The sequence below is a fragment of the Arenibacter algicola genome (assembly GCF_000733925.1).
Classification (GTDB): domain Bacteria; phylum Bacteroidota; class Bacteroidia; order Flavobacteriales; family Flavobacteriaceae; genus Arenibacter; species Arenibacter algicola.
The window spans coordinates 115,344-173,014 of the sequence record NZ_JPOO01000001.1; the positions used below are offsets into that span (position 1 = coordinate 115,344).

Here is a 57,671-nt window from a genome sequence, read left to right on the forward strand (position 1 = left end):
AGATTTGATTCGGGCAATATGTTTGTTGGATTTATCATACTGCCCCAAGCTGTTATATCTTTCAATTAAAATAATGGACGACATTACAATGGTAATGGGAGTGCGCAATTCGTGGGAGGCAATGGTAATGAAATTACTTTTTAAATCATTGATCCTTTTTTCCGCTTCCAAGGCTTTGATCAACTCTTTGGAACGTTCTTTTATCTTTAACTCTAGATTGTCGGTATAAATTTGCTTTTCTTCGTCCAGTTTAGTTCGCACGGTAATGTCCTCACCTGCACTTAGTACCCCTATCTGGTCGCCATTCTTGCCCAATAAGGTGGTATTGTGCCAAGACATCATACGTTCTTCCCTGTTTTTATACCTCACTTTGCACTCTAATTCAGGGGCCAATAATTTTATTTTGCGTTCAAAATCTATTAGGCTTGGATCATATTCCTTTCCGTTTTCTTTACATATTAGAAAATCGAACCAGTTTTGGCCCAATAGTTCCACTCTATCATAACCTAATAGGTCGCATCCCTTTTGATTGATCATTTGAATTTTGTGATCCTTGTCCAATAGTATAAAAACCACTGGGGCCAGATCTAAATACTGTTGAATTTTTTCCTTTTCACTTTGAAGGGCTTTGTGCTGTCGCTGAATTATTCTGGCTTGTCTAACCTCCGTTATATCCTGCATGGACAGGCGGCATTGCAACAGCCCCTTTATGTTTTTTGTAATGGAGCCCTGTACAAGAGCATGAAAAGAGCCACTGTTGTTTCGGTTAATTTCTAGTTCAAAGGGTTTTAATATCCCGTTCTGGAAAGCTTCCTTCAATTTAATAAATAGTACGTGAGCCTCGTTTGCCCCCATAAAGGCAGATAGGGCTCTTTTTAAAATTTTCGTCCTATCAATACCTATCAGGGAACAGGCGGTTAGGTTTATGTTTTCTATTTCTCCCTTTTCATTTAATATTATATAACCTATTGGTGCAAAATCGAAAAGGTCCGTATATTGATCGCGAATGTCCTCCAAGCGATGCTGGGCTTCACGCAATTCCTGGTTCTGCATTTCCAGTTCTACTTGATGCACTTCAAGTTCGTGCATTAGTTCTTTGGCCTCCTCTATGGTTAGTTCCGGTCCACCTGATGGTGTTGTACTTATCTTGGCCTCTGCTTTGGAACGCAAGTTGCTGGAATGGGAACCTTTATCGACCATTTTTATAATCTTTTAGGGTTTTTAATTCTTTTTCAGCAGCGACAAGATCTGTAATATCTATGGAAGAACAAGCTACTCCGGTTATTTTTTGATCCTCGCCAATGGGGCGGACCATTAGGTCATAATACCGGGCTTCCCCACCAATTTTTAACTCCAGTGTGGCCCTTTGGGGTTTGCCCGTATCTAGTACTTTTCGTTTAATATTATCCAATTTTTTGGCATCCTCCTTGGAAAATAAATCGCCATCTTTTTTCCCTATTATATTTCTAAACTGGAAATCTGAATGTATGTTGGCCATACTGGTATAGATCAACTGATCGTTTTGGGTATACACCACAGTTTTTGTCATTTCCAGGATATGCTCGTACTCTTTTTTAAAGTCGAGCAATTGTTCTCCCAACTTCTTTTCTTGGGTGATGTCTACAAAAGTTATAACAACGCCCGCAATAACATTTTCGGAGGTGCGATAGGGCATGATTTGCATCTGGTACCAAAGTCCATCACTACTTTTTACAGTTGTTTTATAGGGGGTTAATTTGTTAAGCACAGTTTGGGCATCCTCGGTAATACCGTTGTAGATGAGATTGGAGGACAGGTGGTCTATAGGCCTGCCTACGTCCGAATTAATAAGATTTATTATTTTGGACATAGCAGGTGTAAACCGTTTTATCTTTAGATCGGAATCCAGAAAAATAGTTCCAATTTCGGTACTGGCAAGTAAATTGTTCATGTCGTCATAGGCCCTGGCCAACTCGTCTATTTTACCTTGGAGTTCCGTATTTACGGTTACTATTTCTTCGTTTACACTTTGTAATTCTTCTTTGGAGGTTTCCATTTCCTCATTGGTACTCTGTAACTCCTCATTGCTGGATTGGAGTTCTTCGTTGGAGGATTTCAGTTCCTCATTGGATACTTCCAATTGTTCTATGGTAGACCGCAAATACTCTTTCGTAGCGGCCAATTCTTGCTCCAATGCCTGAATTTCTGTAATATCTTCAGGTTTTTTTTCAACTTTAACTTTTGGTTTCTCCGTTGGGGTCTCTACATCTTCAAAGGTTACCATCCAATATTCCATGTTGGAATCCAATTGGGTCAGGGGTCGGATTGTTATGTCAATGGTCTGCAGAGTGCCATTGGTCTTTACAAGGACATTTTTTCTGATTTCCATTTTTTTGATCTTGCGACTGTTGGAAATTAGGGCGCTAAGATCGCTTTTAAGACCTTCGCGTGCCATGTCTATAATGTTCAGCCTAGCCTCTCCAGGAGAGGGCTGTAAGTATTTACCCGTATTCCCTGAAAAATATAGCGCATCTCCCTTATAATTTATAATAGCGCAGGCGGGGGCATAGTTGGCCAGCAATACTTTTGAGGTTATATTGGCCAAACTGGACTGCCATTCCCGTTTTTGGGCAGGGATGTTTACGGTTTTTATGGGAATGGGTTCTTGGAAAAGATGTCCAATATCTGGCATATCCGCTCGTTGGGCATCCTTGAATTTGAAAATTTTATGTTTTCTGTCCAACACCTCAAAGAATCTGGCATAATCGCCTAGGGATTCCGAATTTCCCAAAAGTAAGATGCCTTCGGGATTCAAGGCATAATGGAATATGGCAAAAACCTTTTTTTGTGCTTCCACATTTAGATAAATAAGCAAATTTCTGCAGCTTATCATATCCAGTTTTGAAAAGGGGGGGTCTTTTATAATATTGTGTTCCGCAAATACGATTTGGTCCCGGATCCCTTTCTTTATTCTATAGGTATGTTTGTCCCCTTGAAAATAGTGGGACAATCTTTCAGGTTCAATATCGACTGCGATGGTTTCAGGATAAACTCCCTGCCTGGCGGTATAAATAGCATTTTCGTCCAAGTCCGATGCAAAAATTTGAACCTTTAAAGCCTTGGACTGATTTTTTATAACTTCATCAAATAGTATGGCCAGGGAATAAGCTTCTTCCCCGGTAGAGCATCCTGGGACCCACAAACGAATGGTGTCACCATCATTTTTGTTGGCTATAATTTTTTTAACTACTTTTTCTTTTAGGCTGTCAAATATTTCCTTGTCCCTAAAAAAGCTGGTAACGCCTATAAGCAGTTCCTTGAACAGTTTTTGTATTTCCTCTTGGTTTTTTTGGAGATACTTAATGTAGTCTTCCAGTTTTTCGATCTGATTGAGCGCCATACGTTTTTCAATACGGCGTACAACAGTACTACTTTTATAATCGGCGAAGTTACAACCGGTTTCATTGCGCAAAAGGATAAATACCTTTTCCAAAAGTTGGTTGGGCGTTTGCACCTGAATTGGAATTCCCTCTGGTTCAAATTTCCGATTCTTGGCATATTTTAAGAGCACCTCCGGCATTTTCTTAACCGGTAATATAAAATCTTCTACCCCTGCTTCTATGGCACTTCTTGGCATACCGTCATATTTGGCGGTTTCGGGGTCCTGCACTATAGATAATCCGCCTTTGCCCTTTATATCCTTTAAGCTAAGTGTTCCCTCTCTTCCGGTACCAGATAAGATAATTCCTATAGCCCTATCGGTCTGGTCTTCGGCCAAAGATCTCAGGAAAAAATCTATCGGTTTACGAAAGCCCCTTGGAGCCATTGGCTCCATAAGATGCAATACCCCCTGAAAAATGGCCATGTCCTTGTTGGGAGGTATTATATAAACGTGGTTAGGGAGCACCCTTGTGTTGTCCCTAACCTGGGTTACTTCCATTTTGGTATGGTTTTTCAAAAGCTGAACCATAAGACTTTTATGTGTGGGGTCTAAATGCTGTACCAATACGAAAGCCATTCCCGATGTTGAAGGCATGGCTTCAAAGAATTCTTTGAAAGCTTCCAATCCTCCTGCAGAGGCACCCATACCCACTATTAGGAAATCATTTTCCTTGTCCTGTACTGGCCCTCTCTTTTTTATGGATGCTTTTTTTTTATGGGCCGGGATAGTATTGGTCGCTTTTTGTTTTGTCATGGTTTACTAATAATGGCTTGTACGGAGCACTATCAAAGTTAGCCAAATATACTAAAGCGGGTGGATTACTTCAATGATTAAAGTCAGTATACACATTATTCCGCCCAAGATGTGACGTACTAGTTAAAAATACAATGAAATCTATTTTCTGGAAAAGACGTATAATGCGTTACCAAGAAAATTTATGATCCATGGAATGGTCTTGGGTAATCACTTAAGAAGGGCTTCCTAGAATATATATAAATAAAAAGGACCGGCATATCTGGGATATGTCGGTCCTTCAGGTATTTTAATTTATGTCCTTCTGGTCAACAAAAACCGTTTTGGAACGTACTAGCTACGTTTTTTTTGGATGTTATTATAACCAACGGAAAAAATCGCGATACCTTTATATGACCTCTAAGGCATTACTGCTTAGAGGTTTGTAGGTCTTGTGGTTTAAGAAAAAAACAGGAGGCCGAAACCTCCTGTTTCCCATAAAGCAATGGACTACGTTTTTACCTATAACTGGACGTTAAGGTCATTCTATTGCTAAAATACCCTAGTTGTTCAATTACGGAGTATACCTTGGCCACTCCTTTACTAGGATCGTTAACACCTTGCGATGATAGCGATCAATGACTTAATACTTTAAAGAAACCGGAACACCTAGATGTTCCGGTTTCCAAGAAACTGTCAATTCTGCCCAATGACCTCCTACACTGATCCCTAATAGGAACTATCACTAGATCCGTTCGCAATTCAAATGGTTTAAAGGGTGCCCTTGACCGTTTCTATTTCTTCGGAATCTTGAACTTTATAATTCAAAACTCCTTTTTATTTTTTCAAAGAACTATTTAACTTTTAAAACACTGCTAAAATATAATACGCTACCCGAATGCAAAATGACCTAGATCAGTTCAAGCAACTTTTTTTCATTTTTTTGCATTAGGGCATTGAACCCTAGTAATATCCGAGGTGTGGATGAATTTTGACTGCTAATTTATTGTAGGATATTTTCAATATCTATTATTGGGATTGAACTTTGGGGAATTTTTGGCCATTGTTCTGATTTTTAAGCATTAAATTCTTCCAATATTTTAATGGCCTCTTCATCGGATACCTGATCAAAATCCAAATAAAACTGTCCCACGGCCTGAAAATTAAAGGGTGTCTCCAAGCATACTACTTCGTCTACATAAGATGTAGCATTTAATTTTTGTACTGTAGATTTGGGGGCCACTGGTATGGCGATGACTATTTTTTCCGGCTTTTGGTCATAGACCAGCTGTGCGGTGACCCGTATAGTGTTTCCTGTGGCGATACCGTCGTCTATTATGATAACTATTTTATCCTTTAAGGCTATGGCGGATCTATTCCTAAAATATTGGTTTTGTCTTTTTTTTAGCTTTTCGCGAAGACGTTTCTTTTCTTTCTCTATATAACCGATCGAAATTTCAACGTTATCGTCCAGAATAATATTATTGAGATTAACAGCCCCGATGGCAAATTCCTTGTTGAAGGGATGACCGATTTTTTTTGAAAGGGCCACATCTAATTTGGCATTCAATGATTTGGCTACAATGGCTCCCAAGGGTAATCCGCCCCTAGGTATTGCCAAGATCACTACATTCTCTTTATCCTTGTATGAGTTTAGCTTTTTCGCCAGCCGTAGCCCGGCATCGATTCTGTCCTTAAACATTTTTATGGGTTTTTAGTTGTTAACCATTTCTCAAACCATGCTGCGGAAAGTTCGGCCACCTTCTCCAGTTTTCCTTGTTCCTCAAAAAGATGGTTTGCCCCCGGAATGGTTTCAATTTTTTTTTCGCATTCCATTATGGCATAGGCTTGAATATTCAGTTCCAGTACTACTGAATCCTTTCCGCCAACTATTAATAAGGTTGGAGCAATAATCTCGGGTATTTCATCAAGGGCAAGGTCCGGTCGCCCGCCCCTGGAAACGATGGCTTTTATAGCATCCTTAAAAAAGGCGGCCGCTCTTAGGGCCGATGCTGCACCCGTACTGGCCCCAAAATAGCCCAAGGGAAATCCCTCGGTTTCATTTTGTTGTTGTACCCATTTTGTTACTGCCATAAGACGACTGGTTAAAAGGTCGATGTTGAACCGTGTTTCGTAGCTTTTGTCTTCGGTTTCGGTCAATAAGTCGAGCAATAAGGTAGCCAATCCCTTTTGATTAAGTATGTTGGCAACGTAATTATTTCTGGGGCTAAGCCTACTGCTACCACTACCGTGTGAAAAGATTACCAAACCCTTGGCATTTTCAGGCATGTACAAATTAGCCTTTAATGTTAGGTGTTTTAAGGGGATGGAAATAACGTTATTTTGGTCTTTTACTAACATTATAATGATATTTTGTATTGAGTAGTTTTACGGTATTTGCAGGAATAATTCCTAAATACACCAACTTTCGTTCACAACAATTTTAGGCCCAGATATTGGCCTATTGGGATTGGAAAAATAGTTTTCGGCTATACCGTCATTTATTAAAGTAGAGTAATTCTCCAGGCAAAACAATGATATAGGTCATATACCAATGCTAAAGGGGATTCACGTTTAAGATGTGTAGTGGAAATGTATTTTCGTCCCCCTTCAAGTTTAGAACTAAATTTGGGTAAGGAAAGATGGTATGGAATTACCATGTATTTTATTAGTGAAACTCAATTTTGAGAAGTCAGTAAGACGCACTGAAAATTGTAAGTTGAACCTAGATCCCGCCTTTTTCGGCGGGATCTAGGTTCAATACCTCGACCCTTGGGTCGATTCCTATTATTGGATTCAGGGCCTGCCTTTGTCGGCCTTTAGATTTGTATTATAAATATAATCTATAATAATGTTGAAAAGAGGGGGTCCGGGGGAGACTCATAACTTTTAAAATGTTCATAAATTTAATGTAAAACAACAAAGAACGGGGTGAACTTTCCTGTCGGCTAGGCTTGTGGCCTATTGTCTGTATCAGTCCCCGTTCTTCTAACCGGTCGCCAAGAACCATATAGGATTTTAGCCTAACCTTATAAAGGTCTTAGTTTAAACGACCATTTTTAAAACATTATAAAATTATGGAAATAAAAGAAGTTATCGGTATCGATGCCAGTAAATTGACACTGGATTGTTGCCTTCACAAAAGTGGGGCGCAAGAAGTTTTTGATAATACGGCTGAAGCTATCGCCCATATGGCGGACTGGTCGATGAAAAGTAGTGGTCTGGACAAGGATGAGCTTTTGTTCGTTTTTGAGCACACGGGCCTTTATACCCATCAGCTTGCCCGTTACTTGAGCGAACAGGGCTATTGCTTCCATTTGGTCCCTGGACTGGAGATCAAGCGTTCGTTGGGGATTGCCAGGGGGAAAGATGATAAAGCGGATGCAAAACGTATCGCCCTGTACGGATATCGCCTCCGGGAAGAGATAAAACCGTATCAAATGCCAAAGGAATCTTTGGAAACCCTAAAACGGTTGATGTCCATGCGCAGAAAACTGGTCGCACAACGCGCGGGGCATATTGTCACTTTAAGGGAACAAAAAAGGGTCTTGGACAAAGAGCTAGGGCCTATGTTGTTCCAAGTTCAGCAAGAAATTATCGGGGTGCTGGATGTGCAGATAGCCAAAATAGAAAAAGAAGTCGATAGGATCATCGAGCAAGATCCCGAACTGCAGGACCTATATCGGCTATTGATGACTATCAAGGGCATAGGGGCTGTCACAGCCCGGTTTTTGATGGTTTACACTGTTGGCTTCACAGCTTTTACCACGTGGAGAAAATTCGCCTCCTATTGCGGCATTGCCCCTTTTCCCAACAGATCGGGGACCAGTATAAGGGGAAGGGCCAAGGTAAGCCAACTGGCCAATAAGGAAGGCAAGACATTGCTGAATCTTTGCGCCGGTTCCGCCATTCAGTGCAATCCCGAGATGAAGGCCTATTATGAGCGCAGAATTGCAAATGGAAAAAATAAAATGAGTACTTTGAATATAATAAGGAACAAATTGTTGGCCAGGGCTTTTGCAGTAGTGGTAAGAGGGACACCGTATGTCAACACCATGGGGTATGTATCCTGAACTATAGAAAAAATTTATGAGAAAAAATTTGTTTTAACCATAGGATACAGACAGGCTTGCCCTGAGGTTTAATACCTTTTATTTTAAAATTGGCAATAAAAAAAGCCCTTGGATCTAAGGGCTTTTGATTTACTTAAGTATGCTTATGGCTTTGCTGCACTATTTATATTGGCAGCACAAGCATTATGAGTGCCGACTAAAGTCTGACCAGCTCTTCTGCGTCTATAGCTTCTTTAAGTCTCGCTTTTATATAGCTATGGCTATTAAAAAAGCGTTTTCCGTTTTGTCTCTTTAAGTGCACAACCTTGCTGCCATCTGGCATCACTTGCATTTTGGAAACGACCACTTTGCTTTCGAAAAGTGTTTTGTAGTTTGGAATTCCCCCTTTCTTAATGATAAAATTCATCCTCGGTACTTCTATATGTTCATATAGATTTGACGAGGGACTTCCAATCATTAATACCGAACCAACTTCCAAGTCATCAATTTCGTTTGTTGTTGTCGATGCTTGCAGTAATGTAATTCCGCAAATAAAATAAAGTGCTGTTAATACTGTTTTCATAGTTTTACAGGTGTTTTTTAATTGTTTAATCATTTTTACCGCCTAAAAATAATAATTATGGAATATTTTTTTTCTTAAGATTTTCATAAATCGGCCAGTGGATAGGTCCAATTTAGGAGGAGGTGAATGTGGGATGACTATTAGAGTAAATACGTTTATGTTGAAAGTAGGGTTGTAGATTAGAAAAAATATAAATTCCCTTAGAAAAAAACTTCTAAGGGAATTTATATTCAACTAGACTTAGACTTATTAATACAAATCCATAGCGCCCTTGCGGATGCAATTCGCCTACTTTTATCGTTGAATTAGTTTAAGGGCAGTTCTTCGAAAATCAATGATCAATAAGTTATTTTATAAACCGTTCCTTTAAGGTCTTCACTAACATATAGTTCACCGTTGGGACCCTGTGCCAATCCACATGGCCTACGCTGAATTGGGCCACTGGGATTTGCAAGGTCGATGCCGGAAAAGTTATCGGCAAATATTTCCCAATTTCCATTAGGTTTACCATCCTTGAAAGGTACGAAGGCCACCAAATATCCCTTTTTTAATTCTGGGGACTGTCCATGGAAAGCAATAAAGGCGCCATTCCTATATTTTTCTGGAAACATTGTTCCTGTGTAAAAAAGCAGGTCGTTGGGAGCCAAATGTGCCGGGAATGCCATTAAAGGGTCTATGGCGTTTTCGCTTCCTGTTTTTTCACCGTCGCCCCCATATTCCGGGGCAAGGATATTCTTCTTCTTAAACTGATCGTAATAGATATAGGGCCAACCGGCATCATCACCTTCATGAAGTTCAAATAAAGTTTCTGCGGGCAGTTCTGCACTGTGCTTGGCGGTATAGTGTTCAGGATAAAAATCATGGAATGCCCCGCGCCCATGAACTACAGCGAATAAGGAGTTGGTCTTGTAATTCCAAGCTGTGCCCACGGCATTTTTAACTCCAGTGGCATAACGCTTACCATCAGCAAAGGATTGGTTTAATTTATCCGCCTTGAATTGCCAGATTCCACCTGCAGAATCCAGTATTGTACAGGGCATAATGCCGTTTCCGGTACCCTCTTCACGACAGGAATCGTTCCAAGAGCCTATGGTAACATAAATGTTGGCATTATCATCCATTACAAATGATTTTGCGTTGTCCCGGCCTTTATCCGCCAATCCATCCACTATATTTTCTGGATTTTCAATATCGATAATTTCTTCATTTTCATTTAATTTATAGCGATAGACCCCAGAATTGGAGGAGGTGTATAAATAGCCATTTTTTATCAATATGCCTGTCCCAGGGAGATTGCCAAATTGTTGTTCGGCATCAATTTTCCCATCATTGTCAGTGTCCTTTAAGAGAATAATACCTTTTTCATCCTTTAATTTGGATCTATTTACATAGATATCCCCATTTTTTGAGACGGTCATATGGCGTAGATTTCCCAAATCTTCCGCAACCACCTGCAATGAAAATCCCTCTGGGATAACAATGTCGGTTTCATTTACGGGTTTAGGTTTTTCTGGAGATTTCTGTTTGCATTGCGTTGTTAATGAACCCAATAAAACGATTATGGATAATGATTTAAGTAGAGGGAAGGAAATTGTGTTCTTCATGAATATGTTTTGGTAAAGTTTGATCAAGAGCTAAAGATAGTATATCAATCTTATTTATTGAAAAAAAAACAATATATGGCGTCATAAGTTCAAGTGTTTTAATTCTTTCTCCGAGTGGTCTTGTGAAAATAATATGCTTATTTTGGTTGTTGGATTATTTGTTCATAGGGGCGCAAAGGAAAAAGGAACCAAGCTAATGGATTACAACAAAATCAAAATAACGGAGAATCAAGCCATCAATATTGCCCTTGAGAATTTTAACATTCAAGGTGCGGCCAAGGCCTTGCCCGGGGAAATCGATTTTAATTTTAAGATCGATGCAACGGACGGAGCGGATTATATTTTAAAAGTCTCCCGTCCTGACGAGAACGCGGATTATTTGGATTTTCAACAGAAATTGCTGCTTTATACCAATGATCAAGAAAAGGATTTAACTGTACCTAAGGTTATTCGGGATAGACAGTGGAATCTGATTTCGGAAATTAAGGATGAATACGGAAATATTAGAAAGGTACGCCTTCTGTCCTGGATATCAGGTAGGGTGTGGAGCACGGTAAACCCACAATTGGACAATCTTCGGGATAGTCTAGGGGAACAATGTGGGAGACTTACCCGGGCCTTGCAGGGTTTTGACCATCCCGAGGCCCATCGGAAATTTGTTTGGGATATAGCGGAAGGGGCTTGGACAACGGATTATCTCCACCTCTTTAGCGGTGAGCAAAAAGAGATTGTTTCCTATTTTCAGGACCAGTTCAAGCAGGCACGGTCCGGTTATTCCCAGTTGCGAAAGGCAGTGGTTCACAATGATGCCAACGACAATAATGTGATTGTTTCCCAAGACCTGATCAGTCCCAAAGTGGTCTCTGCCATAGATTTCGGGGATTCGGTTTATACCCAGATAATCAATGATCTGGCCGTGGCCTGTGCCTATGCCATCATGGGGCACAATGATCCGTTGGAAGCGGCAATACCAATTGTACGGGGCTATCACCGTTCATTTCCTTTAGAAGAGAATGAATTGGAACATTTGTATATGGCCATCGCCATGCGCTTGGTGATATCCGTTACCAAATCGGCCATCAATAAGGAGAAGGAACCGGACAATACCTATCTTTTGATCAGTGAAAAGCCGGCTTGGGAGTTATTGCGGATGTGGAAGGATGAAAACGCCGATTTTGCGCACTATAGTTTTAGGGAGGCCTGTGGCTATAGTGCCCACCCCAAGGAAGAAACATTCGCGGCATGGGCCAAAAAGCAGAACCTTTCTCTGGATAAACTATTTCCCACTATAGGTTCCAACAGTATACATCCCCTAGATTTAAGTGTGTCCAGTAAATGGCTTGGGCATGAAATGGACTTTAATGACCTGGATTTTTTTCAATATAAGCTCAATAAATTGCAGCACAAACACCCTACAAGAATTTTGGCAGGAGGTTATTTGGAGCCGAGGCCCATTTACACTACATCCTCTTATGATAAAATAGGGAACACCGGAAGGGAGAGCAGGAGTATTCATTTAGGGGTCGATTTTTGGTTGCCGGCAGATACCCCTGTGCATGCCCTTTTTGACGGGGAAGTGGTTACTGCTGTCAATGATAAAGGGGATAAGGAATATGGCGGATTGGTCATTTTAAAACATCGGGAAGAAGGCTCGGAGTTTTATACGCTTTACGGGCATTTGTCCGTGGCCAGTGCTACAAAGTATGCGGTTGGAGCCAAAATAAAGGCTGGCGACGTCATAGGCGTTTTGGGGAACTGGCCAGAGAACGGTAATTGGGCCCCACATCTACATTTTCAGATCATGCTGTCCATGCTGCATTATAAAATCGATTTTCCCGGAGTGGCATACCAAAGCCAGCTTGCCGTATGGAAAAGTCTTTGCCCTGATCCCAACCTTTTGTTCAAGACCAAGGGTCTTGTGGAAAGGCAAGCTACCTCCAATTCGGACATCATCGACTATAGAAAACAACATTTGGGCAAAAGTCTGAGCCTGCAATACAAGGTGCCCATTAAAATGGTACGTGGGGCAGGGCAGTACCTAATGGACCAGTACGGAAGAAAATATCTGGACACCGTAAACAATGTGGCCCATGTGGGGCACGAACATCCTGATGTGGTAAGGGCAGGGCAGGAACAAATGGCCCTGATCAATACCAATATTCGCTATCTGCACGAAAATATCAATGCGTTGGCCAAGGAGCTGTTGGAGACTTTACCCCCTGAACTAAGTGTACTCCATTTTGTGAATTCGGGCAGTGAGGCCAATGAACTTGCAATAAGAATGGTAAAGGCGGCCACGGGAGAAAAGGATATAATTGCTTCGGAAGTAGGGTATCACGGTAACTCCAATATGTGCATCGATATAAGTTCCTATAAGTTTGATGGCAAAGGAGGCAGGGGCGCCCCGGAACACACCCATATTTTTCCCTTGCCCGATGCCTTTAGGGGAAAATACCGGGGGGAAAACACAGGCGAGTCATATGCAGAGGAGGTGAAGGTGCAAATAGATAAGATTCATGCCAAGGGACGGGGAGTAGGGGCCTTTATCATAGAGCCGATTATTAGCTGTGGGGGACAGATAGAGTTACCGGAAGGATTCTTGGCCAAGGCCTACCAATACGTGAAGGAAGCGGGCGGACTCTGTATCTCGGATGAGGTGCAGGTAGGTTGTGGGCGTATGGGCAGTACCTTTTGGGGCTTCCAATTGCACGGGGTAATTCCCGATATCGTGACCATTGGCAAACCCTTGGGCAATGGACATCCCCTGGCCGCAGTAGCCTGTACCCAAGAAGTAGCTGAAAAATTCGCCAATGGTATGGAGTATTTCAACACCTTCGGGGGCAATCCCGTATCCTGTGCCATTGGTGCCGAGGTTCTAAGGGTGGTACAACGGGGGAAGCTACAGGCACATGCCTTGGAGATGGGGACCTATTTGAAACAGCAGTTAAATAAGCTTTCAAAGGATTTCCCAATTATTGGGGATGTAAGGGGGCAGGGTCTTTTTTTAGGCTTGGAACTGGTCGATTACAAGATGGAACCTTTGGCGGCCCAGACCGATTATTTGGCCAACCGTATGAAGGACCACGGTATTCTTATGAGTACCGATGGTCCGGACCACAACGTTCTTAAAATTAAACCCCCTATGGTCTTTTCCCAGGAAAATGCGGAAGAACTTATATTTTATTTAGGGAAAATTTTAGGCGAAGATTTTATGAAACTGTAATCAAATCTTAGGTATTCACAGATCAATCGCTTCGTTAAGTCCCCACCCTAGGCCTCCCCAAGGAGAGGGAAACCTTGAGGCGTTTTTATGGTAATTATACAATATAAGGAACGTCAGTATATCCTGTGTGGTTTGTCACCAAATCCTAGTCCATGATAAACTTGGCTCCCAATTCAAAAATACTGGCGCTTAAACCGGTTGTTCTTTCATATTGGTTGAACCTAAAGCTAATGCTCTTTAAACCGAATTTCCATATTTTGCTCTGGGTAAAAATATCCTTGTAGGTAATGCCGAAACCGTATTGATTACTATCAAATTCGGACAGGTCATAATCAGAGGTATAGTACTGGTAGGTTGATAATGCCGTTTCCTTGGCGTAAAAATAATCGGAGGCTGTTTGTGTATAATAGCGGTACATGGGATATACCGTAAATTTTTCCGATATTTTTATGGGTATTTCCAAACTTCCTGTATAAGCGGTAATCCCCCAGTCGTCATAATAGTATCTGAAGTAAGCGCGAAGGCTCATTTGATCGTTCAGGTAATACGCAAGCCTGCCTCCAACAGGGATTTTAAACCTGGAAGAAGGCAATAATTCAACATTATCCGCCAATTGAAAATCTTCTATAAAAAAGTCGTTCCTATCCTGTAAATATACCCTTTGGTGCGGGGTGGAAAGTAGTCCGTCCTGAAGAACAAAATCTAGCGACAGGGACGCTTGGAAGCGTTTGCTTATGATTTGGGAAAAATTGAGGGAAAGGGAATAAGAATTTCGGTTTAAGTCGTTAAACTCGTTAAATAATGGAGAATAGGTGCCCGTACCAGTAATTCTATTATCAAAAAAACCGTCCCGTAGTTCAATGGGGTATTGCGGATTATAGGTATCCAAATATACCTGCCCGCTAATACCAAGTTCTGTATTTTTTTCGTTCATGAGATGGGTATAGCCCCCTCCGAAACCAATGGAAAAGTAATCGTATTCGGCAGATACGGCTATATTACCGCTTAGGATTTTATTTCTGTCCTTGGAACTATGTATAAAGGTAGGGTGAAAATAAGTGAGGGCATCACTTCGGGAAGCGCCCGAAGATTCCACCCAGGGACTAGCTGTTTTATTCCCGTCGAAAGGGTTGATATTACTGGAGGAGGCGGAGGTATAGGCAGATATTCCTGCATCCAGACTTAGTACGTTATCTTCCCCTATAGGGATGCTAACAATAATCGTAGGGGTCATATCCGTTAATTTTTCCGTTCCTTCCCCGCCGGTTACAGCGGCATTGTCTCCGTCCTGGCTATAATAACTATACAGCAATTCTACCTCCGGGGTTTCCAATACTTTTTTTATATACTCTTGATTATTGCCTTGGGAGAATCCGCCCCAAGAAATCAACCCGAAAAATATTATAAATCCTATTCCTTTCATTCTATTTTAATTGCATCCGCACCCACCACCTGTTTTGCCTCCATTGGCACCTGCAGCGGCTTCCCGATATATGTGAAAATTGGTTTCGAACCGCTCCAAGCTTTTGGTAGCCAGGTTCATTTCTTCATCGTTGAGGTATACCTTGTCGTATTCCCTTACCGCAACACATGAGGATAGTGATAAAATGCCAATAAAGAGTATGATAAATTGTCGCATAGTGCTATTGGGTTTTGTTAAGTTGAATGTTTTCAGAAGTGTGTATATGATTGTGATCATCAATAATAATGCATTCCACCCCTTTAATTTGGTTTATCATGTTAAGTCCCGTTTCCGCTCCGGTAATAAAAACCGAGGTGGCCAGTGCATCACACAATTCAGCACTAGGGGCAAAAATGGTAACACTAAGGACGCCTGTAGAGGGGTAACCGGTCCGGGGGTCAATAATATGGCTATATTTTATCCCATTAAAAGTGACATATTTTTCATAATTACCGGAGGTGGCTACAGCCGCATTTACTACAGGGAACCAGGAGAATATGTTGTCTTTGTTAAGAGGGTTGGTAATGCCCACCATCCAATCGGTTCCATCGGGTTGTTTTCCCCAGGTGGTCAGGTCCCCCGAAGCATTAATAATTCCGGACTTAACACCTTCGGCTTTTAGCATACTTCTTACCTTATCGGCGGCGTAGCCTTTTCCAATGGCACCAAAACCTATTTTCATACCCTCCAACTTTAAAAACACCGTTTGTGACTTCTTATCGAGCACAATATTTTGGTAGCCTATCTTGGCAACAGAATTTTCTATGGCTTCTTTAGTGGGCATTTCGGTCATGCTGCCGTCGTATTTCCAAACTTTATCAATTGAGGCATAGGTAATATCGAAGGCACCGTCGGTAATTTTGGAGACGGTGATGCATCGCTCAATAAGGTCTATTAATTCCTGATCAACTTTTACCGGATTTACACCTGCATTATTATTGATTTTGGAAGTTTGTGAGGAAGGGTTCCATGAGGAAATCAAGTTTTCTATTCTGGTGATTTCTTCAATGGCTTTATCTATATAATGGTCAGCGGTAGCTTCATCTTTTGCAACTATAGTAATATCGAACCTACTTCCCATTAATTTTGTGGTCCGTCTATGTGCTATGTCCTGAGCAAAAACGAAACATGGGATTATAAATGCAATTGCGAATAATAATGGGTTTTTCAACCTTCAAACGATTTTAAAAGTGCAATATATTCCTTAACGGATATATTTTTGAATCCAGTTTGGCCCAGGATATTCCCACTGGCATCCAATACTAGGACCAAGGGGAAGTATCCGTTTTTATTATACTTTTCTGCGAGTTGGGCATTTTTAGTCTTTTGTTCCTCTGGGAGCTGGTTGGCTTTTTTTCTTGGAAAATCTGCTCTGAGCATTGTCCAATGGCCTTTAGCATAATCTTGAAATTCAGGGGACTGCCAAATACTCTTGTCCAATTTAATGCAGGGGGCACACCAATCGGAACCAGAAAAGACCAATACGATATTTTGATGTTTTTCTTTTGCGAGGGCAGCTGCGTCCGACCAATTACTTTCCCATTTTTGAGCGCTTAGGAAACTTGACAAAAATAGGGCCATTATTAAAGTCCACTTCTTCATTACAGAATGTTTAAGTGATAAAAATATAGCTTTTGGGTATATCAAAACATGATAACTATCAGTACATTTTGTCGGGCATAAATTAATTCCTTACAACTTTATATTAATCAAATTACGGTAAATGAATGATTCGTTTATGTAGGGATAGGGGATTATTTTTTTAGGTTAGTTAACCATCCTAACCATTGTTCGGTCCAGCTAGCCAAATGGGCTTCTTGTAGTCCCAGGGCAAAACCGTGACCACCGGTTGGGTAGATATGCATTTCGGTGGGAACCTGGTTCTTTACCAATGCCGTATAGAATAGAAGGCTATTCTCTACGGGTACTGCTTTATCATCTGAAGCGTGCAGTAAAAAAGTGGGAGGGGTATCTGTAGTTACCTGTAATTCGTTGGAGAAATGATCTACCATTTGTTGGGTAGGATTTTCTCCCAGCAAGTTTTTTCTGGAGCCTCCATGGGTATTTGGTTCCCCCAAGGTAATTACGGGATAGGCCAAGGTCATAAAATCTGGGCGGGCACTAAGTTGGTCAATATCATCCTGCTTGGCATACACCACTTCATTATAGTGTGTTCCCAGGGTGGAAGCTAAATGTCCACCGGCCGAAAAGCCAATTATACCAATATTATTGGGGTCAATATTCCACTCCCCGACCTTGGACCGCACTGTCCTTATGGCCCGCTGGGCATCCTGTAAGGGTACCTTGTGTTTTTCTGTGACCGACTTGGAATTGGGCAATCTGTATTTAACAACGATTCCGGCAATGCCTTTGCCATTGAGGAATTTTGCAAAATCGGTTCCCTCCCAGTCATAGGCCAATATGCCGTAACCGCCTCCCGGAAAAATCAACACTGCCTGCCCCGTGGCTATTTTTTTGGCGGGTAGATATACCTCAATTTGAGGGACCTGCACCTTGGCTATCCTTACAATGTCAGCGCTTACTACCTCCTCTTTTTCATCTGTTTTGATGGAGTTGGGAATATCGTTTGGCCAAAGTGGTAGTACGGTATTTTGTGCGAAAGTGGTCATAGAAAATAAACAGCTAAAAAGGAAAAAGAATGGTTTCATCTTAATTTTTGAATAGGTTGATACGGTTAAAGATAGAAAATATCGATCAACAAAAAAGTTTAATGTTTTCAGGCTCATTATAGTCTCAAAAATGTGCTCCTAAAAGTTATTTTTGCCTTTATAAGCCCTGTTTTTCAATAACTATGAATTATTAATTTTTATTTTTTGATACATATTAGTGATATGTAATTTTTTAAAGAACTGATAATAAGCGAGTTATAGTTATGTAGTGTTATGGCGTTATTAAGGCAATGGGATTTTTGAGAAAGTTCAATGAAAGAGGGTCACCTCAGGTACTTCGACCTTAAGTAAGAAACCGAAGTTTCAACAATACCTCAGAAATAAAAATGACATGGGCTAAATATTACAATTGGCTAATCTGAAGGCTTACTGATACCCGTAAAATAGAAATGTCACTACCTAAATCGCATATATAGCTCCCGACCGCAGGTGCGACCTCCCTCTATGGCTATCGGGAGTTGTAAAAGAACAATTTATTTCTTTGGATAGACCTATTTCTGTACCCATAAATGTACCCCTTCCGTCTCCTCAGCCATTGGCTGAAGATCCACCTTCCCCTGCCTAGGGGAAGGAGCCTTATTTTAGGTCCTTTTATTCCATGTTGGACCTATACTACTGGTGTAGACCTTTTGGATAACTCTGAGTACCGCATTTGGTGCAATATGGCTTATTGCATCATGGCTTTAGCCATATTTCTTGACCGGGTTGGGTTTCAATTATCAATATATCGCCATCCCATTGGGCGTTAACTTCATCTTTAATTGAAAATTCCTTATTTGAAAAGGGATTCATAAGTCGGACCTCCCCGCCTTTTTCAGAAACGATCTTTACCCATTTTAGCTTCCCGTCCTGTTTTTGAGCGGAAAGCAAAAAAGCACCTTCTGTCCGTAATTTGCTAAATCCAACGTTTTTCCAATCGGTGGGAATGGCAGGAAAAAGCCGTACTGTTCTGGTGTGACTCTGTATCAGCATCTCCTGTAGGCCAGCAGCAAAGGCAAAATTGCCTTCCAAGGTAAATGGCCTATAGGTAAAATTCGATTTTCCGGTACCCGATTGGTCGCCGTTAACATGAAAACTATTGGGTAGTACAAAGGAGGTGGCAAAATCCTTTAATGCTTTTGCAGCTCCTTCCCCATCAAAAGCCCGTGCTTTTAGATTTCCCAGCCAGCTAAAGGAATAGCCTACCCATTGACCGGAACCAGTGGCATCCAAGTGTGCAATGGTTTTTTCTATGATCTCCATATCCTTTGAGCCGTTTGCAGGGTCTATTAGCCCTAGGGGATGAATGGCCATTAAATGGGAGAAGTGCCGGTGCGATTCGTTAAAAGGTAGGCTAGGGGAGAACATAAGTCCATGTTCATTCACAGCATAATCCGGCCATTCTTTTAAAGAAGCTTTCCATTGGTCTGCTTCCTTCTTCAGCCCAAGCTCCAATGCCAGTTCTGCCGCATGTGAATAGGTCCATTTAATCAGGGCAAGGTCAAAATTGGTGATATCAGCAAACCAGGCCTCTCGGGAATTGTTGTGTATCTCAGGGCTTGAACTCAATGGTAGTTTTCTTTTTCCATCCTCCCCCAAAACCGACAATTCATTAAAATGAATAGCGACCTCCTTGATCCACGGATAGGCCTCGTTCTTAAGGAAATCACGATCCATGGTATAGCGCCAATGCAGATAAAAATGTTGCCCCAACCAAGCCCCTACCGTTGGGCCGAAGGAATATTGGATCCAACCGCCCATGGGGTCTCCCGTTAGAGTGGTAACCCCGGGTACATTAAGTCCGTTAGTGCCGTAGAAATCTTTGGTATATTTTTTAAAAGTAGGCTTGTATTGGGTAAGCCAGTCCATAAAACCTTGTTCCAGATCCAGATGGTTTCCGGAATAGGTGGGCCAATAACTTAATTGTGTATTAAGATCATGATGGTAGTCGCCTTTCCAGGGTGGTAATTTGCCATTATCCGCTGTCCATACACTTTGCAGGGATATGGGCGGCGCCCCTTGTCTGGCTGCCGATCCCAACTTGTACATTTCCATATACCATTGATTCTGCAATACAGGGTCCGGAACTCTAATAGTAGATTGGTTCCAGAATGAATTCCACCAAGCCTTATGACTTTCCATAGACGATGCCATTCCTGACTGAAGCGCTTTTATTACTACTTGTTCTGCAGTTTCATTGGGTACTTTTTCCGAGGTTTGTGAGCTTATGCTCCAGCTTCCCTGTATTCCTTTTGGTGTAGGTTTCCACTGGGTGTGTACCTGAAATTTAAAATCGGACCAACCTTTCTGATCATAGGTAATAATATGGTCATTTTGGGTAACCCTGCCCCCATCATAATTTAACCTTCGAAGATCTTGCCCTGTTACGGGGTCGTTGGCACCTTCTTGTTTCACCGATACATAGGCAGGTGGAATTATGCTGGGATTCAAATCTCCGCTAACGTTTTCAAAGGTATACCAGCCCAAAGGTTCAGTGGCATGGACAAAGGTTTTAAGTATGGCGCCATTCTTCCATTTTACTTCGCAAATTGCTGAATCCACATTCAGTTTTACAGATGCTACCTCTCCCAATCCCTTCACGTCAAATTCCAAGGCACCTCCGGGAATTTTGGAAGGTGCAGGTAATTGGTCATAGGGTACATCATAACGGTCCTGTACATTTTTATAAGTGTCTTTTTCCCATTGCTCCTGTACCCAATCAAAACCGTAGTTCGGGAAATCTAGATTTTCCATGGGACGGAGATCCCACAGATCCGCTCTGTCCAAGGATAATCGCAGCTTTCCGTCATTTTCCCAAACCAAGGCTCCCACAGTTCCATTTCCCAAGGGAATAGCTTCGTCCCAGCTATTGGCCAACTTATCGAACTCCAGTTTGTATTTAGGAAGTCGGTCGAGTTCCAGTTCGTTTCTTTCAGATTCGCAACTCCATAAGCTGATAACTATGGCCAGGAGGCATATTGTTTTAGCTTTCATGTGTATTGTTTTATTGTTCAATAAATTACGAACCAAGTACTATCATTGGCAGGAATTTCCACTTTTAGTTCCACGGAATAATCCCTTGCCAATTTAAAGTCGGTTCTTTTTCCTTCTTTTTCCTGAATACTTACCGTATCGGTATGTCCAGTATAATATAGGGGAAGTTTTATGGTTTGGGTCAAGGTCTCGTTGGTTGGGTTAAAGAACAAAGCCATCCCTTTTTCATTCAATTCCGGGTCAACGTGCATAATTCCATCAATTTCCCTTCCGTTGGCCCTTTTTAAATGGAAAATAGGTGCGTTAAGGATGTTCCGGTATTTCTTGTACCAATCTACGACTTCAATTACCGTTTCCTTCGTTTTTGGGGTGTCATATAATCGCGGTCCCCTATAGCAGGCTTGTACTCCCATCCCGTAATTCTGCACCATATGTGCCTTATATGCGTTTAAATGGGTGTCCAAAGGCTCAATTGTAGCCTCCGCTCCCCCGCCATGATATTCGGTAAGGGGCACAAAGGTCCAGCTCATACTCGGAAGTCGGTCATAAGTACCATCGTACATATTTTGTCTCCCGAGCACCAATTGACGTTCTCGGGGTAGGGACCAATTGACTTCCCTATATCCAATACCGTTTTTGGTACTGCCACTAAGATAATACCAATCCGGGATATTTAGGGAAATTCCTTTTTCGTTGCACCACTTGTAGAAATCGGTAATTCGTTTCCAAGATTTCCATTGGGAATCTTCTACCCCTTTGTGGCCTACATGTGCTGTTGAGGCACATAATTGACCCGGGTAGGAACCATCGTGTTCCAAAAGGTCAAAACCTGTTTTTTCGAAGAAAGTCCTCAATTTCTCAAAATAATCTATTCCCCATTGGCTGTTTAGGCAGGGCGAACTCCCGTGAATTACGCCACCTCTCTTGCCGGTTTCTATATTAATTACGTCTACTTCCTCACTTATCCACCTACTGGACAACAAGGAATATCCACCCAATTCTATGCCCTTGGAGTGTGCGTAATCTGCCAAGGCCTTGAATTTGCTTGTATTGGCATCGGATAGGTCTTCCATATTCAAGCCACTGCCAAAACTTAAAATGACCATTTCATAGCCTGTTTCCGCACATTGGTCAATAGCTGTCCTTACTTTAATGTCATCGGTGGTGGTCAGATGTAAAAATAAGGGATTTTCTGTAGTCCAAGGGGCTATTAACTTATACATGGCATTGGTATATAGGCCCTTACGCTGCTTGTCGTGACTGTCAAAAGGCATTTCCCAGATTCTGAACGATTCAAAATTGGTATCTGGGGAAATGGTTTCACTGGGTCCGATCGGTAATTTACATTCCAATAAACAGGGAGTTGATAATAAATAACTGGCCTGTGAAGTATAGCGTGTATCTTTTTCCCAGTGGACAACTTTATTCGCATTTTTCATGGACATGGAATGAAACTCAAAATCGCTTTCCACATGTATGTTGGGAGTTTCCCATCCTTTTTGTTTTTCTACAGCGCTTTCGGCCTCCACCATGGCAAGGATTTCGCTCTTAAAATTATTAAGAACAACGGACTTGTTTCCACGGTTATCAATGGTGAACCATTTGCTTATCAAAGGAATGCCATCATAGATTTCATAATGTACCTTCACTTCCAAATCTGGAAATTCCGGATGGGCATATGAAAAAGAAATTTGTTTTCCTTTGGTCGGTGTCTTGGATTTGGAAGACCATCTTTTGTTGGGCCATTGGATACGTTCCTGTATGTCATCAACAATAAAGTTGGTTAGTTGAAATGATCCGGCCGGACTCCACATTTGGTCCAACCATTCCTTTTTTAAATAACCGTATTCAATTTGGCCGTCCAAGCCTCCAACTGTGTATTCCGCACCGTCTATGGTAAGCATGGCCTCCGGGCTCACCCCTCGCAAGAGCGATTCTCCATTCACCAGATTTTTAAATTCGACCGTGGCACAATTTGGAGTAAGTCGGAAGGTTCTACTGATGAAGCCGTTGGAAATTACAATCTCCTTTTCATTGGCCTGTTTATAAACAAGTGATGGTAGATCTACTTTCTTTATTAACCAATCAGTATTTACCCCATTTTCATATACTTTTTGGCCAAGGGGCAATTTTTGAATGAGAGGTTTTATGTGCTTATTAAAAGAGGTATCAACGGTTTTTAATTTATTGAAATAATCGGCATCTACCAATTGGGGTTTGAAAGTGCCGTAATGTATAGTGGGCTCGGCCCAAACGGCATGGTCGCCAGACATACCATCGCCCATATCCTCCACGGAGAGCTCCAAGACCTGAATTCCTGCGATGTCTAAATTTACGTCAATAGCCTTGCTGCCGCCGCTAATTCTTTTGCTTTGCCACAATACTTTTCCATCTCCCTTTATTATGAATCTCACACTGCCTTTGTCCATGGTATCCGCTGAATTGGCTACCCCTACAAAAGTCTTGATATCGTTATTTAGGGTATAGAAAAGTTTATTGCCATCACTTAGGGTATTGAATTCAACATCCTGTGGAAAGTCCTGCTTATCCTGTATCCCTACTCGAGTGCGAAATCTTTGGCTCTTGCCGCCCAAGAAGAAAAATAACTTACTCCCGGACAGGGTTCCAATTCCCTTTTTAAAAGGTTCACCCCCTATTTGTATGGGCAGTCCGTTTATGGCCTTGTCTTTTTGGGCTGGCCACCAGGCCTGTTCCGGTTTGTCAACATCCAAGTCGGATAGGCTCAAAGTGCCTTTTTCGGAATGCTGTGCATGGGTGGTTATGGAGAATAACAAGAAAAGTGGTAAATATATTTTTAGGAATTGCATTGGGATTTATATCTTAATTATGGTGTTTTTAAGTTCTTATGGTACAAGAAAAATGTATTTTTAATAACAGAGATCTCCTAGAAGTTGGTTGGCAATTGCCGACTTATAGGTTTTTAAATTTAGTAACTATTTGTATTTCGGTGAAAATTCCGCTTTACGTCCTATTAAAAATATTAACTATTTGTTAAGTCACTATAAATATATCGACCAATAACGATTTCGAATGGCTTAGTAACGGAATATTGGCAATTGTCCTTGGATTATGAAATTTGGGCTAGTAGAGGGTTAACGAAGTATGTTACTGTTTTCGTCTTTATAGGTTGGTTTGGGGTAGTTTTTTTTCGTTCAGTTAAACGAGAATTTTAAAAAATGTTTGGAATTACTATGGGCATATAATCTTTGGAATATGCTTCACGGATTGGGCAAGATGATTCTTGATAAAATTATTAATTTCCCATTGATCTCCCAGTGGCATTCTAGTGTTGGCCTTGTATATGGAATAGGGGTGTGGACCATATTCAGGGGTGATGGTTATATAGGAGCGTTTTTTTTCCAATGCCTTTGCGATCATAAAACCCCACCATTCGGTAAAGCGTTGCAGCTCAGTTTTATAATTCCTGTCCCTAGGATCTATGACCTGCGGACTCTGGGCCGACCCTACCCTTGCATGAATGTGATGAGTGTGCTCAATGGCTTTTTCAACCGCATAGGCCTGATTTTCAAGTAAGGATTCGGCAACGCAACACCAATGGGATAGATCCGAAGTGAGTTTCAGAAAAGGAAATTCCTCCAAATACGATAAACAGACATGGGCAGCAAAGGAAAACCTGGAGCGGTGGGTTTCGTGGGTAATGGTAACTCCGGATTCCAATTCTATTTCATGGGCCGTTTCAATTAGGGCGGAGTTTTGGCGGCGGGTAAAGAAGTCCATGCCAGTATGCGAATTCACGAATAGGGGGCTGGCTTCCACAAGGTTGTGCAAATGCCTTTTGTACTGTTCTTGATGCTTGGTAAAATTTACCTCCTTGGTTTCCCAATGTTGTGCTACAAAATCCAGTTCCAAATCCTTCAGCATGGAACATATTTCGTTCTTTTTAATGCTTTCTAGGGGAAGGTCTATTTCTACACCTTGATAGCCGGCTTTTTTTATATTGTTTAAAAAAACGGGCCAAGGTATTTCAGAACTTCCCCAACGTGGATATATAAATTTAATTTGCACGCATTGTATTGTTTTAATTTCTCTGTTTTCTTTCCCCGGTATGATCTACCCCTTGTTCCCTTTCAAATTCTATCATTTTTTTGGGTCTAAAGTTTAAAATTAAAGCTCTTCTTTGGGTATCGGTAGTGTTGCCCTGGCTAAAATGAAGCGTAAAACCATCATGAAAAGTACATCCACCAGGATTTAAGGGAATACTTAAGGCATTTGAGCTGTCGGTTTCGCAATATAGTGCTCCCCCATTGGGCAGATTTTTGTGGGGTAGAATGGGTTTGCCATCAGTTTTGGGGATAAACCACATACATCCATTTTCCTCAAATACCTTGTCCAACGCAATCCAACAACTAGCCGATCTTTTGTCGGGCATTGCAATCCAATAGGCAGCGTCTTGATGCCATGGAGTTGGGGTATTGGTATTGGGGGCCTTGTTGATCATCATGTCAAAATCCAGTTCCATATCCTCCCCAAGTAGAACTTTTGCCCATTGTTCCGCTTTTTTATAGGCACTGTTTTTTATAAGTTCCTTGGCTATGGTGCTAGGTCTCATAATTTGGGTAATACGCTCCACCTTTTTGTCTTCACTAGTGTCCGCACCGGCAAGGTCACTTCTTAGGTGGGCGGTTTTAACTTTGTCTTGTAACAATTTATCGTATATAGTCCTAAGGGTGTCCACTTCCTCTGCTGTTATCAATTGGTCTATTTTAATAAATCCATCATTAATGAACTTTGATCTTTTGGTTTCCATTGTGAAATGTTTTAGGCTTCAAAGATTTAGTTAAAATACATAAATATCTATCAATTTTGTACTATATTACTTTTTTATACATTATATGAAGGATTTTGGTAATCAGGAAAGAAGGGTGTTCAATTTAAAGGATTATGGTATTAAAAGGGGATTGGCCTTTGGGCATTATCGTTATAAACAGGTAAAACCGGGTCTTGAGAACCATCAGCATATAGGAGCCTTGGAAATTTGTTATTGTATGAAGGGACAACAGCACTATAAGATGGGGGAGCAGTTCTATGAACTTAATGGCAATGATATTTTTGTAGTGCCACCAAACGCCATGCATAGTACAGGAGAGTTTCCGGAAGATAAGGGGGAATTATTTTGGATCCAATTGCTTGTGGACAGTTCAGAAGGGAAACTTTGCAATATGCCCAATAATCAATCTGATTTTTTACTCGCTGCACTTCTGGATAAATCCCAACATGTTTTCAAGGGTTCCTTTCAGCTAAAATTTATTCTGGAAAAATTGATGCTTCAGCTGGAGAACTTCGATACCTTATTGTCCAAAATAATGGTGGATCAATTGATAGTCCAATTATTGTTGGATACGGTTATACTTTGCAATAAACCCGAACAAAGTCCGCCTTTGGTAAAACTGAATGAACTGGACAGGTTTATACATAAGCATCTACATAGGATGATTTATGTTGATGAAATGGCAAATTTGGCAGGGATGTCCGTGGGGTATTTTAAGTTTTGGTTCAAATCCAAAACGGGGATGCCGCCGAGGGAATATGTGAACCGACTAAAGATTGAACAGGCAAAATTAGATCTGCTTACTTCCAAAAGGGTTACTGAGGTGGCATTTGGATTGGGCTTTGGCACCTCGCAATATTTTGCCACTACATTTAAGAAGTTTACGGGTACTACACCCAAATCCTATAGAAGTTTGCAAAGGGAATAATGGATCATGACCAATTGTTGTGTTTATGCAAAAATTGTGGTCAATCTATAAAGGAAGAATTCTACATTTTTCACACCTCTAAACTGAGCTCTAAAAGCTTTTATTTTAGCATTAAATGATTCAGCGGATGCGTTTGTACTTCTATTTATAAAATAGTTTAGGATCGATCTATAATTGAGGGATATAGTGTTGGCAATTGTATTGAAGGCCCTGAAGCCCGTGTTTTCTACGTCCTTGTACCAATGTGCCAGCTTTGTATATGCTATTTGTATAGAAGTTGCCGTATTGAATATGTTCCTTAGCCCCTGTACCAGGTCGAAGGCGACCTTTATATCGGGATATTGATCGAACAATATTTTGCTTCTTTCGGATTGGTTTTGCGTCCAATTGTTTGGCGATTTATAAAGGAGGTATCTACTTCTGGCCAATAGCTGTTTCCTTGTGTCCCCATTGCTGAACTCTTTTGGGGCGAATGTTCCGTTCTTTGCCCTTGCCTGTTTTATCTGTTCGTTCTCCTGGTCTATGGCGTCCCACCTGTGCTTGATCCTGATATCCTGAAGGGCTTCCAGTGCAAGTTTCTGTACGTGGAACCTGTCCGTCACCTGTATCGCTTTTGGGAAGCATTGTTTGGCGATGGTCTTCATGGAGTTGGCCATATCCAGGGTAATTTCCTTGACCTCGGATCTTTTCTTGGCCGATATCTTTAGCAGTTGCTCTATGATCGGCCCCACCTTGGTGCCGGAGAATATGGCCACTATAGCTCCTTTCTTGCCCTTGGCCTTTTTATTGGTGATAATGGTATAGAGTTCCCCCTTGGAGAGGGCCGTTTCGTCAATGGACAGATAAGGTCCTATATTCTCAGGAAATATGAGCCACTCCTTGGCATGTGGTCTCTCCTTCCATTGTTTGAACTCGCTTAAGTAATCACGAAACTGTCGCTGTAGTCTTTTGCCGTTGACCCCATAAAACCCGCCAATGGTATGACAGTCATTAGCTTTGGTACTGACCAAGTACTTTTAAAAAAGCAGCGAACTCTACGGTCATACGAGTCCCCTGTGCCACTAGATCCCAATCTCTTTGCACGGCCTGGCCCGTGGCCCTGTCCAGCCAACGGCGCCGCTTAATATGGAGATACACCGACTTTCCCCGTAATGGAAAGTCCTGGACGACGATCTCTTTGTGAAAACCATGGGCTATTAAAGTGCGATGCCTTTCCTCTTTAGGGGTATCCTTTTTTTCTTCAAAATAAAAATGAAGCGTACCACCTTCTGTTTTATGGGCGACCAGGTCGAAGTGGGTTATTAATAGTTCGGGCAGTATAAGCTTTAATAGGTCTATAGATAATTCCAATGTTGATCGTTTTTTTGCAAAGATCTTATTCTATTTTCATTTCACACACAACTTTTGATCTTGATCCGGAATAATGGTGCATTGATTTAATCTTCAAGCTACTTCAAAAAAAAATCCGGAACCTTAGCGGTATCCGGATTTTTCAAAACTAACTCAACTCAATTTTTAATCAGGTTAATTTAGAGGAACATGAAACGAACCTGACTTTTTAAAAACTCTAATATTTTATCAAAAAAATTCTTTAATGAAATCTTATGCAAGATAATATGTTAGTCCCTTTTAAGCTACCAATTTCCTGACAAACACTGGTACTTTTTTTGCATTTTATGCTTTATTAGTATGTTTGGGGTATATATTTTGAAAAAAGTAGGAAGAACATTTTTTAATGTTATTTAAAGCAATTAGTGGTTCTATGGGCCCTACGGCCTAGCTCAACCTTCATTTGAGAAGGTCCATGCATATGTTCTATGAAAACGTAGCATATGGGAAGTAAATAAGGTTTGGGGTAGATACCGGCTATTGGGAAGTTTTAAGGCTGTAAAGTAGGGCTTGGCCAAACTAACTAAGGGTTGGGGGGGTTTTAAAGTACTTGTTAAAAGTATAACCCAACCTTGATCGTATTAGGTATAATAAACAAAGACACGGGTGGAAATTTCCTGCCCGTGTCCTGTTTAGTTACTTTTTTAATGAACCTTTTGGGTTTTCAAAAAAGTGTATTAATTAGTATCCTGTATTTTGTACTAGATTAGGATTGTTCTGCATTTCAGATGTTGGTATCGGAAACAAAAGTTCCCTTGCCGTTAGTGCCTTATTTGGCAAATAAGAAAAGTTATGCCCAACAAAATCTTCCAATACATTGGTTTCAGTGTTATATGCTTTTCTCCATCTTACCATGTCGTACCATGTCTTATTTTCAAAACTCAGCTCATGAATGCGCTCTATTCTTACCGCTTCTCTAAAAGCATCTTGCGAAAGACCGGTCAAGCCCGCAAGTTCGGCACGATCTCTGACCAGATTTACGGCGTTATATGCCTCAGTTGAAGGTCCGCTTTCCGCTTCGTTTGCTGCTTCCGCATACATAAGCAATACATCGGCATAGCGATATAGGCACCAGTTTAAATCTGATTGGGCGCTTCCTTCGTTCGCTTCAATATCAAAATGTTTAAAGATATATGGCGCTCCCAGGTTAACACTGCTGTTGCGATCGGCCTCCAATGAATAGCTCGTAAAATAGAACTGTTTTTCTTCTGTTCTTTTGTCGCCCACCTCGTAGGAGTCTACAAAGGCATTTGTAGAAAAGATACCCCCAGTTTGAGCCGAATAGGCCGAAATTCCCAAGTTATATGGTAAAATTCCTGGCTGCCAGTTACCTGATTGAATACCTGCTGCAAATTGCGTCATAAAGATGTATTCACCAGTGTTTTTGGTTGCAGGATCATGCAACTCGTCATAGGTATCGAAAAGAGCAAACTGGTCCGAATCCATGACCTCTTTGGCCTTGGCAGCGGCAAGCGCGTAATTTTCTGTTTTTTGGAGCGGGTAGCCAGCCATGGTCAAATATACATCTGCCAATAAGGTTTTAACTGCGCCCAAAGAAACTCTGCCCGATGGAACTCTCCAAGCTAGGCCAGCACTTTCAGCTTCTGTAAGATCGCTTACAATTAGGTCATAGACCGCTTCTGGCGAAGATTGTTCAGGGTACAATTGCTCAGAGCCCAAATCTACCGAATTGGTGATGATAGGAATGTTTCCGAACATGCGTACCAGGCCAAAATAATAGTAAGCCCTAAAGAATTTAGCTTCCGCCAAATACTTTTGCTTTAGCGCTTCGTCCATATTTATTTCAGGGATTTTTTCAATAGCCAAGTTGGCCCTTGAGATACCTAAGTAATATCCGGTCCAGAAACTGTTTCCATATCCATTGTCCGAGTTATTAATTAAATCCTTTACCAAATAAATGTTGGTAGCTTGCCCTAGGGAGGTATTGGCCAAGCCCGTAGCGAACTCGAGCATCATCCATGTGCCTCCGCCAAAACCACTATTGGTAATTGAAACCAATGGTTCATATGCCCCATTAACGGCACTCTCGGCATGTGCAGCCGTGGTAAAGTAGGTGTCCGTTGTGAAGTTGGACTCATCTTCTTCATCCAAAAAATTACTACATGCCGTTATACTTGAAACTGCGGTTACGACGGCTATAGCTCTTATAAAGTTTCTATAGATTTTCATTTTTTTATCTTTTATATGGTTATAGTCCAACATTTAATCCTATCATAAAGGTTCGAGGTCTCGGATAATCGTAAAGAGAGAATCCTTGATCGAAAGCTCCACCACCATTCGAACTTTCTGGGTCATACCCTGGATATTTCGTTGCTACAAAAAAGTTCTGCACCGAGGTATATACCCTAAGACGATTTAAGTGTAAACGCTCCACCAATTCAGGTTTGAAGACATAGGAAAGCATCAGGTTTCTTCCCCTTAAAAATGAAGCATCCTTTAATTTTCCTGAATCGTTATTGGTATCGTATCCAGCGGCAATTGGTCTTATCTGGGCAATATCGGTATCTTGATTGTCCGGAGTCCACGCATTTAAAACCGTTGCGAAGCTGTTGGCAATTGTCTGACGGTCTTCTGCAGAGTGTTCGTCACGGTACATTACACTATTGCCGTATTGAAACTGCAGGTCTACCAGTAGCTCAAGATTGCCATATCTGAAGGTGTTGGAAAAAGTTCCAAAACCGTCGGCAATACCTTTCCCGATGATGGCACGGTCATCACTGTTGATGGCCCCATCATTGTTAAGATCACGGTATTTGATATCACCTGGCAATCTGTCATAGATAGCTGCCTGAGCGGCTTCATCGGTGTTCCAGGTACCCTCATCAATATATCCGAAGAATGTACCTACAGGTTCTCCAACACGGATCAATGTAGACCCCAAGAAAATATCGGAACCACCTGAAAGTGCAGTTACTTCGTTTTTGTTGATTGAAATATTGAAGTTACTGTTCCATCCAAATAGTTCATTATCAAAATTCACAGTATTCAAATTAATTTCAATACCCTTGTTTTCCAAACTTCCAACGTTTCTAAATACATTGGTGAAACCACTTGAAGACGGAACCGGAGCATTAAGGAGCATATCGGAAGTCAACTTTCGGTACACATCAAGCTCTAACCCGATACGATTATTAAAAAGACCCAATTCAACACCGGCATCTACCTGTTCCGTTTTTTCCCATTTCAAATCTGGATTGGCCATACGACCTGGTACAGTATAGGCGGAGCGGGCTCCATTAAAAATTACAGAACCATTGGACAAGCCGGCCAATGCTTGGTAAGCTGGTAATTCAGAGTTACCTGTTGCACCGTAACTGGCTCTAATTTTAAGGTTGGAAATGGTTTCGTTCTCTGAGAGAAAATCCTCTTCGGAAGCCCTCCAGGCCAATGCGGCCGATGGGAAAAAGGCAAACTGATTTTCCGGTCCAAATTTAGAAGATCCGTCAGCCCTACCTGTAAGTGTCAACAAGTATTTGTTCATGTAGTTATAGTTGACACGCCCAAAATAAGAGTTTAGCCCGTAAGCAGTTTTGCTCGAAGTCGGCGTCTGGGGGTTAGACCCTGCACCCAGATTGTTAAAACCGTAAAAGTCATCGGCAAATCCTCGTGTAGATGCCCTTGAGCCAAACTGATCAACATGTTGCCAGGAAAGACCTGCCATAGCTGTTAATGAATTATTGCTGTCAAAATCTTTGTTATAGGTCAAATAGTTTTCAAATTGCCAAGAATTATAACGGGAGTTATCTACATAGGCGGCACCATCGGGCATGGCTATATATCTTAAGTCCTTACCTCCATAATAATCGTTTCTTTGGTTAATGATATTGGTTCCTATAGTAGTGCGTAATACCAGGTTTTTATTGAATTCAATATTTCCGTAGAAGCTACCCAAAACGGTCTGGGTCTTAAGGAAATATCTACGATCGTTCGCAACTGCCACTGGGCTACCACCACCTTCCATTCCTGGATAGTGTATGTTAGATCCCCAGGTGCCATCTTCGTAACGGACCGGTATAATAGGTAGTGCTTCATATACTTGACGCATTGTAGTGATACCACCACCACCTAGTTGGTCTATTTGCTTTTCGTTTTGGTCGTTGTAGCTAAGGCTACCTCCAACTCTTAACCAGTCGGTGACCTCGGTATCCAAAGTAAATCTACCTGAATAACGTTTCAACCATGATTCTACGATAAGTCCCTCTTCATCCCTAAAGCCCATAAATAGGCCGAAATTGGATTTTTGGTTACCACCGGTAAAAGAAAGTTGGTGATTTTGGGTAATTGCGTCCCTAATAGCTTCATCCTGCCAATCGGTATCATAAAGTGGGTTGCCATTGGCATCAAAAAGTCTTGGGTCGGTTCTCTTCAATCTTGGGTCGGTATATCTACCTCCTGCCCAGCCTTCCGGGTCAAATTTTTCAGCATTGGCATATGCGATTTCCTCAACACGAAGAAACTCTTCAGAATTTAAAAGATCAAGTTTTTTAGGCAAGGTTCCTATGCTGAAATCCACATCATAATTAAGACGGGTTTCTCCGGTAGTAGTTCCTTTTTTGGTAGACACAAGAATTACACCATTGGCGCCTCTGGCACCATAAATGGCCGTTGCGGAAGCATCTTTTAAAACTTCAATAGATTGGATATCATTTGGGTTCAGGTAATCTATCGGGGTACTACCGTTAGGTAAATTGGCCGCATTTAGGATTACACCGTCTATAACATAGAGTGGTGTATTGGCGATACTTACCGAGGTATTACCACGGATTCTTACTACGGTTCTTCCACCTGGTCGTCCAGAACCGGAAGTGATGTTTACACCTGCTACCTTACCGGCCATTGCCTGGTTCAAGGAAGCCGCCGGTCTTTCCGCCAATTCTTCGGACTTAATGGAGCCTACTGCCCCGGTAAGGTCACTTTTCTTTTGTGTACCATAACCTATCAATACCACCTCATCCAATCCTGCGGCACTTTCTTCCAAACTAACGGAAATTGAGGTTTGTCCATTAAGAGCTACTTCTTTTGAAGCAAATCCAATATAGCTTATAACCAGTGTAGCATTTTCATTGGCTACATCTAGGGTAAAGTTACCGTCGAAATCTGCGGTAACCCCATTGGTGGTTCCTTTTTCCACAATGTTTGCCCCAGGCAATGGATTGCCGTCCGCATCGGAAATAGTTCCACTTACGCTATGTTGGTCAATGGTAGTTTCTACTGGGACAACGGAGTTGTCCAGCTTACCCGTTTTTAAAATGATCTGCTTGTTCTTAACGGTAAAATAGACATCCGTTGCTTCAAATATCCTATCCAAGATATTTGAAATTGGTTCTTTATTCACATTTACGGAAACAGTTCTCTTTAAATTCACCTTTTTATGGTTGTACAGAAACCTAAAATCCGACAAGGATTCTATTTCTTCAAAAACCTGTTGAACGCTTACGTTATTTAGGTTTAAGGTGATTTTTGTATTCTGGCCATAGGTGTTGGCCTGAATTTTAAAAAGAAAAACTATTAGTAATAAGGTCGTTAGTTTCATCTTTAAATGATGTTTGCTTAGCCAATCCGAATGGAAAGGCCCTACTAAATTTAATTTTTTCATACTTTTGTAAAGGTTTGGTGATTAAACAATCGTTTGTTTATATCACTTTCTTATGCCGGGGAATGCGCCAACATTTTCCGGTTTTTTTGTAAAAGTGATACGTTTAGTGCTCATGTTTTCAGTTAGTTTTCATTGGCATCTTCTTTAAGTTAATATTAGTATCGAGTATTATAATTTTGGAGCCTTCGTGTATATATTCAAAGTGGGTGTCTTCTTTAAAGGCTTCCAAGATTTCTTCAATAGTCTCATTTCTAAAAGTGGCCGTGTATATTTGGTTTGCCAATCGGCCGCTTCTATCTTCGATGGTAATGTTGAAATGACGTTCCAATTTTGATCGAATGCTGTAAAAAGGGGAGGCCTTGAACAAAAGATACCCGTCTTTCCATGCCGTATAAATGTTGGTATCTACCTCTTTTACTGTCATCGTATTATTGATCTTGTTCCATTCTGCCATTTGACCAGGTACCAGTTGGGAGGAAGTATTTGTATTTATGTCGGCACCTTCCTTGTAAAGGACCACGGCACCTTCCACCAACACGGTGCTGATGTCCTCATCTTCGGGATAGAAGGAAAGGTTAAATTGCGTACCCAAGACCCTTATGTTCATTTCGTCCGCATTTACTATAAAAGGATGTGCCTTATCTGTGGTAACGTCAAAGTACGCCTCACCTTTTAAAAAGACTTTCCTGTCTTGTCCTTTAAGAAAACGGACCGGATATTTGATGGAGCTTCCGGAATTTAATTTTACTTTGGTGCCATCGGACAGGACAAGGTCAAACTGTCGCCCAAATGGTATGTTAAGGGTGTTGTAAACTAATTTGTTTTGATCTTCGGCAGCTGTATATTGTAGTGTGTTTCCCTGCTGTGAGGCAACCAAATTTCCGTTGGTAGTGGTAATTTTTCGCTCCCCGTTTTCAGAAATGGTTTCAATAGTGCCATTGTCCAACTGCAATGTAATAACGCCGGAATTCGGGTCGTTTTCAATAGAAATTGGCACGGTCGATGTTACTACTGTATTTTGGTTGTAAAAGTAAACGCCCGCCAGCAATAAAAAGGTAGCAGCAATTCCGGACCAGAATCCAATATTAGGGTGCGGTAAAAAAGTTCTAACTTTTTTTTTCTTTTCAATGTCCTCTATTTTGAATAGTATTTTCTGTAACAAAACTTCAGAATCCCCTTTTATTCTTTGTTTAATGGGCAAGTTTCCTGTTTTTACATTTTCCCAATGCTTGGCCAATATGTTATTCTTAACATCATCCGGATCGGAACTATTAATAAGCTCCATTAAACAATCCAATTCCATTTCGGAAATGGTATTGTCCACCAATTTTTGGAAGAGCTTATCCAATTTGTTCTCGTTGTGCATCTAGAATATTTAATAGCCTTATTATGGGCTGTATAAGTAATACACCTCAAAAATGCAAAAGTCCCAAATTAGGAGTGTTTTTTTTACGATATAGATAAATTATGCCGTAATCAGGAGGATTGTTAGAAAAAAATATATGGTGTCCACCATATGTGGTTTTAGTTCTGTCCTGATAATTTGTAGGGTTTTCCACAGATGGTTTTTCACTGTTTTCTGGGTTATTCCCAAAAGATCGGCTATTTCCTCATTGCTTTTTCCCTGTTGTTTGGACAAAATGAAAATGCTGCGTTTTTGAGTAGGGATATTTTCTAGGATATCGTTTACCAAATCTTCATATTCGGCAAGAAGAATACTATTTTCCGTTTCTTCGTTTAAGGAACTAATGTTTTTATAGTATTCCTTTTTTAAGGATTCTTGGCAGGCAATACTCCTTAAATAGTTGTAGGTTGAATTTTTTGCAATAGTAAAAAGAAAGGCATCGAAGGAATGACTTAAATCTATGGTTTCTTTTTTTGTCCAAATCTTTATAAATACTTCCTGTAGTATTTCCTCTGAGGCATAATCCGATTTCGTAATGGAATGTATGAAATAATACAACCTTTTTTCATACATTTCAAATATGGTCTTAAATGCCGCCCTGTTTCCTTTAATCAAGGAAGCAATTAATTGGTCTAAGGGTTGTCCTGACATTTCGTGAGCAATTAAATGATTTGAGTATTATTTAGAATAATGTAAGGTGCTTTATTTCTTGGAAAAAAATAACCTCCTAAAGCTAACGTCCGAAAATAAGATGTAATTTCTTTCAATTCAACTAAAAATTACACATTTAGCAATACTTTTTTTGCCAATTCCTTATCCGTATAAAAAAAGATGTATATTTAAAATCTCAATTGTGTCTTTTGTTATTTATTTTTTATGAAATTACACCTTCTTAATAGGGCCAGTTTACAGAACAGTTCCTTTACAGTAACACATAACAAGTATTCCCATTTTTTAAAAATTTGGCATTACCACCCGGAATTGGAATTGGTTTACATTGCCGAAAGTACAGGGACCCGCTTTATTGGGGATGGAATTGAGAAATTCTCCGAAGGGGATCTCGTTTTAATCGGTAAAAACCTTCCACATATGTGGCTCAATGACGAGGTTTATTTTGAGGCTGATTCGGGCCTGATCTCGGAGGCAATTGCCATACATTTTAAGGAAGATTTTTTAGGGTTGGAATTTCTAAATGCCATAGAAATGAAACCAATACTTCAATTGATCAAAAGGGCTGCCCAAGGAATTAAATTTTCCAATATTGAGGCTAAGCTTATTGAAAAAATTAAGAAACTTCATAGCCACGAACCTTTTGACAAAACTATAAAGCTTATAGAAATTTTGCACAAATTGGCAAATCATGAAGAGTATCAGTTATTGTCAAGTCCAGGATTTCTAAATTCCTTTAACAAGACGGATAATAAAGGTTTGGACGAAATTTATGAGTTTGTCTTTAAAAATTTCAATCAACCTATCGGCTCCAAAGATGTGGCGGAGATAGCCAAAATGAACCCTTCTGCCTTTAGTAGGTTTTTTAAACGTATCCACAGAAAGACATTTACCCGTTATTTAAATGAGATTCGAATTGGATATGCCTGTAAATTATTGATAGAGAATAAGAATAACATTACGCCGGTCTGCTATGAATCCGGGTTTAATAACATCTCAAATTTTAACAGACATTTTAAGTCCATAACTGGGATGTCGCCCTCCGATTATATTAAACTTCATACTCAAAATTGACAAAAACTTTATTATTAGCAAAAAAAGTATTTAAAATGGTGCTTCTTGTGGTTGTTAGAGAAAAGGTTTGCTGTTAGTTTTGTTTGGATTAATATTATAAATAATGAACAACAAAATTATAATTACGGATGTTCTGGTAAAAGACGTCCGATTTCCTACCAGTAAGTCACTGGATGGATCAGATGCAATGAATCCGGATCCCGACTATTCCGCGGCCTATGTAATACTAAAAACCGACCATCCGGACGGACTGGAAGGGCACGGATTAACCTTTACCATTGGTAGGGGAAATGAATTATGTGCAGCGGCCATCCATTCATTGGCGCCCTTGGTGAAAGGAAAATCTTTGGAGAGTTTTACGGCAAATATGGGAGCATTTTGGAAGATGATCACCGGGGACAGTCAACTGCGTTGGTTGGGTCCTGAAAAAGGTGTCATCCATTTGGCTACAGGTGCTGTGGTCAACGCCGTTTGGGATCTTTATGCCAAAGTGGAAAAGAAACCTTTGTGGAAACTATTGGCGGACATGACACCTGAAGAATTGATTTCCTGTATAGATTTTACTTACATAACGGATGCCATTACCCCTGTAGAAGCTTTGGAACTTCTTAAAGGCAAGGCGGCCTCCAAGCAGGAACGAATAGATAATCTTTTGAAGGATGGATATCCTGCATATACCACATCTGCCGGATGGCTTGGTTATTCGGATGAAAAAATGAGGAGACTTTGCAAAGAAGCCAAGGCCTCTGGTTTTAAGCATATGAAAATTAAAGTAGGGTCAGATTTAAACGATGATATGCGGCGTGCGGCAATAATCCGTGAAGAGATCGGTACCGACTTAAAACTCATGATGGATGCCAACCAGAAATGGGATGTGGATGAGGCCATTGCCAATATGGCGGAGCTTAAAAAGTTTGATCCATGGTGGATCGAGGAGCCAACCAGTCCTGACGATATTTTGGGCCATGCTAAAATAGCAAAAGCCGTTCATCCCATAAAAGTGGCTACGGGAGAACACTGTCAGAACAGGGTTGTATTTAAGCAATTAATGCAGGCCGATGCCATTGGTATATGTCAGATAGATAGCTGCAGGGTAGGAGGGGTAAATGAAATATTGGCCATCCTTTTAATGGCTGCAAAATTCAATATTCCTGTTTGTCCACATGCCGGGGGAGTTGGACTCTGTGAATATGTGCAACATCTGTCCATGATAGATTATATTGCCATTAGTGGCTCTTTGGAGAATAGAATAATAGAGTATGTGGATCATTTGCACGAACATTTTTACGACCCAGTGGTAATAAAAAATGGGGCATATATGCCACCGTCCATGGCCGGTTACAGCATAACTATGAAAGAGCAATCTTTAGAGGACTATAGCTTTCCGGATGGTGTAATTTGGAAGGATGAAGTAATGGCCAAATAATAGGGAAAAAGTATAATACTTAATAAGATAAATAACCTAAAGAATAATATGTCACTTTTTAGTCTAGAAAACAAAACAGCGGTTGTTACCGGTGGTGCCAGTGGTATTGGTGAAGCTATTTCCAAGGCATTTGCAGGCCAAGGTGCCCATGTGCACATCTTGGAATTTAATGCGGAAAATGGAGAACGTGTTGTTGGGGAAATAGAAGCCAAGGGCGGAAAGGCCAATTTTCACGCTTGTGATGTTTCCAATAACGCTCAGGTAGCCGAAATAATCTCCGCTATTGGTGCCAAGAATTATATCAATATTTTGGTAAACAATGCCGGGATAGCCCATGTGGGAAATTTAGAAGGTACTGCCGTAGACGATTTGGATCGTATTTACAATGTAAATGTCAAAGGGGTCTATAACTGTATGCATGCCGTTATATCCAAGATGAAGGAGAAAGGTGGGGTAATTTTAAATATGGCATCCATTGCTTCCTCTGTAGGTATTTCGGACAGATTTGCCTACTCCATGTCCAAGGGGGCGGTGCTTACTATGAGCTATTCTGTAGCAAAGGATTATTTGGATGAGGGTATTCGTTGCAATACTATTTCTCCTGCCAGGATTCATACACCTTTTGTTGACGGATTTATTAATAAAAACTACCCTGGTAAGGAAGCGGAAATGTTCGAGAAATTATCCAAATCCCAACCAATTGGCAGGATGGGCAAACCCGAGGAAGTGGCAAACTTGGCAGTTTATCTCTGTTCGGACGAGGCTTCCTTTATAACTGGAACCGATTTCCCAATTGATGGAGGGTATATTAAATTAAACGGATAGGTTTAAACAGAAAATCTGCTAATGGGCCGATTTGAAAATGGAGCTGGATATCAATTTTGATGTTCCAGCTCCATTTTAAGAAACTAGAAACCGCTCCCCTCGCGGAGCAAATAGGAATTTTATATAAACAAATACTTTTAATGATCAAATTATTTCAATACCTAGCTCTGATAGCTCTTTTGGCGGCCTGTTCCCAAAAACGGGAGCCAAATGCCTTGGTGATGCCCGTTTCCAATACTATTGAAGTCCAAGATGCGGACAGTAACGATTCTATTTTGCTTAAGGCGGCGCATGTGGTGCCAACAGCTAACCAATACGAGGCACTGCAAAACGAGTTTATAGCTTTCATTCATTTTGGCCCCAATACCTTTACCAGAATGGAGTGGGGAAATGGAATGGAAGATCCTAAAGTATTCGACCTGCAGAATTTGGATACGGATCAATGGTGCAAGGCTATGAAGGATGCCGGAATGAAAATGGTAATTTTTACCGCCAAGCATCACGATGGTTTTGTACTGTGGCAGAGCCGCTATACAGATCATGGGATAATGTCCTCACCATTTAAGGAAGGAAAAGGGGATGTCCTTAAGGAATTGTCCGAATCCTGTAAAAAATATGGTCTAAAATTAGGGGTGTACCTATCCCCGGCAGATCTTTTCCAAATTGAAAACAAGGAGGGGCTTTATGGAAATTTAAGTGAGTATACGGAAAGAACCATTCCGCGGCAGGTGGAAGGCCGACCATTTGAAAACAAAACAACATTCACTTTTAAGGTGGACGACTACAATGAATATTTTTTAAACCAACTCTTCGAGCTGCTTACCGAATACGGACCCATACATGAAGTTTGGTTTGATGGCGCCCATCCTAAAAGAAAAGGTGGTCAGACCTACAACTATTTGGCCTGGAAGGAATTGATAAGGGCTTTGGCTCCCAAGACAGTTATTTTCGGGAAAGAGGATATTCGTTGGTGCGGTAACGAAGCTGGCAAAACCAGGGATACGGAATGGAATGTAATTCCATATCAGGAAGACCCCGATCAAATGAACAGCTTTGCAGATTTGACCGATGAATCCTTAGGAAATAGGGAGGACCTTTATAAGGGCAAATTCCTTCATTACCAACAGGCAGAAACCAATACTTCTATCCGTGAAGGCTGGTTTTATAGGGATGATGAAGACCAGAAAGTACGCAGTACCGATGATGTATTCGATATATATGAAAGATCCGTAGGGGGGAATTCTACTTTCCTGCTCAACATTCCACCTAATAGGGATGGCAAATTTTCACCTACAGATGTGACCGTATTGGAAGAAGTTGGCCAAAGGATAAACGAAACTTATGGTTCTAATTTGCTTTCCGGGGCCCAGGGGCCTAAGGCAGTGCTAGATAATGACCTGGCAAGTTTTGAACTTTTGGGCCTGGGAGCCCAAGAGGTGGTTATTGAAACCAATGTTCCTATCACTATAAACAGGTTGGCAATTCAGGAAGCCATAAACACTCATGGTGAACGTGTGGAAAAACATGCCTTGGATGCTTGGGTGGACAATGGCTGGAAGGAAATTGCTGCAGCTACCAATATTGGTTATAAACGAATTTTACGTTTCCCTGAAGTTACTACCCAAAAATTGCGCATTAGAATCCTCGAGTCCCGTTTTTATCCTGCTATTGCAAGCATATCCGCCCATTATTATAAGGCAAGGCCGCCACAGCTTAGTATAGAAAGATCGGTAGAGGGGGCGGTAACCATTTCCCCCAAAAAGGACAGCTTTGGTTGGAAACCGCACGGGGAAGATGTTGCCGGAAATATAAATACTGGTTACAATATTCGTTATTCTACTGATGGTAGCGAACCAACTACAGCCTCAGAAATTTATCAGCAGCCCTTTATTATTCCATCGGGAGAGGTAAAGGCGGTAGCAGAAGTAAATGGAAAATTGGGGAGCGTTGCTTCGGAGCTTTTCGGAATTGTAAAAAAGGATTGGAAAGCTGCAGGAGAGGATAGTTTTGAAGGGGAACATACTGCCATTAACGCCTTTGATGGCGATCCCGAAACCTACTGGAGCTCTTCTGATAAATCTAGAAAAAACTATATCAATGTTGACCTCGGAAAGGAATATGCCATCACGGGATTCACTTACACTCCCCAAACTTCTTCTTCCGAAGGGATGATTGAAAAGGGTGTGGTTAGGATAAGTGCAGATGGAAAATCCTGGGAAAATGTTGAGGATTTCCAATTCGGAAACCTTATAAACGACCCAACCACCAGAACCCATATGTTCAAGTCCAAGATCAATGCCAGATATATCGGAATTGAATCTAAAGTTATTGCCGGAAATGGCAAAACTGCGGCCATTGCGGAATTAGATTTTTTATTGGATTAATAATTTAGATAGGATTTCATAACAAAATTAATGAAACAAAAAGCCCTTTATTATTTCGTATTTGCCCTATCCTTGATTGGTTGCTCGCCAACGGTCTCGGATATTTATATAACTGCCGATAAGGAGGCCTATAAAAATGGAGAGCTGGTTTTTGTTTCTATTAATGAAGCAATGGGCGCTGTTGCCCAACTGAGAAAAGAGAGCAACAAAAATACCCTGACCCTTCATCTTATGGAAGGGGAATATAGAATAAGCGCTCCCATTAGAATAACAGCAGAACTTGGCCCATTGAATCTTAAGGGGGAAGGTGATGGGAGGTCTGTAGTTAAGGGATCCAAATTGCTCAATCCCAAATGGGAAAAGTACAATGACCATATTTGGATGGCCCAATTACAGAAAGAGGACAGTTTTGATCAACTCTTTGTTAACGGACAGAAACAAATATTGGCACGTTACCCCAATTACGATGAAAATGGAGGGCACTGGCAGGGTCACGCCGAGGATGCAATTGCTCCGGAAAGGGTAAAAACATGGTCCAACCCCAAAGGGGCTTTTGTGCATGCTATGCATAACGGGGAGTGGGGCGGATTTCACTATGTTTCCACAGGGGTAGATGAAAATGGGGAGCTTCAATTATCCGGAGGCTATCAGAATAATCGTCCCTCAAAAATGCATGCCAAATACCGTATGGTAGAAAATGTATTTGAAGAATTGGATGCACCTGGCGAGTGGTTTTTGGATGGGGACCATAAATTATTCTACTGGCCGGCCGAGGGGACGGATATTAACAATGTCCTGGTAGAAGGGGTCCAACAAAAACATTTGCTGGAAATAGTGGGCTCTGAGGAAAATCCTGTTAGGGATATAGAAATAAGCGGAATACGATTTGAACATGCCCAGCGTACGTTTATGGAAAAGTATGAGCAATTGCTAAGAAGTGATTGGACCATTTATAGAGGTGCGGCCCTTTTTCTTGAAGGGACACAAAATGTGAAAATTAAAAACTGTGAACTGACCAATTTGGGGGGTAATGCTATTTTAGCAAGTAACTTTAATAGGGAGCTAAGCATTGCGGATAACCATATTCATGATTGCGGGGCATCGGGGATCAGTTTTGTAGGTAGTCCCGAAGCGGTAAGGTCGCCTTCGTTTCAATATGAAGAATTTGTTCCTTTGGCGGAAATGGATACAGTTCCCGGGCCTAAATCAAACAAATATCCCAGTAATTCCATCGCGGAGAACAATCTCATTTATCGTATCGGCAGGGTGGAAAAGCAAACGGCCGGGGTACAGATCGCCATGGCCATGGATATTACGGTAAGTCACAACAGTATTTATGATGTTCCAAGGGCCGGGATCAATATCGGGGATGGCACATGGGGCGGACATATAATTGAATATAATGATGTTTTTAATACCGTCCTGGAATCTGGAGATCATGGGGCCTTTAATTCTTGGGGAAGGGACAGGTTTTGGCATCCCAATCGCGAAACTTTGAATGAAATTGTGGCCGCCAACCCAGAAATGCCCAAATGGGATGCCATCCATACTACCGTAATAAGAAATAATAGGTTTCGTTGCGATCATGGATGGGATATAGATCTGGACGATGGATCCTCCAATTACCACATTTATAACAATCTGTGTTTAAATGGTGGAATTAAATTGCGTGAAGGATTTTATCGCACCGTGGAAAATAACATTATGATAAATAATGGCTTCCATCCACATGTATGGTTCAAGAACAGTGGGGATGTTTTTAAGCACAATATCGTTTTCACCGAGCACAAGGATATAAGATTACAGGATTGGGGCAAGGAAGTGGATTATAACCTTTTTCCAGATGTGGAGACATTAACGACAACCCAAAAAAAAGGGGTGGATACTAACAGCATTTTCGGTGATGCATTATTTGTGGATGCCAAATTAGGGAACTATACGGTAAAAGAGGAGTCGCCCGCCCTTAAAATAGGGTTTAAAAACATTGCTATGGATAGTTTTGGGGTTACCGATACCAAGCTAAAGTCCTTGGCCAAAACCCCTACCATTCCCACTATGTTTTTTGGTGATAGCAGTGAAAAGGATGCAGTGGTAGATTGGTTGGGTGCACAAATAAAAAGTATTGCCACTATGGCCGAGAGGTCGGCTTCCGGTCTCAACAAGACAGCGGGTGCCCTAATATTGGCCATAGACCCACAGACTGTTATAGGAATTTCCCCGCTTCAGGTAGGGGACGTTATAATATCTGCCGAAGGCGATGAAATAAATACAGTAGCCGATTTAATGAAAACCTACCAAAATAATAATTGGAAAGGGAAATTGAATCTAATTATATTTAGGAATCAAAAAGAAAAGCAGATATCATTGACAACTAAAAAATAATGAAATAGAATTATGAAGGGTTGGTATAAGTATTTTATTGTAGCAGTATTGATAGGTGGAACCATTTATGGCATTAATGTTAAAACAACCACTATTGAGGAAAAGCGTCCGAATATTATTTATGTTTTGGCCGATGATCTAGGTTATGGTGATATAGCCATCTATAACCCTGAAGGTAAAATAAAAACGCCCAATCTGGATGCTATGGGATCCGCAGGAATGATTTTTACGGATGCCCATACCTCCTCTGCCGTTTGTACCCCTACACGATACGGAATTATTACCGGAAGGTATAATTGGAGAAGTCCATTAAAAAGTTCGGTGCTTACCGGAAATTCCAAGGCGTTGATTCCTGAAAATAGAACTACTGTGGCCTCCTTACTTAAAAGAGAGGGTTACGAAACCGCATTCATTGGCAAATGGCATTTGGGTTGGGACTGGGCACTTAAAAATCCCGGTTTGGAATTAGGTGAAGGTTGGAATCCAGAGGATTTTGATAATATAGATTTCTCCAAAGAAGTTAAGAATTCACCCAATACCCTTGGGTTTAAATACTCCTACGGGCATTGCGGCTCATTGGATATGGCGCCATATGTGTACGTAGAAAACGGTATGCCGACCATGGTTCCGGATACCGTTACCGAAAGTAAGACCAAATATGGTTGGTGGCGCAAGGGGCCTACCGCCCGGGATTTTGATTTTGACGATGTTACCCCTAACTTTTTTAGAAAATCCTTCGGTTACATCAAAGAAAAGGCAAAGGGGAAATCTCCATTCTTTTTGTATTTGGCCTTGCCTTCGCCCCATACCCCCATTTTACCGACCGAGGAATGGAAAGGGAAAAGTGATCTAAACCCTTACGGGGATTTCATGATGATGATAGATGCGTATATGGGACAATTGACGGAGGTGATAAGGCAAGCGGGAATTGAAGATAATACCATGGTGATCTTTACAAGCGATAATGGTTGTTCCCCAGCTGCCAAGATCGATGAAATGTTGGCTAAAGGGCATAGTCCCAACGGAATTTTAAGAGGCCATAAGGCAGATATTTTTGAAGGAGGACATAGAGTACCTTTTATTGTGAAATGGCCCAACAAAATTAAGCCTGCTTCCAAATCGGATAAGACTATTTGCACAACAGATTTGTTGGCTACCTGTGCAGATATAGTTGGTGTTGATTTGGCAGATGATGAAGGGGAGGATAGCTTTTCTTTTTTACCGCTGTTGACCAACCCTGCGTCCAAGGACTATCTTAGGGAGGCAACGGTACATCATTCCATCAACGGGAGTTTTGCCATAAGAAAGGATAATTGGAAAATGATTTTTTGTCCAGGATCGGGCGGTTGGAGCAATCCCAAACCCAATTCGGAAGGGATAGGGGATCTCCCTAAATTTCAGTTGTACGACCTAAGTAAGGATCCCAAAGAGGAGAATAATGTTTACGGCCAGTTTCATGAAGTGGAAAGTGCCCTTACCAGACTAATGGTCAGCTATATTGAAAATGGGACAAGTAGGGTAGGCGAAAAGCAAAAGAACGATCCTGAAGGATACGGCAGTAAGGAATGGAAGCAGTTGGGCGTATTTTACAATTGATTTGAAAATTTGATATTTTTTTAATTTGAGCCTTTAGTTTTAGAGACCAGAAACAATAATTATATAAATAGTAATTCAATAAATAGAAACAAATGAAACTAATAAGATTTGGAGAAGTAGGAAAGGAAAAACCGGGAGTGCAATTGGAAAACGGTACCCGATTGGACGTATCGGCCTTTGGACGGGATTACAACGAGGATTTTTTTGGAACGGATGGCTTGGTCCAGCTAAAGGATTGGTTGGCAAAAAATGAAAGCAGTTGTCCTAAAGTAGATAATAGTGTACGTTTGGGAGCACCATTGGTGAGGCCTTCCAAAATTGTATGTGTGGGACTAAATTATGCCAAACATGCCGCGGAAAGTGGAATGGCAGTGCCTAAGGAGCCTGTATTGTTCTTTAAGGCTACCTCGGCAATAGTTGGGCCCAATGATGACGTGGTCATTCCAAAAGGAAGTCAAAAAACCGATTGGGAAGTGGAGTTGGCCGTGGTTATAGGTAAAAAGGCATCTTATGTATCGGAGGCAGACGCTTTGGATCATGTTGCCGGATATGTACTTCACAACGATTACAGTGAAAGGGCATTTCAGATTGAAAGGGAAGGACAATGGGTAAAGGGAAAAAGTTGTGACACCTTTGCGCCTGTAGGACCTTTTATTGCCACCAAAGATGAAATTAAAGATCCGAACAATTTGCACTTATGGTTAAAATTAAATGGAGAAACGGTACAGGATAGTTCAACTTCCGATTTTATCTTCAATGTGCAAGAGGTGGTGAGTTATATCAGTCAGTTTATGACCTTATTGCCAGGGGATATTATTTCGACAGGGACTCCTTTTGGAGTGGGTCTAGGATTTAATCCTCCAAAATATTTAAAAGCTGGAGATGTAGTAGAATTGGGGATTGAGGGACTTGGTACTTCCAAGCAAACGGCAAAGGCCTATAGCGGGAAATAAGAACCAGTTAAACCAACCAATCGGCATGATTTCCAAATTCCATTTCCTCGTTTTATGCGCCCTGCTTTCGGTGTATTGCCCTCATGTTAAAGGGCAAGAATTGAAGTGGGCCGAGATTGAAAATGGAATTTGGAAAGCCAGTGTTGGGGAGCCAGAGGATATAAGCTTGCTTAAGGCTGCGGATATACGGCCGAAGGTAAATGCACTTAACAAACTGCCCATCGCCGATTTTCCTTTTCCGGAAGATAGGATCAAAACAAAGATAGTTGATGGAAAGACCTATTTGCAATTTCCTTTGAGCAGGGAAGAGCAAATTTATGGCTTGGGACTCAACTTTAAAACGGTACACCAGAGAGGCCGCATCATGCAATTGCATGTGGACCACTATGGAGGAAGGGACGATGGCCGTACGCATGCCCCTGTTCCTTTTTATGTGTCTTCCAAAGGGTACGGAGTGCTGATAGACGCTGCCAGATATATTACGGTCTATGCCGGTACGGGTATTAGGGTAGATGCCGATGATAAACCGGTTTTGAGGGACAGGAACACTGATCCCCATTGGGAGGCGCAACCATATTCCGATGCCGTGGAAATTTTGGTACCGGCAAAGGGAACCGATGTTTATATATATGGAGGTTCTACCCCCATGGAGGCCGTACAGCGTTATAATTTATACAACGGCGGGGGTTATATTCCTCCAAAATGGGGCTTGGGATTCACCCAAAGAGTACCCACCTTATATAGTCAGGAGGATATTGCCAAGGAAGCCCAGGAGTTTGAAGATCACGATTTTCCTTTAGATTTTATTGGAGTGGAACCAGGCTGGCACAGTATGGCCTATCCCTGTACTTTTGAATGGGACAAGACAAGATTCCCAGATCCGAGAAAGTTTAATGATGAATTATTGGCAGAGGGGATAAGAACCAATTTGTGGCTGAATCCCTATGTGTCCCCTATAGGTTCCTTATATCCTAAATTAAAAGGTCTTTCCGCTTCTCACACGGTATGGAATGGAATTGTACCAGATCTAATGCTTCCCGAAACCCGTGATATTTTTAAGAAGCACTTTGTTGAAAATCATCTGGACATAGGAGTCAGTGGGTATAAGATAGATGAGGTAGATGGCTTTGACTTCTGGGTGTGGCCGGATGTAGCCACATTTCCTTCGGGCTATAGTGGGGAGCAAATGCGGCAGGTCTATGGCCTTCTTGTTCAGGACATGACCGCAAAATGGTTCAAAGAAAAAAATCAGAGGACATATGGGCTGGTCAGGGCATCCAATGCCGGCGCCAGTGCTTTGCCCTACGTTATTTACAATGATTATTACAGTCACAAGGATTTTATAACGGCCTTGGTCAATAGTAGCTTTATAGGCGTGCTTTGGACACCGGAGGTCCGCGCCTCAAAAACTGCCGAGGAGTGGTTAAGGAGAATGCAATCTGTTTGCTTTTCCCCCATGGCCATGCTGAATGCATGGGCGGACGGTACCAAACCATGGTCCTTTCCCGAGGTAGAAGTGGCTGTCAGGGATGTGGCCAATTTAAGGATGCAGTTATTGCCTTATATTTATTCTACTTTTTCCCAATATCATTTTGAAGGCCTGCCTCCCTTTAGGGCAATGAATTTAGTGGATGGCTTTTTTTATGACCCAACGCTTGCGGAAGGGGAACTGGACTCCACAGACAATCCCTATAAAGTAGCCGTAAAAAGTGAAATAAAGGATCAGTATATGATGGGCGACAATATTTTGGTGGCCCCCATGTTCGAAGGTGAAAATGAGAGAAAGGTAATTTTGCCAAAAGGAAAATGGTTCGATTTCTACAATGGGGAATTCGTAGGTGAAAATGAAGTGATTACAGTAGCTCCCGGTTTGGAAAAAATACCATTGTTTGTACGGAATGGTGGAATAATTCCCATGAGACCTGTCCAGAGACAGGCTCCAAAAAAGGGGGAAAAGGTAGACCTGATTATTCGTCACTACGGGACAAAGGAAGGGGAATATACGCTATACGATGATGATGGGTTAAGTTTTGATTTTGAGAAGGGACAATTTTCCGAGGTGGAAATAAAAGTAAAAAAAGACCGTAGAGGAAAGCTTGTAGGCACTATAGGTAGCCCTGAAAAGGGGAAGCCATATAGCTATAACAAAAAGGTGACTTGGGAATTTAAAACAAAATAAAATCCATCCAAAAAACACGGTGGGCGACAGGATGATATGATTGTGAAGCAATTATTACTTTTAATTATTGGGTTATTTTCAATAGCTGAATCCATGGGGAGCACTTTTCAGGACCCCATTAAAATTGCCTGCGTAGGAAACAGTATAACCTATGGTTCGGGAGTGGCCAATAGGGAAAAAAATGCCTACCCGGAACAATTGCAGTCCATGCTGGGGAACACATATCAGGTACGGAATTTTGGGGTCAGCGGAAGTACCCTTTTAAAAAATGGAGACAAACCCTATTTAAAAACGGAAGCCTATTCCAATGCGTTGAAGTTTAGGCCCGATATCGTTTTTATAAAATTGGGCACTAATGATAGCAAGCTTTCAAATAGGGTTCATTTGGACAATTTCGAGGGGGATTATATAGACTTGGTCAATAGCTTTAAAAAGGAAAACGGGAATGCCAGAATAATTCTTTTACTTCCAGTTCCTGCATTTACTACCGATACTACACGGATATGGAATGAGGTGATCAAAAATAAGATCACCCCAATGACCCGCAGGGTTGCGTATAAGACAAATTCGGAGGTTTTGGATTTGTGCCAGCTGTTTATAGATCAACCTGGACTATTGCCCGATAAGATACACCCTTCTTCCCTTGGGGCAACAGTTATTGCCAAAAGGATATATGAAGCTGTAATTCAAAATGAAATTGAAAAATTAGAAATATTAAAATCCAAGGAGGTTAAAGTTTCGGAAACCGCAAATTTCTATGGTTACGATCTCACAGATTTTGAATACAAAGGTATCCCATGCAAGGTGGTGAAGCCCAAAAAAGTGGCTCCAGGAGCACCATGGGTACTAAGGGCGCGCTTTTGGGGTCATGAACCACAAACGGATATTGCCTTATTGGAAAGAGGCTTTCATATTGCCTATTGCGATGTGGCCAATTTGTTTGGTGGTCCTGAGGCGATGAAGCGATGGGACCGTTTTTATGGGTTGATGACCCAGGCCGGACTCTCCAAAAAAGTGGTGTTGGAAGGAATGAGCCGAGGAGGTTTGATTGTTTATAATTGGGCCGAAAAAAATCCGGAAAAAGTGGCCTGTGTTTACGCCGATGCCCCTGTACTTGATGGAAAAAGTTGGCCCGGTGGTTTATGGAAGGGGAAGGGAAGTGCAGCGGATTGGGAGGTCTTCAAAACAATATACGGCTTAAAAAGTGAAAGGGATATTGCCGAATTTAAAGGGAATCCTATCCACAATATTAAATCGATTGCACAGGGAGGCTTCCCCATGATTCATGTTTGTGGTGCCGCCGATGAGGTAGTGCCCATTGAGGAGAACACCAAGCCTTTCGAAGAGGCAATTAAGGCTAATGGAGGTGCAATTAGCGTTATTTACAAGGAGGGTGTGGGACATCATCCCCATAGTTTGGAAAATCCAACTCCTATTGTCGACTTTATTCTTGGCGCAACCCATCAGAAGGTGAACTTTGCTCAAATTCCAGCTCCGAGTGCCGAATTTAGATCTGCTGCGGGTTGGAAAGAAGGGAAGGATTGGTGGGCCCAGGCCAATGATATTGATTCCCTTTGCCTAGCGTCAAAAGAAATTGACTTACTGCTTATTGGGAATTCCATTACCCAAGGCTGGGGTGGAAATAGACCTAATGTCACCTATGACCCGGGTAGAGAAGCTGCAGAACTATATTTTAAAGATCTAAATTGGGTCGGTGCCGGTATTTCGGGAGACCGTACCCAACACCTTTTGTATCGATTAAATAATGGAAACTATGAAGCCGCTCGGCCAAAAATGGTGGTGCTGGCTATTGGTGTCAACAATTTTGGGGATAACGGTGCAGTGGAAATAGCCAACGGCATTATGAAGGTACTAGAGGTGACCAAGAAAAAATTTTCGCCACAAACAAAAATAATGTTATTCGGTCCCATGCCCACGGGCTTGGCCCCAAGTACGGATAGAAGGAAGAAATACAATAAAATCCACGACTTGATCAAGCATCTTGGAAATGACAAAAATGTATTCTATTACAATCTGATTAATGAATTTTCTGATGAAAAGGGATTTTTGAAATCCGATTTGTTTTCACAGGATGGCATACATTTATTACCCGAAGGATATAAGGTTTGGGGTAAATTTATTAGGGATAAATACTTTATAGCCACTAAATAGAAATATTATGAAAAAATTCTTAGGATTACTACTGTTGCTATCCGTAGCCAATACTTATGGAGAAATTTGGCTTCCCTCCATCCTTTCGGATAATATGGTTTTGCAACAAGAATCGAATGTTACCATTTGGGGATGGACAACAAGTACTAGCGAGGAAATTAGCGTATACGGGACTTGGAACAATGAAAAAGTAACTGCCAAGGCCTTTCAGGGAGTTTGGTCCCTGCAATTGCCTACGCCACATGCCGGGGGCACTTATAGTGTAATTGTGGAAGGCCACGAGAAATTGGAGTTAAGGAATGTACTGATAGGGGAAGTATGGTTGGGTTCTGGACAAAGCAATATGCAATGGACCCCAAAACATGGTTTGGACAACGCAGAGGAAGAGATCAAAAAAGCCAATTTCCCTGAAATTCGTTTCTTTCAGGTGGCACAGCAGATATCGGACTATCCCCAAGATCAACTAAAGGGTAAATGGGAGGTTTGTACTCCTGAAACTATGGCGCAGTTTAGTTCTGTGGCTTATTTTTTTGGTAGGGAACTGCATCAAAATTTGAAAGTTCCTGTGGGTATTATTAATTCTAGCTGGGGAGGTACGCCAGTGGAAGTTTGGTTAAAAAAGGAATTAATAACCGAGGATGCCCAATTGGCGCAGGCGTCGAAAAAGCTGAATGAGGTTGCCTGGTGGCCCAGCAATCCGGGCTTGGCCTACAATGCCATGATACACCCCATTACTAAATTTAATATCGCAGGTTGTATTTGGTACCAAGGAGAATCCAACAGGGTTAACCCGGTTTCCTATTACAAATCCTTTCCTTTGATGATCGAATCCTGGAGGGAGGAATGGGGCAAGGATCTGCCATTTTATTTTGTGCAGATAGCCCCTTATAAATATGACGACCACATGGCTACGGATGCGGCACATGTAAGGGATGCACAACTGTATACCATGCAAAATCTGGACAATACGGGCATGGTGGTTACTAACGATATCGGGAATCTGGAGAACATCCACCCCACCAATAAGCAGGACGTAGGACACCGGTTGGCACTTTGGGCCTTGGGTAAAACCTATGGGAAGGATGGGCTGGAATATTCGGGACCAATTTATAGGTCCATGGAAACCAAGAATAAAAAAATTGTCCTCAGTTTTGATCATGCCGATAGGGGTTTAATGAAAAAAGGAAAAGACTTACGAGAATTTTTTATTGCAGGTGAAGACCAAATATTTTATCCCGCCAAGGCCAAAATTAGAGGTAATACCGTAGAAGTGTCCGCTTCAAAAGTGAAAAAACCAGTAGCGGTTCGGTTTGCTTTTACCAATGGGGCATTGCCTAATCTATTTAATTCAGAGGGCTTGCCTGCTTCCGCTTTTAGAACGGATAATTGGGAATTGAAATAATTTAAATGACTTAGTTTTTATACATGAAGAAACTTATTACCTCTTTTTTTCTATTGACGATCACCACAAATTTTGCTCAGGAACAGTTAATTGATACCGTTTTGCAGAACGAACAAAAGATGGAATGGTTCAAGGACGCCAAGCTTGGTATTTTTATCCATTGGGGCCTATATTCCGTTAACGGAATAGATGAATCCTGGTCGTTCTACAATGGCTATATTTCACATGAAGATTATCTAAAGCAAACCAAGGGGTTCACTGCCAAAAAATACGACCCACAGGGCTGGGCCGATCTTATAAAGCGCAGTGGTGCCAAATACTCTGTAATTACAGCCAAACATCACGAGGGTTTCGCTCTTTGGGATACCAAATTCGGAGATTTTAACGTTGTTAAAAGTTCTGCTGCAAAAAGGGATGATTTAACGCCCTTTGTATCCGCCCTCAGAAAAAATAAGTTAAAAGTGGGAATTTATTTTTCCCTACCAGACTGGTCTTATGATGACTATACCCACTTTACAAGAGATTCCATTAGATATAAAATTTCCGAAGAACCAAAGCGGTGGAACAAATTCCTAACCTATTATCAGGGTCAGTTAAAGGAACTATCAGATAATTATAATCCGGATCTGTATTGGTTTGATGGGGATTGGGAACATACTTCCGAGGAATGGGAAGTGCCCAAGGTAAGGCAAATGCTTTTTGATAAAAACCCCAATACAATTTTAAATTCCAGGCTTAGGGAACAAGGGGATTACGCCACCCCCGCACAGGGCATGCCGATTACAAGACCTCAGAACAAATTTTGGGAATTGTGTCTTACCATGAACGATTCCTGGGGTTATCAAAAAAACGATCACAACTACAAAACCACGGACCAGATTATTGGAATTTTTGCCGATGTAATTGGTAATGGAGGCAATATGTTGTTGGATATAGGTCCCAAAGGGGACGGCAGTATTCCGGAGGAGCAGGTAGCCATCTTAGAAGGTTTGGGAAGGTGGACGAATAAGCATAAGGAAGCTATTTACGGTACCCGATCAGGGATTCCAAAAGAACATTTTTACGGCCCTACTACCTTGTCGAAAGACCAGAACAATCTTTATTTGTTCGTAAAGGGCAACTCAAACGGAGAGGTAGTTATACGCGGACTTAAAAACAGGATCAACCGCATTTATGTAGTGGGCGAAGGTACCAAGCTCTCACATCAAGTTATAGGCAAGGTGTATTGGAGTCATTACCCGGGAATAAATTATATAAAGTTGCCGGAACATGTGCTGGATGAAAACATGACCGTTCTGGCCGTTATGTTGGACGGTAAGGTGGATCTATATCGCGAAGATGGTGCGGTAATAGAAAGTAATTAAGTCATAGTTGGAAAAAGAATATAGATGAAAGGAATTGTATTGTGGTGTTTAAGTGTTGGCTTTCTGGCATTAGGCTGTAAGGAGAAAGTGATGCCCAAAGGTGCTGTTGTACCCGACAATCCCAATATTGTACTTTTTTTTGTGGATGATATGGGTTGGCAGGATACTTCAGTCCCCTTTTGGAACCAAAGAACCCCTTACAATGATCTCTACCACACTCCAAATATGGAGCGTTTGGCCGAGGCAGGAATGAAATTTACCCAGGCCTATTCAACAGCAGTGTGTTCACCGACCAGGGTAAGTCTTATGACGGGCATGAATGCGGCCAGGCACAGGGTAACCAACTGGACCTTGTACAAGGACAAACTACAGCCCATGGAAACCAATCATAAGACCCTGCAGTTTCCAGAGTGGAACGTAAATGGTTTGAGTCCGGTTGCAGGGATAGAAAAGGCAGTATATGCAACTCCCTTGCCACAGGTTTTGAAGGAGGCGGGCTATGTTACCATACATGCCGGAAAGTCCCATTTGGGAGCCATAGGTACACCAGGGGAAGATCCCTTAAAACTTGGATTTGAAATTAATATTGCCGGCCATGCGGCTGGGGCCCCAGCGAGTTACTTGGGAACCGATAATTTCGGGAATGGCATTGAAGGTAAGGAAGTGTGGGCGGTACCGGGACTGGAGAAATATCACGGCAAGGATATATTTTTAACGGAGGCCATTACCCAAGAAGCGCAACTGGCCATGGATGATGCCTTGGAAAGAAACAAGCCTTTTTTTTTGTATATGGCCCATTATGCCGTGCACACCCCCATTATGGCCGACGGTAGATTTGTTCAGAAATACTATGACAAAGGATTGGATTCCACAGAAGCAAAATACGCGGCATTGGTAGAAGGAATGGACAAGAGTTTGGGTGATATTATGGATTATCTGGAGGCTAAAAATATTTCGAAAAATACCGTTGTAATGTTCATGTCGGACAATGGCGGACTAAGTGCTGTGGCTAGGGGAGGGGAAAAACATACCCATAACAAACCCTTGAGCAGTGGAAAAGGTTCGGCACATGAAGGGGGGATCCGGGAGCCAATGTTGGTAAAATGGCCTGGGAAAATAGCTCCCAAGACCGTTACAGATCAACAAGTCATTATCGAAGATTTTTACCCGACCATTTTGGAAATGGCAGGTGTTGAAAACTATGAAACAGTGCAGCAGCTAGACGGGATTAGTTTTTTGCCAGTACTTGCCGGTACCCAAAGTAATGGTACAAGACCATTATTTTGGCATTATCCCAATGAATGGGGGCCGTCGGGACCGGGAATCGGAGCTTCCAGTAGTACCAGGGTGGGCGACTGGAAATTTATTTATTACTACAATGACGGTAGTATGGAGTTGTTCAACCTAAAGGAAGATATTGGGGAAACCCAGAATTTGGTAAAGGAGCAGCCGGAAAAGGCACGGGAATTGGCAAAGACTTTATCGGATTACTTAAGGAAAGTGGAGGCCCAAATACCTTCACGAAAAGATACTGGGGAGCAGATTGCTTATCCGGATGAGGTTTTAATTACCCACAATGGGTAGAAGGAATATGAAACTAAAATTGTTTATACTTTGTTGCTTTTGTCTTGTTTTGGGTTTTGCCCAAAATGGGGAGGATGATCTTTACCTATATGACGATTTTAAGGCGTTGTCCCAAGAAAATATATTTAAAACGGAAGGATATTATAATTGGGGAAGTTCCATCATTAAGGAAAGGGACGGAAAATATCATCTATTTTATTCCCGCTGGAAAAAGGAATACGGGTTTCATGGTTGGCTTACGCACTCCGAAATTGCCCACGCCACAAGTAAAAGTCCGGCCGGACCATGGAAATATAAGGAGACTGCACTAAATGTTAGTGGTAAAGGTAACTGGGATGCCATAACGGCACACAACCCAAAAATCAAATATTTTGAAGGGAAATATTATTTGTATTATATATCTACAAATATGGGGGGCAAGGATTATACCGATGAGGAATTGGTTGAAACCGCCAAAACAGGTTATAGCCATCCCAACTGGAAAATACTACGCCCCAATCAAAGGACAGGGGTGGCCGTATCAAATTCGCTTAATGGACCTTGGTCAAGAATGGACAAACCTCTTGTGGAACCATCAGGGCCCATTACAACACTTACCGTTAATCCGGCCATTGATAAGGGCAAAGATGGCAAGTATTATTTGATTGTTAAGGGGGATAAACCTAACGAAAAAAGATTTATCAGGAACCAAGCGGTTGGGGTTTCGGAACATCCCGATGGCCCTTTTGAGATTAAGGAGAAACCGGTAATAGATTATATGGATACCGAAGATATGTCTATTTGGTACGATGAAAATCGAGATAGGTTCTATGGCGTTTTCCATGCACATAATTATATTGGCTTGGTGACTTCGGAGAATGGAACGGATTGGGAAAAGGCCAATGAGTTTGTACTTAAGAATAAAGAAATTTTATTGGAAGATGGAACTGTCATCGGCCCGGATAGAATGGAAAGACCCTTTGTTTATCATGAAGGCGGTGAGCCAAAGGTACTGTCTGTAGCAGTAAAGAAAGGGGAGGAATCCTATGCCGTCTTTATACCTATAATCAAAAATATATCCCCGGTTCCCAACAAGAGACAATTGGCTTGGCAGGAGGCAGAGCTCGGCGTTGTTTTTCATTATGACCTGCATGTATTTGATGGGGTAAAATATGGGCAGGGAAACAATAGAATCGACCCGGTAGAAGATTATCAAATTTTTAATCCTGAAAAACTGGATACCGATCAATGGGTAAAAGCGGCAAAGGATGCCGGCGCTAAATTTGCCATTTTAACGGCTACCCATGAGACTGGCTTTGCATTGTTTCAATCCAAAGTAAACCCGTACAGTGTTAAAGCTCTGAATTGGAAAGATGGGAAAGGGGATGTAGTGGCAGATTTTGTAGCCTCATGTCGAAAATATGGTATTAAGCCAGGGATATATCTAGGGATTAGATGGAATTCTTTTTTGGGCGTACACGACTTCAAAGTAAATGGGGAGGGAGATTTTAAGAAAAATCGACAGCAATGGTACAATAGAATGGTGGAAGGCATGGTAAAAGAGATTTGTACCAATTATGGGGAATTGTTTGAAATTTGGTTCGATGGCGGTGCTGACCATCCAAAAAATGGTGCCCCGGATGTATTGCCCATTGTAAGGCAGTACCAACCGAATTGTTTGTTCTATCACAATGGGCAATTGGCAGAAGCCCGATGGGGCGGATCGGAATCGGGAACGGTTGCTTATCCCAACTGGTCTACCTTTCCTTATAGGGCTACAGGAGCGGGAGAGAGTGCCAAAAAGAATATCGCGGACAATAATTTTCAATTGCTGAAACAAGGGGATGTCAATGGTAAGTTTTGGGTTCCCGCTATGGCAGATGCGCCCTTAAGGGGGTATAATGGAAGACACGAATGGTTTTGGGAACCTGGGGATGAGGACCATATATTTCCATTGGAAAATTTGGTGGATATGTATTATAAATCGGTTGGAAGAAACGCAACTTTGATAATGGGTCTTACCCCTGACCCGGATGGATTGCTTCCAGAGCCAGATGTGCAGCGCTTAAAGGAATGGGGAGAGGAGATAAATAGAAGGTTTTCCAATCCTTTGGCTTCCACAAAAGGCAAGGGTAAGGTGCTGGAATTAAAGTTAAAGGAATCCCTGCCAGTGAACCATGTAATAATTCAGGAGGACATTGCCAAGGGCGAACGTATAAGGATTTATGAAATTGAAGGTTACTCCGGTGGTCGCTGGATTACTTTGGCCAATGGGGAGAGCATAGGAAATAAAAGAATTGAGAAATTTGACACTATAAAATTAAGTAGATTACGAATAAAAATTATAGATTCGGACGGTTTAGCACAAATCAAGGATTTTAGTGCCTATTTCGTTGCAGAAAAGGACTTTAAATAAAGAAAAATGGATTTACAACTCAAGGATAAAGTAATTTTGGTAACTGGAGGTTCCAAAGGAATCGGCCATGGAATAAGCGTATTATTGGCAGCTGAAGGCGCAATCCCGGTCATTATTGGAAGGGATAGAAAAAGTATGTTGGAGGTGGTTGCGGATATTGAAAGAAGTGGTGGAAAAGCCTCTTTTGCCATGGCAGAACTTACCGATCCAGAACAATGCAAACTTGCCGTTGAAAGCACCGTTGAAAAATTTGGTAAGATCGATGGGGTGGTTAATAACGCAGGAATTAATGACGGGGTTGGATTGGAGAATGGGAATTATGAGGATTTTTTGAGGTCTATTAACCGTAACCTTACCCACTATTATTTAATGGCACA

The 57,671-nt window shown here is 41.5% G+C and carries 38 protein-coding genes (2 of these 38 cut by a window edge); 17 read left to right on the forward strand and 21 right to left on the reverse strand.

Features of this window, described 5'->3' with window-relative positions; all coding sequences use genetic code 11:
* From U735_RS24830 to U735_RS0100480, 4 genes are all read right to left on the reverse strand, one after another.
* Positions 1–1,200, reverse strand: partial view of a sensor histidine kinase gene (locus U735_RS24830; RefSeq protein ID WP_051891798.1) — the 5' portion only. It extends 519 nt beyond the left edge of the window; 1,200 of the gene's 1,719 nt are visible here — the first part of the coding sequence; the start codon lies at positions 1,198–1,200; the stop codon falls past the left edge of the window.
* Entirely contained in the window at positions 1,190–4,174 is a 2,985-nt protein-coding gene (locus U735_RS0100470; RefSeq protein ID WP_051891799.1) for a chemotaxis protein CheB, read from the reverse strand. Before U735_RS0100470 ends, U735_RS24830 begins: the two co-directional genes overlap by 11 nt.
* A 1,054-nt stretch (positions 4,175–5,228) precedes the next feature.
* Positions 5,229–5,855 carry a phosphoribosyltransferase gene (locus U735_RS0100475; RefSeq protein WP_031441945.1) on the reverse strand — a complete coding sequence of 209 codons (627 nt, stop codon included), beginning with the start codon at positions 5,853–5,855 and terminating at the stop codon, positions 5,229–5,231.
* Positions 5,856–5,857: 2 nt separating this feature from the next.
* The gene (locus tag U735_RS0100480; protein ID WP_031441946.1) at positions 5,858–6,514 is read right to left on the reverse strand and encodes a dienelactone hydrolase family protein; all 657 of its coding nucleotides are present in this window, start codon (positions 6,512–6,514) and stop codon (positions 5,858–5,860) included.
* Positions 6,515–7,230: 716 nt separating this feature from the next.
* On the opposite strand from U735_RS0100480, the gene U735_RS0100485 reads away from it, so the two are divergent.
* On the forward strand, positions 7,231–8,226 hold the full coding sequence (locus U735_RS0100485; protein ID WP_031441947.1) for an IS110 family RNA-guided transposase: 996 nt from the start codon (positions 7,231–7,233) through the stop codon (positions 8,224–8,226).
* Between the two features lie 196 nt (positions 8,227–8,422).
* On the opposite strand, the gene U735_RS0100490 is transcribed toward U735_RS0100485, so the two are convergent.
* Positions 8,423–8,788, reverse strand: coding sequence for a hypothetical protein (locus U735_RS0100490; protein WP_031441948.1), 366 nt, complete (start codon positions 8,786–8,788; stop codon positions 8,423–8,425).
* Between the two features lie 338 nt (positions 8,789–9,126).
* Complete coding sequence (locus tag U735_RS0100495; RefSeq protein WP_031441949.1) at positions 9,127–10,392, reverse strand: PQQ-dependent sugar dehydrogenase; 1,266 nt, start codon at positions 10,390–10,392, stop codon at positions 9,127–9,129.
* A 196-nt stretch (positions 10,393–10,588) separates the two neighbouring features.
* Between U735_RS0100495 and U735_RS0100500 the strand changes: the two genes are divergently transcribed.
* Complete coding sequence (locus U735_RS0100500; RefSeq protein WP_031441950.1) at positions 10,589–13,615, forward strand: aminotransferase class III-fold pyridoxal phosphate-dependent enzyme; 3,027 nt, start codon at positions 10,589–10,591, stop codon at positions 13,613–13,615.
* Positions 13,616–13,760: 145 nt separating this feature from the next.
* On the opposite strand, the gene U735_RS0100505 is transcribed toward U735_RS0100500, so the two are convergent.
* The 9 genes from U735_RS0100505 to U735_RS24325 all read right to left on the reverse strand — a co-directional run bounded on the left by U735_RS0100505 (position 13,761) and on the right by U735_RS24325 (position 25,529).
* The gene (locus U735_RS0100505; RefSeq protein ID WP_031441951.1) at positions 13,761–15,038 is read right to left on the reverse strand and encodes a DUF3570 domain-containing protein; all 1,278 of its coding nucleotides are present in this window, start codon (positions 15,036–15,038) and stop codon (positions 13,761–13,763) included.
* A gap of 6 nt (positions 15,039–15,044) precedes the next feature.
* Positions 15,045–15,254, reverse strand: a complete 210-nt coding sequence (locus U735_RS0100510) for a DUF4266 domain-containing protein (protein ID WP_031441952.1) — start codon at positions 15,252–15,254, stop codon at positions 15,045–15,047.
* Positions 15,255–15,258: 4 nt separating this feature from the next.
* Positions 15,259–16,248 (reverse strand): FAD:protein FMN transferase, encoded by a 990-nt coding sequence (locus U735_RS0100515; RefSeq protein WP_051891801.1) that lies wholly within the window; start codon positions 16,246–16,248, stop codon positions 15,259–15,261.
* Entirely contained in the window at positions 16,245–16,679 is a 435-nt protein-coding gene (locus U735_RS0100520) for a thioredoxin family protein (protein ID WP_031441954.1), read from the reverse strand. The genes U735_RS0100515 and U735_RS0100520 overlap by 4 nt, the downstream gene beginning before the upstream one ends.
* 152 nt (positions 16,680–16,831) lie before the next feature.
* Entirely contained in the window at positions 16,832–17,707 is an 876-nt protein-coding gene (locus U735_RS0100525) for an alpha/beta hydrolase (protein WP_232233137.1), read from the reverse strand.
* A 735-nt stretch (positions 17,708–18,442) separates the two neighbouring features.
* Entirely contained in the window at positions 18,443–20,740 is a 2,298-nt protein-coding gene (locus U735_RS0100530; protein ID WP_031441956.1) for a glycosyl hydrolase family 95 catalytic domain-containing protein, read from the reverse strand.
* 17 nt (positions 20,741–20,757) lie between these two features.
* Positions 20,758–23,568, reverse strand: coding sequence for an NPCBM/NEW2 domain-containing protein (locus U735_RS0100535; RefSeq protein ID WP_083260562.1), 2,811 nt, complete (start codon positions 23,566–23,568; stop codon positions 20,758–20,760).
* A 382-nt stretch (positions 23,569–23,950) separates the two neighbouring features.
* Entirely contained in the window at positions 23,951–24,787 is an 837-nt protein-coding gene (locus tag U735_RS0100540; protein ID WP_031441958.1) for a sugar phosphate isomerase/epimerase family protein, read from the reverse strand.
* Positions 24,788–24,800: 13 nt separating this feature from the next.
* Positions 24,801–25,529: a phytanoyl-CoA dioxygenase family protein gene (locus tag U735_RS24325; protein WP_031441959.1), complete on the reverse strand. Its 729-nt coding sequence runs from the start codon at positions 25,527–25,529 to the stop codon at positions 24,801–24,803.
* Positions 25,530–25,614: 85 nt separating this feature from the next.
* Here U735_RS24325 and U735_RS0100550 point away from each other — a divergent pair, with 85 nt between their 5' ends.
* Entirely contained in the window at positions 25,615–26,478 is an 864-nt protein-coding gene (locus U735_RS0100550; protein ID WP_031441960.1) for an AraC family transcriptional regulator, read from the forward strand.
* A gap of 23 nt (positions 26,479–26,501) precedes the next feature.
* On the opposite strand, the gene U735_RS0100555 is transcribed toward U735_RS0100550, so the two are convergent.
* The 6 genes from U735_RS0100555 to U735_RS0100580 form a co-directional block, all read right to left on the reverse strand.
* The gene (locus tag U735_RS0100555) at positions 26,502–27,488 is read right to left on the reverse strand and encodes an ISAon1 family transposase (RefSeq protein WP_051891802.1); all 987 of its coding nucleotides are present in this window, start codon (positions 27,486–27,488) and stop codon (positions 26,502–26,504) included.
* Complete coding sequence (locus U735_RS0100560; RefSeq protein ID WP_031441962.1) at positions 27,469–27,828, reverse strand: ISAon1 family transposase N-terminal region protein; 360 nt, start codon at positions 27,826–27,828, stop codon at positions 27,469–27,471. The genes U735_RS0100555 and U735_RS0100560 overlap by 20 nt, the downstream gene beginning before the upstream one ends.
* A gap of 720 nt (positions 27,829–28,548) precedes the next feature.
* Positions 28,549–30,057 carry a RagB/SusD family nutrient uptake outer membrane protein gene (locus U735_RS0100565; protein WP_031441963.1) on the reverse strand — a complete coding sequence of 503 codons (1,509 nt, stop codon included), beginning with the start codon at positions 30,055–30,057 and terminating at the stop codon, positions 28,549–28,551.
* 19 nt (positions 30,058–30,076) lie between these two features.
* The gene (locus tag U735_RS0100570) at positions 30,077–33,484 is read right to left on the reverse strand and encodes a TonB-dependent receptor (RefSeq protein ID WP_034247929.1); all 3,408 of its coding nucleotides are present in this window, start codon (positions 33,482–33,484) and stop codon (positions 30,077–30,079) included.
* A gap of 118 nt (positions 33,485–33,602) precedes the next feature.
* Positions 33,603–34,850 (reverse strand): FecR family protein, encoded by a 1,248-nt coding sequence (locus U735_RS24835; RefSeq protein WP_051891803.1) that lies wholly within the window; start codon positions 34,848–34,850, stop codon positions 33,603–33,605.
* 99 nt (positions 34,851–34,949) lie between these two features.
* Complete coding sequence (locus U735_RS0100580; protein WP_031441966.1) at positions 34,950–35,540, reverse strand: RNA polymerase sigma-70 factor; 591 nt, start codon at positions 35,538–35,540, stop codon at positions 34,950–34,952.
* Between the two features lie 225 nt (positions 35,541–35,765).
* Here U735_RS0100580 and U735_RS0100585 point away from each other — a divergent pair, with 225 nt between their 5' ends.
* The 14 genes from U735_RS0100585 to U735_RS0100650 all read left to right on the forward strand — a co-directional run.
* Positions 35,766–36,632, forward strand: coding sequence for an AraC family transcriptional regulator (locus U735_RS0100585; RefSeq protein ID WP_031441967.1), 867 nt, complete (start codon positions 35,766–35,768; stop codon positions 36,630–36,632).
* A gap of 103 nt (positions 36,633–36,735) precedes the next feature.
* Entirely contained in the window at positions 36,736–38,058 is a 1,323-nt protein-coding gene (locus U735_RS0100590) for an L-fuconate dehydratase (protein WP_031441968.1), read from the forward strand.
* Positions 38,059–38,106: 48 nt separating this feature from the next.
* Entirely contained in the window at positions 38,107–38,883 is a 777-nt protein-coding gene (locus U735_RS0100595) for an SDR family NAD(P)-dependent oxidoreductase (RefSeq protein WP_031441969.1), read from the forward strand.
* A gap of 140 nt (positions 38,884–39,023) precedes the next feature.
* Positions 39,024–41,267 carry an alpha-L-fucosidase gene (locus U735_RS0100600; RefSeq protein WP_031441970.1) on the forward strand — a complete coding sequence of 748 codons (2,244 nt, stop codon included), beginning with the start codon at positions 39,024–39,026 and terminating at the stop codon, positions 41,265–41,267.
* 30 nt (positions 41,268–41,297) lie between these two features.
* Positions 41,298–43,649, forward strand: coding sequence for a PDZ domain-containing protein (locus U735_RS0100605; protein WP_034247932.1), 2,352 nt, complete (start codon positions 41,298–41,300; stop codon positions 43,647–43,649).
* 12 nt (positions 43,650–43,661) lie between these two features.
* On the forward strand, positions 43,662–45,245 hold the full coding sequence (locus U735_RS0100610) for a sulfatase family protein (protein ID WP_051891804.1): 1,584 nt from the start codon (positions 43,662–43,664) through the stop codon (positions 45,243–45,245).
* Between the two features lie 92 nt (positions 45,246–45,337).
* Complete coding sequence (locus tag U735_RS0100615) at positions 45,338–46,198, forward strand: fumarylacetoacetate hydrolase family protein (RefSeq protein ID WP_031441973.1); 861 nt, start codon at positions 45,338–45,340, stop codon at positions 46,196–46,198.
* Between the two features lie 25 nt (positions 46,199–46,223).
* Positions 46,224–48,377, forward strand: a complete 2,154-nt coding sequence (locus U735_RS0100620) for a glycoside hydrolase family 31 protein (RefSeq protein ID WP_031441974.1) — start codon at positions 46,224–46,226, stop codon at positions 48,375–48,377.
* Between the two features lie 42 nt (positions 48,378–48,419).
* Positions 48,420–50,549 (forward strand): GDSL-type esterase/lipase family protein, encoded by a 2,130-nt coding sequence (locus U735_RS25650; RefSeq protein WP_069859061.1) that lies wholly within the window; start codon positions 48,420–48,422, stop codon positions 50,547–50,549.
* Between the two features lie 7 nt (positions 50,550–50,556).
* Positions 50,557–51,951: a sialate O-acetylesterase gene (locus U735_RS0100630; RefSeq protein ID WP_031441976.1), complete on the forward strand. Its 1,395-nt coding sequence runs from the start codon at positions 50,557–50,559 to the stop codon at positions 51,949–51,951.
* Between the two features lie 23 nt (positions 51,952–51,974).
* Complete coding sequence (locus tag U735_RS0100635) at positions 51,975–53,315, forward strand: alpha-L-fucosidase (protein ID WP_031441977.1); 1,341 nt, start codon at positions 51,975–51,977, stop codon at positions 53,313–53,315.
* Between the two features lie 24 nt (positions 53,316–53,339).
* A complete protein-coding gene (locus tag U735_RS0100640) occupies positions 53,340–54,899 on the forward strand; it encodes a sulfatase (protein ID WP_031441978.1) in 1,560 nt (519 codons plus the stop codon).
* Positions 54,892–57,294: an alpha-L-fucosidase gene (locus tag U735_RS25855; RefSeq protein ID WP_232233139.1), complete on the forward strand. Its 2,403-nt coding sequence runs from the start codon at positions 54,892–54,894 to the stop codon at positions 57,292–57,294. The genes U735_RS0100640 and U735_RS25855 overlap by 8 nt, the downstream gene beginning before the upstream one ends.
* A 6-nt stretch (positions 57,295–57,300) precedes the next feature.
* Positions 57,301–57,671: the 5' portion of an L-fucose dehydrogenase gene (locus U735_RS0100650; RefSeq protein WP_031441980.1), read on the forward strand. The gene runs 412 nt beyond the window's last position; the window shows 371 of its 783 coding nt (coding positions 1–371); the start codon lies at positions 57,301–57,303; its stop codon lies off the right edge, out of view.

Coding starts and splice junctions, on each gene's coding strand:
- U735_RS0100470 (WP_051891799.1), bottom strand. CDS start 4,174: ATGACAAAACAAAAAGCGACCAATACTATCCCGGCCCATAAAAAAAAA.
- U735_RS0100475 (WP_031441945.1), bottom strand. CDS start 5,855: ATGTTTAAGGACAGAATCGATGCCGGGCTACGGCTGGCGAAAAAGCTA.
- U735_RS0100480 (WP_031441946.1), bottom strand. CDS start 6,514: ATGTTAGTAAAAGACCAAAATAACGTTATTTCCATCCCCTTAAAACAC.
- U735_RS0100485 (WP_031441947.1), top strand. CDS start 7,231: ATGGAAATAAAAGAAGTTATCGGTATCGATGCCAGTAAATTGACACTG.
- U735_RS0100490 (WP_031441948.1), bottom strand. CDS start 8,788: ATGAAAACAGTATTAACAGCACTTTATTTTATTTGCGGAATTACATTA.
- U735_RS0100495 (WP_031441949.1), bottom strand. CDS start 10,392: ATGAAGAACACAATTTCCTTCCCTCTACTTAAATCATTATCCATAATC.
- U735_RS0100500 (WP_031441950.1), top strand. CDS start 10,589: ATGGATTACAACAAAATCAAAATAACGGAGAATCAAGCCATCAATATT.
- U735_RS0100505 (WP_031441951.1), bottom strand. CDS start 15,038: ATGAAAGGAATAGGATTTATAATATTTTTCGGGTTGATTTCTTGGGGC.
- U735_RS0100510 (WP_031441952.1), bottom strand. CDS start 15,254: ATGCGACAATTTATCATACTCTTTATTGGCATTTTATCACTATCCTCA.
- U735_RS0100520 (WP_031441954.1), bottom strand. CDS start 16,679: ATGAAGAAGTGGACTTTAATAATGGCCCTATTTTTGTCAAGTTTCCTA.
- U735_RS0100525 (WP_232233137.1), bottom strand. CDS start 17,707: ATGACCACTTTCGCACAAAATACCGTACTACCACTTTGGCCAAACGAT.
- U735_RS0100530 (WP_031441956.1), bottom strand. CDS start 20,740: ATGAAAGCTAAAACAATATGCCTCCTGGCCATAGTTATCAGCTTATGG.
- U735_RS0100535 (WP_083260562.1), bottom strand. CDS start 23,568: ATGCAATTCCTAAAAATATATTTACCACTTTTCTTGTTATTCTCCATA.
- U735_RS24325 (WP_031441959.1), bottom strand. CDS start 25,529: ATGGAAACCAAAAGATCAAAGTTCATTAATGATGGATTTATTAAAATA.
- U735_RS0100550 (WP_031441960.1), top strand. CDS start 25,615: ATGAAGGATTTTGGTAATCAGGAAAGAAGGGTGTTCAATTTAAAGGAT.
- U735_RS0100565 (WP_031441963.1), bottom strand. CDS start 30,057: ATGAAAATCTATAGAAACTTTATAAGAGCTATAGCCGTCGTAACCGCA.
- U735_RS0100570 (WP_034247929.1), bottom strand. CDS start 33,484: ATGAAAAAATTAAATTTAGTAGGGCCTTTCCATTCGGATTGGCTAAGC.
- U735_RS24835 (WP_051891803.1), bottom strand. CDS start 34,850: ATGCACAACGAGAACAAATTGGATAAGCTCTTCCAAAAATTGGTGGAC.
- U735_RS0100580 (WP_031441966.1), bottom strand. CDS start 35,540: ATGTCAGGACAACCCTTAGACCAATTAATTGCTTCCTTGATTAAAGGA.
- U735_RS0100585 (WP_031441967.1), top strand. CDS start 35,766: ATGAAATTACACCTTCTTAATAGGGCCAGTTTACAGAACAGTTCCTTT.
- U735_RS0100590 (WP_031441968.1), top strand. CDS start 36,736: ATGAACAACAAAATTATAATTACGGATGTTCTGGTAAAAGACGTCCGA.
- U735_RS0100595 (WP_031441969.1), top strand. CDS start 38,107: ATGTCACTTTTTAGTCTAGAAAACAAAACAGCGGTTGTTACCGGTGGT.
- U735_RS0100600 (WP_031441970.1), top strand. CDS start 39,024: ATGATCAAATTATTTCAATACCTAGCTCTGATAGCTCTTTTGGCGGCC.
- U735_RS0100605 (WP_034247932.1), top strand. CDS start 41,298: ATGAAACAAAAAGCCCTTTATTATTTCGTATTTGCCCTATCCTTGATT.
- U735_RS0100610 (WP_051891804.1), top strand. CDS start 43,662: ATGAAGGGTTGGTATAAGTATTTTATTGTAGCAGTATTGATAGGTGGA.
- U735_RS0100615 (WP_031441973.1), top strand. CDS start 45,338: ATGAAACTAATAAGATTTGGAGAAGTAGGAAAGGAAAAACCGGGAGTG.
- U735_RS0100620 (WP_031441974.1), top strand. CDS start 46,224: ATGATTTCCAAATTCCATTTCCTCGTTTTATGCGCCCTGCTTTCGGTG.
- U735_RS0100630 (WP_031441976.1), top strand. CDS start 50,557: ATGAAAAAATTCTTAGGATTACTACTGTTGCTATCCGTAGCCAATACT.
- U735_RS0100635 (WP_031441977.1), top strand. CDS start 51,975: ATGAAGAAACTTATTACCTCTTTTTTTCTATTGACGATCACCACAAAT.
- U735_RS0100640 (WP_031441978.1), top strand. CDS start 53,340: ATGAAAGGAATTGTATTGTGGTGTTTAAGTGTTGGCTTTCTGGCATTA.
- U735_RS25855 (WP_232233139.1), top strand. CDS start 54,892: ATGGGTAGAAGGAATATGAAACTAAAATTGTTTATACTTTGTTGCTTT.